The following is a 57,671-nucleotide window of genomic DNA, read 5'->3' on the forward strand; positions in this document are numbered from 1 at the left end:
TCTCCCGTTTCCTCGCAGAAGCCGTATGTTCCTTCATCAATGCGGCTTAGTGCTGCGTCGATTTTGGAGATCAATTTGCGCTGTCTGTCGCGAGCTCGTAGCTCAATTGCCCGATCCGTTTCGGAGGATGCCCTGTCCGCCAGGTCGGGATGGTTGGCATTTTCCTGCTGTAGCGCTTCAAGCGTTTCACGCGCTTCTCGCAGAATATCATTCTTCCACGCGACTAGTTTCGTGCGGAAGTAAGACTTCTGCCGCTCATTCATGAACGGCTCGTCTTCAGTGGGCCTATAGTCAAGGTCAATCAATTCACTCATTCTGAATTACCCCACATCTAGGAGACGCGAGCGGTTATATAGTTCCATAGCAACAAGGACACAACATCAAACAAGCGTACTTCACTACTTTTTAGTTCATCAATTTTGTATGATTTTGCATCAAAATTATGCAATCTTAAAATGCACGGAAAAAGTTGCTCTTTAGACTTTCAGAACAACTTCAATTGATTGCCAGTAAAGTGGGTGTATTTTCCGGTCATAGCCAACATCAGTATCAAGAAGCTCATTCAGCCCAATAATTAGGCAGATGACACATGTAATTATTGCTGACAGACATCAAAAAATCGGGAGAATGGGCAACTAGGGTGCCCTTTTGCGCTCAAATCATGGCAAGAAATGCTGAAAAACACAGCTTGGAACGTTACAGATGAGTCGTTTGCTTCTCCTCAGACATGCCAAGGCCATGTGGGCAAAGCCCGGAATGAAGGATTTCGACCGCTCGCTGGACCAGGAAGGAAAAGCATCCCTAGACCGGCTTGCAAGGACAATGAAGTCATTCAAGCTATATCCAGATCTGGTAGTCCTTTCAGGCTCAGGCCGAACAAGGGAAACCGCGTTCGGCCTTATTGAACGCCTGGAAATCAACGTCGAAACAATCATCGATGATACGATCTATAGTGGCGGCGCGGCCGACTACATGCAATCCATCCGCAAACATGGCCATGCGCCGACGGTCATGCTCGTGGGGCACAATCCCAGCATAGAGGATCTGGCTCTGGCCTTGTGTGGCGATGGCAACAAAGACGGCCTCCTGAAGCTACGCGCAGGCTTCCCGACAGCCGCATTGGCGAATATCACGTTTCCGACCTCGCTTGGCGAACTCGAACGTGGCGGCGGTTACCTCGAAAGCTTCCTGTTTCCTCAGTAGATTTTCCGTAAGTGCACGGACATTCCTTGCCAAGACTACTGACGCAACCCTATCTATATCGCTGACAGATCACTGAATTCGGCGAGGGATAATTGGCTAGACTGACAAGTATTGGCGACGAAGCGAAGATCGCACTGGATACGTTGGCAGATCGTGCGACCGGGCTTTTGTCTCCGTCATTGCGGCTCGGCGTGACCGGTTTATCTCGTGCCGGAAAGACAGTCTTCATTACAGCTCTCGTGCATAATATGCTGCATGGCGGCAGGCTGCCGATGTTTGAAGCCTATAAATCCGGACGTATTTCACGAGCGCTGCTCGAACCGCAACCGGACGATGCGGTCCCTCGCTTTCAATATGAAGAGCATCTGTCGGCTCTGATCGATGAGCGTATCTGGCCAGACTCAACTCGTGCAATCTCGCAATTGCGTCTGACCATCGAGTATGAATCCGCTTCTGCGTGGGGACGATGGCTGTCGCCCGGCAAACTCTCTGTCGATATTGTCGACTATCCCGGCGAATGGCTGCTCGACCTGCCCTTGCTTGGCAAATCCTATGCCGAATTCAGTGCAGATTCTTTTGCTCTGGCCCATGAACCGACGCACAAGGATCTGGCTCAGGCGTGGATCGCCGAAGCCGCCCTTGTTGACCCTTCTGAAAAGGCAGACGAGCTCACCGCGCAGCGTCTGGCCAAGAGCTTTACGGCTTACTTGCGCGCGGGAAAAGCCGATGAACGCGCATTGTCGACCCTGCCACCAGGGCGTTTTCTGATGCCGGGCGATCTAGAGGGTTCACCGGCACTGACATTCGCCCCGCTGCCTGATCTCGAACCGGACGATCTGAAGGCCGGCTCCCTCGGCGCAATGATGGAACGGCGTTATGAAGCCTATAAAACCTATGTCATCAAGCCATTCTTTCGGGAACATATCGCCCGGCTCGACAGACAAATTGTGCTTATCGATGCCATGCAGGCGATGAATGCAGGCGGCGCCGTCGTTGCTGATCTGGAGCGTGCACTTACCGATATTCTGTCCTGCTTCCGACCAGGACGCTCGAACCTGCTGACTGGATTGATCCAGCGCCGTATCGGCCGCATTCTTGTGGCTGCAACGAAAGCCGATCATCTGCACCATGAAAGTCACGACCGTCTGCAAGCCATCGTGCGACGCCTCGTGGAACGGGCTATAGAGCGAGCCGATTTTTCCGGCGCGGATATCGATGTTCTCGCAATGGCCGCAGTTCGTGCTACCCGCGAGGCAACCGTGACACAAGGCAAGGAAACCCTTCCCGTCATCGTCGGCACACCGCTAAAGGGCGAGAAAATCGATGGCGAGATGTTCGACGGTGAAACAGAAACCGCCATATTTCCTGGTGACTTACCGAAAAACCCCAATGCAATCTTTGAAAAGTCGTTTGCACAGGATGATCCAGCCATCCGTTTTGTCCGTTTCCGCCCGCCCCGGCTCGAGCGTACCGCCGAAGGCATAACTCTTTCCCTGCCTCACATAAGGCTGGATCGCGCCTTGCAGTTTCTGATTGGGGATCGTCTCGCATGACAGAGAAGACACCGCGTAAACCTGCTTCGTTCACGGTAAATCAGCCGTCTACCCGTCCTGAAACAGTGGATGAAGTGTCGCGTCGTCCTCGTGCCGTGCGGGACCTTGATGCTGTTGTCTCCCAACCGGATGTTTTTGCGTTGAACGAGGAGGAAGCGGCAGAGCTGGAAATTCTCGATCCGTCATTTGAAGCACCTGAACGCAGGGGCTGGTCGCTCAGCAAAATACTTTTCGGGGCGCTCGGCATTCTTGTTTCATTCGCTATCGGCATCTGGGCCGAAGACCTTATCCGGGCACTGTTTTCCCGTGCAGACTGGTTGGGCTGGACCGCTTTGGGCGTCGCTATAATCGCGCTTGCAGCCTTCATTGCCATTATCGTCCGCGAACTGATAGCGTTGCGTCGCCTTGCTTCCGTGCAGCATCTCCGAAAAGACGCCGCAGATGCGGCTGAACGGGACGATATGGCCTCCGCCAGAAAAGCGGTAGACGCGCTGCGCTCGATTGCGGCAGGCTTGCCGGAGACAGCGCGTGGACGACAGCTTCTGGACGGCCTGACCGACGATATCATTGACGGGCGAAACCTGATTCAGCTTGCCGAAACGGAAATTCTTCGACCTCTCGACCGCGAAGCACGCACGCTCATTCTGAATGCGTCAAAACGCGTTTCAATTGTCACCGCAATCAGTCCGCGTGCACTGGTCGACATCGGTTATGTCATTTTTGAGGCAGCCCGGCTGATCCGCCGGCTTTCACAACTCTACGGTGGCCGCCCCGGCACGCTTGGTTTTCTGAAACTCGCCCGCCGGGTCATTGCACATCTGGCTGTGACGGGAACGCTAGCCATGGGCGATAGCGTTATCCAGCAGCTTGTTGGCCATGGCCTCGCGTCACGGCTTTCTGCCAAGCTCGGCGAAGGTGTCGTCAACGGTCTTATGACGGCGCGTATAGGCATTGCAGCCATGGACGTGGTGCGTCCATTTCCGTTCAATGCCGAAAAGCGGCCTGGCATCGGCGACTTTATCGGCGATCTTGCGAGGATAAGCGGCGAACGGCCAGACAAAAAGCATCCTGGAAAATAGCGACTTATTTCCGAAGCGTTAACCATTCGCGACGATTATGAGCAGATAGAAATCTGCGCCAGAATCGAACGATGCGGTGTAATGGCACGCCCCCCTCAATTGTGCCCTTCCCCTTCAATCGGCTTATGGCAGCGTCGGATTATCCGACGGTTTGCGAGGCGCGACCAGCTTTTGGTCGTGACATGCTGAAAAACAACGATTAGGAATGACGTCCGATCAAGGTCGTGAATCCGGGACAGAGCTGAATATGAAGAACTGCATCGCCGCCTGCCTGACGCTGCTACCCGTGTCATTTTCTGCCGTGCCGGTTTTGGCCGCCGACAAAGACAAGCAGTTCTTTCAAACGATCGAGGGCCAATGGTCGGGGCCGGGCGAAATTGTCGCCGGAAAATACAAAGGCACGAAATTCGTCTGCAATCTGGCCGGATCGACACCGGATGAGAATGTTGGCATGACGCTTGACGGCACTTGCCGCGTTGGCGTCTTTTCACAGGCGATGAAGGCTACCGTAACGCGTGTTGGCTCCGCTTATTCAGGCACGTTCAATGACGGCGCTGCAGGCAAAGGTCTTGATGTTACGTCGGGTTCGGTCAGTGGCAACAAAGTTGTTTTCGGCCTGAACCGCAAGCAGCTCAATGGCGCTATGCTGGCGCGTGTATCCGATCCAAACACGATGAATGTGACGGTTTCCGTTCGCGTCGATAAGGAACTGGTTCCGGTCATTGGCATGAACCTGAAGCGCGTCGATAATATCGCTGTCGGTAGTATCGCCAAGAACTGATAAATTTCTATTCGCACCACCAGCCCGCATCCATGCGGGCTTTTTCTATTTCGGATTGTTCAATCCCGGCATTCCAGGCCGCAACCGTTCTACCTGCCACTTCAAGAGACGGTGCAATATCGTTCAATGGTACGAGAACGAAGGCTCGCTCGTGCATGCGCGGATGCGGAAGCTCCAGGGCAGCATCTGTCATGGCGACAGCCCCCCCATTTTCATCCTGCATTGCCAATATATCGATATCTATGATGCGCGGGCCCCATCGTTCGAGCCTGACACGCTTCAAAGAACGCTCCACATCGAGACAGGTTGCAATCAGTTCCAACGGTTGCAACGCGGTTTCAATTTCAGCACAGGCATTGTGAAACCACGCTTGATCCGTCTTCCCCCAAGGTGGCGTGCGATAGACTGCTGAAACTGCGATGACATCCGTGTCTATTCGTTCGTCTAGTATGCGCAAAGCCTTGCCCATCGAGGCGACAGGATCATCGATATTGCCGCCCAGCCCCAGCCAGGCCCGGTAATGTTTTTCGGCCATCACTGCGGATAAACCACAGTTACTTCAACATGGTCCAACACACCCGGAACAGGCGCATTCGGCTTGCGCACTGTGATTTCCGCACGCTTCACCTGCGGAAACCGCGCAGTCAGCGCTTTGGCGACATCAAGAGCAAGCGTCTCGATAAGATAGCGCTGACGACCGGTGATGATGTCTTGAATGACAGCGAAAGCTATACCGTAATGCACCGTCCCGTCGATATCGTCATTTTGCAGCGCGTTCCCCGGATCGACATCCAGAACCGCATCGACATAAAAACGCTGACCGAGCTTGTGCTCTTCATCGAAAACGCCGTGGTGCGCGAAAAATGCGCAGTTCATCATTCTGATCGTGTACACGGCTTCACTTTCTGTTTTCACTGCGCCTGCATTGCAGAATATCATCTACAACCGCAAGTGCATCTCTATTAAAAGCGACATTGTGAACACGGAAGATGTCGGCGCCTGCCAAACGCAGTGCGACTGACGTTGCTGCCGTTCCAATGTCGCGGTCGAGCGGATTGTCTCTGCCGGTCATGCCGCCGATAAAACGTTTGCGCGACGTACCGACAAGCAGGGGAAATCCGAATTTCTGCAATTCATCTGCTCTGGCCAACAGCGCAACATCTTCATCCTTGTTCTTGCCGAAACCGAAACCCGGATCGAGCACGATGTGAGATTCTGCGATGCCTGCCCTCTTCGCTATATCCAAAGAAGCATTCAGGAAGGCGAACTGATCTTCGATGACATCGGCGAGAACAGGACGATCCCTGCTGGTATGCATGATGACCAACCCTGCACCGCTGCTTCTAGCGACATGGGCGATTTCCGGTTCGCGTTGCAAACCCCAGACATCATTGACGATATGCGCCCCGGCACTCACTGCGGCTTGCGCCGTTGCTGCGCGGTACGTGTCGACCGAGATTATGCAATCATATTTCTCAACCAACGCCCTGATCACCGGAACGACACGAGCGATTTCCGTTTCGGAATTGACCGTAGCGGCTCCGGGGCGGGTCGATTCTCCACCCACATCGATGATCGTCGCTCCGTCGGCGAGCATTTGACCCGCAACATCGACAGCCCTTTTGAACTCATTATGATGGCCGCCATCGGAAAAGGAGTCCGGTGTGACATTCAATATGCCCATGATAACGGACTTGTCTCCCAGGCGAAGGCTTCGTCCGTGAGCAAGATGCCATTCTTTCGTCATAGCGAAATGTTCTTGTACCATTTCCCCGTACCATTTCATTACGGCGAGGATGCAACCAACCTCGCCTAAAGTCATTTTGTGAAGGGCGTTATAGTTCTCTTGACGATTGCATGCCATGCTCGCGGCAGCAAAAAGCGAATTTCTTACTGGTTTTAGAAAGAGGTCCAGAACATGAATTTGAGGAAGAAGGTTCTGGCTCTCAGCGCAGTTCTCGCCATCGTAGCTCCACAGGCGGAGGCGGCAGCGATCTTTCGCGAGTTCAGCTATTATACCGTGAGCGGCAAAACAGCCGCCGACCTCGACAAAGCCCTTTCCCGCAATGGCCCCTTCCTCAAGAAGACCGGTCAGCATCATCCCGGTGCTGCAGAAATCCGTTTTGACGCAAAGGTGCGTTACGGTCGTGAGTCCGGGAAAGCATGCAAGGTTCAGGATGTCTATGTGAATGTTCATGCAAAGGTTTCCCTGCCGCGCTGGAAGCAGCGCCGCAAGGCCACGCCGGAACTGGCGTTGATCTGGGATACTTTGCTACAGGATATTCGCCGTCACGAAGAAAGTCACATCGTCATCGCCCGCAGCTTCGCAAGCCAGATGGAACGGGAAATACGCGGATTACGCACCCGCTCGGATTGTGCAGTGCTTCGCGCTGACATCGACAAGGTGACTGCGCGCCTCATGGAAGCGCATGATAAGGAACAGCAGCGGTTTGACCGGGTTGAGACGATCAACTTCGAAAATCGTTTCTCACGTTTGCTGACTTATCGCATGGAACGCGCCCAGCAATCTTCCAAATAGCAAACTGCAACGATACTAGAGCGCATCCCGAAAAGTGTGAAACGGTTTTCGGATAAGATGCGCGTTAAAACAAATATTCAGAGCGCCGATCCGATTCAATCAGATCGAAACGCGCTCTAGCGCAATTCGCGCCGTATGGCCTGCGTCATCAAGGCTGCTTCGTGAAATCCGGACAGGATCAGTTTCAGTTTTCCCGGATAGTGGCAGGCATCCCCAATAGCATAGACCTTTGGACTTGACGTTCTGAAGGTTTCCGGACTCACAGCCAGCATATTCCCAGTCTTCAGCAGTGAAAGCTCGGCCAGCGGATCGGGACGGATAACCTGCCCGTCCACTGCGAACGCGCCAAGACCCGATGCGATCACGGCTACGCTTGCTTCAAGCCTGTTACCATCACGGGTAAGTACAACGACGCCGCCACTATCAATAATGATACCGTCTACCACCCGATTGAAATGAAAAACCGGATTATATGGGTCGATCTGTTTGAGAAGCCGTTCAACAAGTTCCTCACCCATAATTTCGGAGAATCCGGGTACATCATAAATCGGCTTGTCGGCATAGAGTGCCGTACATTGACCGCCTGGCCGATCACGGGCATCTATAAGATGACATCTGAAACCGAACAGTCCAAGCTGAAACACGCAAAAGAGTGCGACAGGCCCGCAACCGATTATGACAATATCATTTTGCGGTTCGGTGCCCATCGCATTACCGTTTTCTTCAAGGGATTAGTTCTGGCGTTCAGGCACCTGCACAACGAGACCATCAATGTCGTCGGATACCCGGATTTGACACGAAAGGCGCGAGGTGGGGCGAACTTCATAAGCGAAGTCCAGCATGTCCTCTTCCATTGCGTCCGGGCCGCCAACAGTGTCGGTCCAGTCATCATCAACGTAGACATGGCAGGTTGCACAGGCGCAGGCACCGCCGCACTCCGCATCGATACCGGGAATGCCGTTGCGAATGGCAGCTTCCATCACACTGGATCCATTGTCGGCTTCAACTTCGGTCCGGGTCGCGCCATCGGCTGATACGAATACGATCTTCGTCATTTTCATTCCTTGGAGCACGCTAATTGCGTGCGATCTCTATTTTTAGCGTCGGTCGCCGCCTGGGCAGAAAACGCAAATAAACTCGAAATGGCAGATACGGCCTTCTGCAAACAGTTTCAACCATGGCCGCGCCTGTGGCTGCAACTGCGCCAATATGCCGTGCGTTTTACGATGCATTTCCATACCTGATAAACCTGACGGTGGCCCCCAAAACCGGAAAACTCGTCCTTGCCGTTAGAGGAAAGTGCATCATATGATGTGAATTGAGGGAGAATGAAGAACAATGGATAGAATCCAGCACACCTGACAATGCAATCACAGGGCGATCAAATCACCATAAAGCGCGCATTACGGGCTTTTTTGTTAATAAATTGGCAGGGCTTTTTCGAGTGAGAGAAACGGCCATAATCGATTTCCACAACTTGCTGGTAAATAGGGGAAGCCCGGAAATGTCGAATTTTTATGAATTGAGCCGATTTCCGTTAACCTTGTATTTAAAGTTTTAGGTATCGTCGAAAGACGCCTATTTCCTTAACAGGCGCGAGCCGATACGATGCAAAATGGCGGAGAAAGTTTTGTAACGGCCTTTTTATGGTCCGGCCGTCGCAGTAATGAGTACGAGGTAGGCGAACAATGGCTTCCAAATCCAAGGCACAGAAGCTCGACCTTGAGGTTGAAAAGGCACTGGAACAGGCACTCGATATCGATTTCGGCGACGATCTTGATATCGACATGGACTTGAGTGCGTTCGATGAAGGCTTCTCCGTCGACGATCTGGAAGAGCAGATTTCGCGCGCCGCAGAAGAACTGGTTGCCGAACAGAAGACCAAGACGGTTGAGCCCCCTGCTGTTTCCCCTGTGGAAACTGCAGCGAAAGTGGCTACCATCACCACTGCTTCAGTGATTGCAACGCCTGCTGCGCCTCCGGTCCCACCAGTCGTCAAAGCTGCCGGACCAGTTTCGCAAACCACTGCCAGCGTTCAGCACAAGCCTGCCAACACCTCGAAAGCTGCAACGCCAGCGCCTGAGCCTGTCAGCAAGCCTGTTTCCGCAGCAGCTGTCGCGACGGCTACCAATATTGCATCGCCCGCCTTCACGCCGGCGAACGACGATTCCCGCAGCGAGAAAGCGATTATCGCAGCCCCACGCCGCGTGACGGAAAACTCGTCCAAGCTCTTCTGGACAACAACCGCAATCAGCGTGCTTTGGGCCGCGGGCGGTGTTGCGTTGAGCAAAGCCATCAATCCCGATGTCTTCTCAAGCTTGCAAGCCACCAAGGATTTCTTCACCTCGCCCGCCGGTCTTGGCGTTGTTGCGGGTGTAGCATTGCCGGTCGCCATGTTCTGGGGCTTCGCGCAGCTCGTAAAGCGCGCACAGGAAATGCATACGGCAGCGCGCAGCATGTCGGAAGCTGCCATGCGGCTGCTCCAGCCGGAAGCTGTGTCTGGCGACCGCGTTTCGACGCTTGGGCAGGCTGTACGCCGCGAAGTCGCAGCCATGAACGAAGGCATCGAACGCACTTTGGCGCGAGCTGTCGAACTCGAAACGCTCGTTCAATCGGAAGTTAATCAGCTCGAGCGCGCCTATAGCGACAATGAAGTTCGTATCCGCTCACTCGTCAGCGATCTGGGCAACGAGCGAGAAGCCGTTGTAAGCCATGCCGAGCGCGTACGCTCCTCCATCTCCGGTGCGCATGAACAGCTGAAGGAAGAGCTTTCGAGCGCTTCCAACATCATTCGCGACAATGTTCTTTCTGCTTCGCAGCAGTTGAGCACCCTGCTTGGCGAATCCGGCGAACGTCTTATCGGAAGCATTAATGAAAGTGGCGGCGCCATTGCCGAAGCCATTGAAACCCGCACGGGCGATATCGGTTCCCGCATCACGACGTCCGGCGAAGCCTTCGCAAACCTGCTGGATACACGGATCGCAACGCTCGATGAGCAGTCGCGCACTGTATCGGACCGCCTGACGGAGGCCCTGGACGAACGCACGACCGGTATTGCCAATCTGCTTGGCGGTGCAACGCAGTCGATGGTCAGCGAATTTGACACTCGCCTTGCCAATCTTGAAAGCACCCTTTCTGATCGTGGCCGTTCGCTTCTGTCCGAATTTGAAGCCCGCGCACATGCTCTCGACAGCAGCACTGAGAAACTCAATGCGGCTCTGGAGACCCGTTCGCGCCAGATCAACGAAAACCTCATCGCCCGTACCCGTGAAATCGCAGAGACCTTCTCCAGCGGTCGCACTTCTCTCAGCACGATGATCGACGAAACCAAGACCAAGATCGGCGAAGATCTCACTTCAATTGGTGAAAGCGTCGGCAGTATTCTTGGCGAAAAGGCCGATGCCTTCGCAGGCAAGCTTGCCGAAAGCCGCGATGTTCTCGCAGCATCTCTGGAAGGCGAGACCGAGCGTGTTTCCTCTGTCATTCGCGGCCATGCCGATACGCTTGCTGCACGCACGAGCGACATCGAAAATGCCGTCAATGCCAGCGCATCTGCGCTCAACTCCGTTGCCGATAGTCATGCGGCAATTCTGGAAGAGCGGACCAATGCACTGCGCCAGACAATGGAAAACCACTCCGCACTGCTCGACACAAGCTTTGCAGACCACGCCCGTTCTCTGGAAGAACGCGCCACCACGCTTCATGGCGTCATTACGGGCAATCAGACCATGCTTGCTCAATTGATGGATGAGCGCGCTGCCGCAATGCGCGACAACTTCAACGAAAATCGCGAAGTTCTCGCTCGTACCTTTGATGAACGCGTGAATGCACTTCAGGCACTTATCGTCGATAATCAGGACACACTCGCACGTATTCTCGACGAACGCGCAAGCAGCATGACTGAATCTATCGGTGCCGGTCGCGATGCATTCGTCGCCGCATTGGGTGAACATGTTCGTCAGGTCGAAGAACGTACAAGCGGCCTTCATACCGTCTTGAACGATCACAACAGCGCCCTTTCCGGTATTCTGGACGGTCATGAACGCACAATTGAAACCCGTGCGGCTGAAATCCGTTCGACGCTGGGCGAAAGCACGGCTTCACTAAGCCAGACGCTGCAGGATCACAGCGACATTCTGGAACAGCGCACAACCAACTTGCACAACGCAATTGCGGACAGCAGTTCGACCATCAGCCGCGCATTCGAAGGCCAGACAGGCATTATTGAAGAACGCACGCAAACGATGGAAAAGGCGCTTAGCATCGGTGTGGACAATGTCCGCCGTGCACTAGAGCAAAGCGCTGGCATTGTTGCTGGCTCGCTGCGCGAGAAGATTGGCGAAGCCGCAAGCACGCTTTCGGCTGAAGCAGCCAAGGCTGGCGAAGCTCTGGACGGTTTCGGTGAAGCATTCAGTGCCCGCCTGATCGACAATCTGTCCGGCACAGAAGCACGTCTCGGCGACCGCGCTGACACGATTGCCGGCCGTCTCGGAGAGATTGAAAGCCGCCTCACCGGCGAACTTGGCTCAATCGAAGCCCGTATCGCCAATACCGCAAGCAGAACAAGCGAAACTCTTGCTGGCCACAGCGAAGCCTTTGCCGCAAGTGTTGCCGACAATCTGGCCGGGACGGAAACCCGCCTCAACGAACGCGCCAACGCCATCGCAAGCGGTCTTGAAGCAATCGAGAATCGCCTCACTGGCGAACTCAGCACGATTGAGGCCCGCATCGCTGATACGGCTTCCAAGACAAGTGAAACGCTCGCCGGTCACAGCGAATCCTTCTCGGCCAGCGTTGCCGACAATCTCGCCGGTACTGAAACACGCCTTGCAGAACGTGCGGATGCGATTGCAACTCGTCTGGGTGACATCGGCTCGCGTATCACGATGGAACTCGGCTCTGTCGAGGCGCGTATTGCACAGGTCACTGACACGACGGCGGTTACGCTTGAAGAACGCACTCGCGAACTCAATGCCGTCCTCGCCGCCCGTTCGCAGGAAATCACCAAAATCCTCAACGATACAGCGGAACCGCTTGTGCAACGGCTTGCTGATAGCGGTCGTGGGCTGGCCCAGCAGCTTGAAGAAGCAACCCATGCTGCAACCGACAGGCTTCGTTCGGAAAATGCAGCGCTCGTCAATGCACTTGCAAGTCGTACGGCAGAAACGATTGCCGCCGTTCAGCAGGCAAAGACGGGTCTTTCCGACAATGTCAGCGAACTGATCGATCGCCTTGCTGCGTCAAATGGCGAACTGGGCAAGCTGATCGATTCCGCAACGCGCAATCTCACCGATATCGACGGTCGCCTCGTCGACACGACGTCGAGTTTCGTTGAGAACACCAACCGCGCGGCGCAGATGTTCCAGGCTTCCACCGGCCTGATAGACGGCAATATCGGAACCTTGCGCGCCATATCCGACAGCACACTGTCGCAGATCGCAGACATCGCCGACCGCTTCGAAGAACATGGAAAAGTTCTTTCTTCGGCTTCCGACATGATCAACACGGCCCAGAACGGCCTTGTCAGCACGCTTGAAGATCGTCACCAGGCACTCGACAAGCTGGCATCTGGCTTGGTCGAAAAATCTGAAGGCGTGGAAAAGCTGATGCAGTCCTTCGAAGAGCTGGTGACCTCCGCGTTCCAACGCGCCGAAGGCCAGACCCGCTCGTCGGCCGAGAAGATGCGCGAAAGCGTTTCGGAAATCGTCGAACAGGCCGCACAGAAGTTCTCCGCTGCCACCGACGATATTCGTCGCACCGCGACCGAGATCCGCACCGAGCTCAACACGACCCGTGGTGAACTCAAGCGTGGTGTTCTCGACATGCCTGCCGAGGCCAAGGAAACGACGACAGCGATGCGCAAGGCCGTGAGCGAACAGATCAACGCGCTCAAGGAACTGGCCGAAATCGTCAACAAGTCGGGCCGTCTGGTAGATGTCGGCGAAAGCCGTGCAGACCGACCGGCCTCGCGTCCGGCACCAGCAGCCTCTCGTCCAGCTCCGGTTCAGGCACCGGCAGCACAGACGGATGTTGCAATCCGCCAGCGTGCCTATGAGGCGCCGAAAGCTCAACCGGCACCAACAGCCGCGCCGGCAGAAAAGCCGCGTGGATGGGTGTCCGATCTCCTGGCCCGCGCCTCCCGTGAGGAAGATGAAGCCGTTCAGCCGAAGGCACAGCCGACCGCTACGCCTCGTTCGCCAAGCCACGTCGTTGAATCGCTGAACTCACTTTCGGTGGACATCGCACGCGCTATCGACCACGAAGCTTCAGTGGAGCTGTGGGACCGTTACCGCCGCGGCGAACGGAACGTTTTTACCCGTCGTCTCTATACGCTGAAGGGTCAGCAGACCTTTGACGACATCAAGCGCAAGTATCAGACGGACGGTGAATTCCGCCGCGCTGTGGACCGCTACATGGACGACTTCCAGCGTCTGCTCGAAGATGTAGCCCGCAACGACCGGGACAACATGGTAACACGGACCTACCTCACATCAGACACCGGCAAGGTCTACACCATGCTTGCTCACGCAAGCGGTCGCCTCCGCTAAAAGCAGAACTCAAAGAAAACGCGGCCTTCGGGCCGCGTTTTTGTTTGTCCGATTGAGATAATTACGGCTGGTCTCGATAGGACAACGTTTCGATCTGGTTAAATCAAATAGGCGCTCGAAATAAAAAAGGTCGGTGAATATCGCCGACCTTTTTGGCATTTCGGTTTGCCTCGGCTTAAAGCGCCGTCACCGTCCAGCTTACGATTTCGCTGGCAGTCCGTTCAAAAGCCGCGTTGAGCGCCTTCACATAGGCTGCGTTTGTTGTGCCGCTCACCGGGATTGCAGTACGGAACACGCGGGTCGCGCGAACCTCGCCGCTCTTGTCGTTCATCAGCCTCACGGCCAGTTCGACCACAGCAAGCTTTGGTGAGGCATAAGCCTGAATGCCGAACATCCGGACATCGGTCAGGATCTGATAATTGATCGCCAACCCATCTCCCGGACGCCCAATTCCGCCAAACACGCCTGTATTTTCATAAGCCTGCACCAGCCGCGACTGCACGATATTCGTCAGCCGGTCACCCCATTGGGCACCTTTGAGATATTCGATGGAGCCGGGAGCGGAACTGACGACGATATTCTCGCTGTCGAGCGCCTTGAGTGCCGTTGGTGTCGGAACCAGCAACTGTGTGTTCTTGCGGCTTGGCGAGGTCACGCCGGGCTGTGGCGCCGACAGATTGAACGTATCCAGCGGCGTAGTCGTGCCACACCCCGCCAGAAGCGCGGCAAGCAAAATCGAAATGGAACCTTTATGACGGAACATGCGTCGTGATTTCATGTCATTGGACCTGGCTATGGAAATCAATGACGCTTCCTCCCATCATATTGAGGCACGCTACCCGGCCCGCCAAAGATAAGGCGCTGGGGGTTACGCTCAAGTTCGGTAACGGCTTGTTCTATGCGCTGTATGGCACGACGGCTATCAAGCACCACACCTTGCACTTCACGCAGGCCCTGGCCGGAAAAACGTTCGAGATTATTGGCAATCGGCCCGAGCCGCTTGTCAAGATTGTCTGACGTCTGGCGGATGGATTCCAGTGTCGCCTTTGCTTGTGCGACAACGCCGTCCTTGTCGTCACTCGACAAGAGCCGATCAGTTTTCTCAAGAATGGTATCAACACGTACGGAAGCCGCATTCAAACGAGCCATCATGTCCTTGGCGTCCGTGACGATCTGGTTGATGTTTCCGGTGTTCTCGCCCAGTTCCTGTATGATGTTGGCGTTTTTCGCCAGAGCATCCGTGAACGTCTTTGTATTGTTGATCGTATCCGTAAGCGGCCCACGGGCTTCCTTCACGAATCCTTCGAGTTGTCCAAGTACGGAGTTTGCCCGCGCAGCAATGTCCTGCGCAGTGGCGAGAAGATTGTTGACGGCGGACGGATCGGCGTCGATACGCGCAACCGTGTCTTCCTTCGCTGCCTCGGTCAAAAGATTGGGCTCATCGAGACGGCCGCCTTTCAGTTCAATATAGGCCTGCCCAGTCAGCCCCTGAAAACCAAGGGTTGCTGCAGTTGAGCGGGTAATCGGCGTCGTCGCATTCACACGCGTCTGGACAATAACCATCTCTGGATTGGTTTCGTCGAGGTGAAGCCGGCGCACATCACCGACCTTGATGCCGTTGAACAGAACCTGGCTACCGACTGTCAGCCCGGTCACGGAACCGGGGATACGAACGTCGAGAGGTATGGAATCTCGCGCCTCGCCGAAACGGGCGATCCAGTACACAAATCCGAAAGCCATGAGGCTGACGATCAGCGTAAAGACACCTACCAGTACGTAATTGGCTTTAGTTTCCATACTTTATCCAGTCTGCAAGCGGCTGCCAGGCCGCCGTCTTGTTGGCGCCGAGGGATCGATCTGGCGCGCGCGCTTGCCCCGAAAATAGGATTTAACCCACGGATCGTCTACCGTCAGCATGTCTTCAATGGTGCCGCTGACGAGTACCTTTTTGTTTCCAAGAACGGCGATCCGGTCACAAATTGCAAAAAGGCTATCGAGATCATGCGTGACCATGTAGACGGTCAAGCCCATGGTATCCCGCAGATTGGCGATCAAGTCGTCGAACTCTGCCGCACCGATAGGATCGAGACCCGATGTCGGTTCGTCGAGAAAAAGAATGTCAGGGTCCAACGCCAGCGCACGCGCAAGCGCGGCACGTTTGATCATACCGCCGGAGAGTTCGGACGGAAATTTTTCAGCAGTATCAGGCTTCAATCCGACAAGATCGATTTTCAGTCGTGCCAGCTCGTCCATCAGTTTCGGTGAAAGATCGAGATATTCGCGCATCGGAACCTGAATATTTTCGAGCACGTTCAATGCCGAAAACAGCGCTCCGTGCTGGAACAGAACGCCCATCCGCATGTCGATGGACATCTTTTCAAGTTCGTTCAGCTGATCAATGTTGCGACCAAGAATCTCGATCTCGCCTGACTGCTTTTTGTTAAGACCAAGGATGGTCCGCATCAGCACGGATTTGCCCGAACCGGAAGGACCAATAAAGCCAAGCACCTCACCCGGATAAATATCGAGCGATAACTTGTCGAGTACTGTCTGACGCCCGAACGAAACCGTCACGTCGCGCACCGAGATCATCGGTACAGCCGTTTGGCGATTGTCTTCGTCCTGCGGTTGCGACAGGTGGTCGATGCCGTTCTCCATAACCATTCTTTAACCGAGCTTGGCTTCGGACTGAACCGCTGAACACGATTCTAGGGTCAAATTTCTGTGCAACTGTGTCTCAAAGAACCCATAAAAAACAACGAACATAAGTAGTTTCTAAAAATTAATTGCCGCATAGAACATCGCGAACAAGCCATCCACGACAATAACGACAAAAATAGCCTTCACAACTGAAGCGGTGACGCGACGGCCCAGTGATTCTGCGCTTCCACCGACCTTCATGCCTTCTACCGATGCGAGAATTCCAATGATCATGGCCATGAACGGAGCCTTAATCAGACCCGCGAAATAAGTGTTCAACGCGACCGCGTCGTGCAAGCGACTGATAAAAGCTTCTGGTGAAATATTGGAATAGAACCAGGCCACACCACCTGCCCCGACCAGCGCAGAGAGATCTGCAATGATCGTGAGTAATGGTAAGACTACGACAAGAGCGACGAGCCTGGGAAAAACGAGAACTCCAACCGGATTGAGGCCGATGACCGTCAAAGCGTCGGTCTCTTCACGCATTTTCATGGAGCCTATTTCAGCCGTAATCGCGCTACCTGATCGGCCTGCGATCATGATGGCGGTCAGAAGCACTCCGAGTTCGCGCAAAACCAGAATACCAACCAGATCGACCACGAAGATTTCCGCACCGAAATAGCGCAACTGAAATGCGCCCTGTTGGGCGATAATCGCGCCGACGATCGTCGACATCAGAATAATGATGGGAATCGCTCCGACACCCATACGATCCATCTGCGTGACGATAGCGGGAAATGGGATACCACTTCCACGGCCATATTTTAGCTGGGCTCCGCGGATGGTGGCACCGAGAATATGCATCGCCATCTTGAAGTCGTTACCCATAGAGATAACACCGCCGCCAAACGCGGCCAGAAACGAAATGAAAAAGAACGGCTTTTTCTGTCGGGGAATATCGAGAGTACGCTCAACGGCCTGCCCCACTTCCTCCATTAGAGGAAGCCAGGATTGACGCACCCCTTCAAGCTGCGCATCGGCATTTCCTGCCATCAGCCTCTGCCGCATCCGCTCAATTAACCAGGCACCCGCAGTATCAAGACCAGATACCCCGGAAACATCGATTATCGTTGCCTTGTGTTCGTCGGTTTTCTCCAGGCTGCGCATCTTATCATCGACGAGATTGACACTTTGCGACACCCAGCGACCGCTTAAACGGATATGGCGCGTGCCCTCTTCCTCCGCCAGTTCAATCTTTGGCGCAGGGTTATTGGTAGCTCTTGCTTTGTCGGCAGTGTCGGTCAACATGGCCTACCTCATATACGAGTCGTTGAACGACCGAAATACTGCGTCCCAGAGGGCATCTCTATGCACAATACCTTGAATATCATCGTAGAACGCTATCCCATCGCCGGAAAATTCACAATCTCCAGAGGCTCCAAGACGGAAGCCGCAGTCGTTGTGTGTGTGATCGGCAACGGTCCCTATCAAGGACGCGGCGAATGTGTTCCCTATGCGCGATATGGCGAAAGCATCGAGAGCGTGAGCGCCCAGATCGAGGCCGCCCGCTCTGCTATTGAACATGGTGCCGCGCGACAGGATATCCAGGCGTTGATGCCAGCAGGTGCTGCCCGCAATGCAGTTGATTGCGCCTTGTGGGATCTCGAAGCCAAACGAACTGGCAAAAGTGTTGCCGACATGCTCGATACGCCAACCCGACCGCTTGAAACTGCTATCACTGTTTCGCTTGGGACACCTTTCGAAATGGCGCAATCAGCAGCAAAGGTCGCCCACTATCCCCTCATCAAGGTCAAGATGGGTGGCGAAAACGATATCGAAAGAATTCACGCCGTCACAAGTGCGGCGCCGAACAGCCGAATTATCATCGACGCAAACGAAGGCTGGACTGCCGACAATATCACCGAAAACATGCGCGCAGCAGCCGACGCAGGCGTCGTTCTTATTGAACAGCCCTTGCCCGCAAACAACGATCAGATTCTTAGTACAATTGAACGACCTGTCATTATCTGTGCCGATGGGAGTGTTCACACATCCATCGGCCTGGAAGAACTGGCCAAGCGTTACGACGCAGTCAATATCAAGCTCGATAAGGCGGGTGGACTAACCGAAGGTCTGGTTATGCGGGACAAGGCAATCGAACTGGGCCTTCAGGTCATGGTCGGCTGTATGGTCGGCACGTCGCTCGGCATGGCGCCTGCGGTTCTGCTTGCCCAGAAAGCCAATGTAGTCGACCTCGACGGTCCGCTGCTCCTCGCCCATGATCGCGATCCTGGATTGCGCTACGAAGGTGCTCTGGTTTATCCGCCAGAAGCGATTGTCTGGGGCTGACGCGCGCGTTGAGAGCTCTCGCTTGCGGTTCCGTTGATCGGAGCGAGAGCCTCCTCGAAAATGTCCGCGCAGGCATCCCAGGTGAATTGTTTCAGCACTTGCGCTGGTTCAAACGGCTCCATTTCCAGAGCTGCCAGACATGCCTCCCCGAGATCTTCAGAAAGAACACCTGCGCCGGTCGCTCCAACGACATCCTGCGACCCCGGCACCGGATAGGCTGCGACCGGCAGTCCGGAAGCAATTGCTTCAAGCAAAACGAGACCGAACGTGTCTGTCCGACTTGGAAAGACAAACACGTCTGCTGCGGCATAGGTTTTTGCCAACGCTTCACCTTCCCGCTTCCCAACGAACACCGTTTCCGGAAACCGCGTTCGCAGATCATTGAGAGAGGGACCATCTCCAACGATCAGTTTTGTTCCGGGAAGGTCAAGTTCCAGAAATGCCGGCAGGTTTTTTTCCGTGGCGACACGTCCCACACAAATGAACACTGGTCGTGCCAAGTCCTCGATCACTTCCGGCCGAGGATAAAAAAGCGCACGGTCCACTCCCCGCGTCCAGAGATCAAGCCGTGTAAAACCACGCTCTTTGAGATCATCCAGAATAGATTGGGTCGGCACCAGCGTGTGCTGAGCAGCATTATGGAAACGCCGCAGGAAAGCATAGGTCCAGCGTGGCGGGATAGGAAAGCGTTCTTCCAGATATTCTGGAAATCGCGTGTGAAAGCTTGTTGTGAAAGACCAGCCCGATTTCAAGCAAGCGCGCCGCGCCATGAAACCGAGCGGCCCTTCAGTTGCGATATGCACGTAATCCGGCCGCATAGTCGTCAAGCGCCGTTTAAGCGCGCTTGGCGTCGTCAAGGCCAGGCGGATTTCCGGGTATGTTGGACAGGGTATCGATCGATAGTCGAGCGGCGAGATGACCTTAACGTCGTATCCGCGTTCAATCATCATATCACAGCATTTGGTTAGCGTGCGTACGACGCCGTTGACTTGAGGATGCCAGGCGTCGGTGACGATGACGATTTTCTTCATCAGCGAAAAGTCGCCAGTTCGCGAACAGGGCGCGGAAGTTGAATTACCCTGCCCTCGTCATGCTCTTCGCTGTCGGAGTTTACGTGTCCTGTCGTTGGGCGACGATCACGGCGCTCCGTCCATTCGACGAGTTCCATACGGCCGTCGAAATGTTCGATCACAGCGGTGCAGCTTTCCACCCAGTCGCCGGTATTGATGTACTCCACACCGTTCATACTCTCAATCGTGGCATGGTGGATATGGCCGCAGATCACACCATTAACCCCGATACGTTGCGCTTCCTCGGAAACCACACTCTCGAACTGACCGATAAAATTGACTGCCTTCTTGACCCTGAACTTCGCCCAGGCTGAAAATGACCAGTAGCGCAAACCGAAAAGAGAACGAACACGGCTCATGACCGTGTTTATCCAAATCGCCGTATCGTAGGCCCAATCGCCTAGATAAGCGATGAAGCGGGCATTGCGCACAACTACATCGAACTGATCGCCGTGAATAACGAGAAACTTGCGGCCGTCCGCAGTCTCATGAATTGCACGATTCATCACTTCGATGCCGCCGAAATGCGTTCCTTGGAAATTCCGTAGGAATTCATCGTGATTACCGGCGATGTAGATGATGTTGGCGCCCTTACGGCTCTTACGAAGCAGCTTCTGGACCACATCATTATGTTCCTGAGGCCAATGCCAATTGCGTCGTAGACGCCAGCCGTCAACAATATCGCCCACAAGATAGATCGTTTCGGCTTCATGATAACGGAGAAAATCCAGAAGCAGCTCGGCCTGTGCGGCCTTGGAACCGAGATGCACATCCGAAATGAAAAGGGTTCGGAGTTTTCTGGGCTGCGGAGCGTCGGTGCTCATTTGGTTGTCCCCTTCAATGGCAACCTGATCTGAGCGCAGAAAACCCGATTCATGTCACAGAGATATGACGGTTTGCTTGAAGGCGCGGAAAGGAGTGCCGCGCCTCTTCCAGCATCCGCTTTACGCGACAAGCTCTACTTTAGGGCCAACATAACGTGATTGCGGACGAATGAGCTTGTTCGTCGCCATCTGTTCACGGCAATGCGCTATCCAGCCCATGGTTCTTCCCATAGCAAAAACACAGGTGAACGCCTCTCGTGGAAAACCTAATTGTTCAAGCAATAGAGCGGTATAGAATTCCACATTGGTTTCGAGAGACCGATCGGGCTTATGGCGCTTGAGAACCGCGATTGCAGCTTTTTCTACCGCTTCTGCCAACTCAACCCGGTGTTCTCCTCGCTCATGCTTGAGTGCTTCGATGCGCTTCAAGGCGCTTTTCAAAGCATCAGCGCGCGGGTCACGCACGCGATAGACCCGGTGACCGAACCCCATCAGTCTTTCCCCGTCGGCAACGGCTGCTTCAAGCCACCGTTCGGCGTTGTCAGGTCTACCAATTGCATCAAGCATATCGAGCACCGGCCCAGGGGCACCACCGTGCAACGGTCCTTTCAACGCGCTGATCGCAGCGAGCAGAGAAGAGGTCAAGCCGGCCCGAGTCGATGCCACGACACGTGCGGCGAAGGTCGAAGCATTCAATCCGTGATCGGATACCGTCATGAGATAAGTGTTTAGCCCTGCAACTTCCGCTTCATCAGGCATTCCTGCATTCATCATACGCAGAATGTCCGCGCTATGAGGCAGCGTCGGGTCAGGACGAATAGGACGACGACCCTTATGCCCACGCAGAATGGCTGTTGTGAAGACTGCCGGTGCCGCCATCAAATGCAAGGCGGCAGCCAGATCGTCCTCGTCAGGAATGCGGGCCATCAGTGCGCGAAGAGCTTCTATAGGCGGCAGCTCCATCAATGTGTCATCAAGAGCGTCCGTATGATGGAATACCTGCACGCGCGCTTCGCCAAGCGCTTTCTGAAGCTCGACGCCCGTAGGCAAATCGTCAAAAAATCCGTCCCATAATAGCTCGATCCCGTCTTCAACACTGCTTTGCGGAACCAGATCGTCCAGCGACCGACCGCGAATGACCAATCTGCCCGCAAGACCATCGACGTCAGACAACACGGTTTCGGCAGCAATCACATCTTCAAGTCCGCTATTCATGACAATTCTCCTTGTTTGCCTTGCGACATTGAATCCAAGTATAGTTGACGTCAATCTTGATGAAATCGATCAATGTAGGGAACAATAATGGATTGGCTTACAGCGGAAGAGGCTCTTGCCGTTCTTCAGACAAAACCGCAGACTCTTTACGCAAATGTGAGTCGTGGCCGCATCCGTTCCAAGCCATTGCCTAACGATCCCAGACGCAGCCTCTATAGATCGGAGGACGTCCATGGTCTGGCTGGCAGGCGGCCCGGTCGCAAGAGAGATAGTGTTGTTGCCGCCGACACTATTCGTTGGGGCCTACCGATCATGCGTTCAGGCATTTCGACCATTATTGATGGTCGCCTGCTCTATCGCGGCTGTGACGCTGCTGAATTGTCCGAAACGGCAACACTGGAAGAAGTGGCTGCATTGCTGTGGCAGATGGATTTTGACAATATCAACAGCGGCGAAAACGACGCGAAACTGGACAGTTGCCAGACCATTACCCCGCCATTGGAGCGGCTTTTTACTGTTTTTGGCGTTCGCGCTGCAAACGACTTGCCTAGCTCTGGACGCTCCACAGCAGTCCTGCAACGGGAAGCTTCCGGTTTATTGCAACTGTTCCACAATACCGTTCTTGGTGTTCCTTTATCCGATATGCCGATGCACGAGCGTATTGCTTCAGCCTGGCAAAAGCCGCACGCCAGCGATGTGATCCGGCGCGTTCTGGTGCTTCTCGCAGACCATGAACTGAATGCATCGGCATTCGCCACGCGCGTCGCCGCATCGACAGGAGCCCCACTCTCTGCGGCAGTTCTTGCCGGACTATCAACATTGATCGGCCCACGACATGGACGAGCTGCCACGGCTGCAACAGCTATTGTTGCGCAGACGCGACAAATAGGGGCGGAAGCGGCAATCAAGAATCAGCTCAGGCAAGGCACACAATTCCATTTCTTTGGCCATCCGCTCTATCGCGAAACAGGAGATATTCGCGCCTCCGCATTGCTGGAATATCTGGAGCTACCTGCCCCGTATCGTGACTTGGAACAAAACGCTGCGGACATCCTCGGCGAAAAGCCGAATGTCGACTTCGCACTTGCAGCTATTACAGAAATTTATGACCTCCCGCCGGACGCGCCACTGTTTCTATTCGCGCTCGCACGCATCACGGGATGGCTTGCTCATGCGCTAGAACAGGCAGATAACGGGTCTCTTATACGCCCAAGGGCAGAATTCACTCCGCCTCTTGAATAGAGAAGTTCACCAAATATTGTTCGCACGGATCGCATATTCTGCCCGTAAAAGGTGGACATGTGCACCCGTGAACCAGAATCCGGTTGATCGAACCGCTTGCTTGGTGGCATGTCTTAAAAACTTGAACAAAAGGCGAGGATCGAGCCGTGGACTTGGGCCTGAAGGGTCGAAAAGCAATAGTGTGCGCTTCCAGCAAGGGACTTGGACGGGCTTGCGCGGAGGCGCTCGCCGAAGCCGGGTGTGATTTAGTTCTCAATGGGCGAAATGAAGAAATCCTCGCGGAAGCTGCGGAGAAAATTCGCAAGACATTTGGCGTCAAGGTTGAAGCCGTTGCTGCGGACGTATCTACTGTCGAAGGACAGGCAAAACTCCTTTCCGCCTGCCCTGCGCCGGACATTCTCGTAAACAATAATGGTGGTCCGGCCTTCAAGGATTTTCGGCTTCTTGATCGCGACGCAATCCTTCAAGGTGTGACACAAAATATGGTTACGCCCATAGAACTGATTAAAGCCGTGATCGATGGGATGGTCGAACGTCGTTTCGGCCGTATCGTCAACATCACATCGACGTCAGTATACGCTCCCATCCCGGGACTTGATCTCTCATCCGGCGCTCGCGCCGGCCTGACAGCATTTCTCGCTGGCGTCGCCCGCACGGTCGCCGCATCCAATGTGACGATCAACAACATTCTTCCCGGTGCGTTCGACACGGATCGTCTTCGCAACGGATTTGCATTCTCTGCCCAGAAGAACGGTACAACACCGGATGCGGAAGCGGCGAAGCGCGCATCGTCGATTCCTGCCGGACGGATTGGTCAACCGAAGGAATTCGGTCAAGCCTGCGCCTTCCTTTGTTCGGAACATTCCGGGTTCATTACCGGGCAGAATCTCGTTATCGATGGCGGCGCGTATCAGAGTGCGTTTTAACAGCACCAAACGATAGATCTGCAAATTTGGAAAAACTCATTCTCGAAAACGGGCCTACTGAGATTTGAGCCGATAGACTAAGAACAATAATGGCCCGGTGTGCGGAAGCGGCATATAGAACCTGTATGCAAACACCGCGCCCTTCACGTGCAAGCAAGCTTTTGTCCTGCACGAAAGATTTTGGAAAGCGATGCGACCATGACCAAGAAAACACCTCCCACTTCCCGTTCGGATTTCGATGAAGCAGCTCTGTTCTTCCACCGTTACCCGAAGCCCGGAAAGCTGGAAATTCAGGCGACAAAGCCCCTTGGCAACCAACGCGATCTGGCGCTGGCCTACTCGCCCGGTGTCGCTGCTCCCTGCCTCGCAATCCACGAAGACCCAGCAACTGCCGCCGAATATACGGCCCGTGGCAATCTCGTTGCCGTTGTTTCGAACGGAACAGCGGTTCTCGGTCTTGGTAATATTGGCGCGCTTGCGTCCAAACCGGTCATGGAAGGCAAGGCTGTCCTTTTCAAGAAATTCGCCGACATCGACGTTTTTGACATTGAAATCGACGCCCATGAAATCGGTCGCATTGTCGATGTCGTTGCCGCGTTGGAACCGACTTTCGGCGGCATCAATCTCGAAGATATCAAGGCGCCGGAATGCTTCGAGGTTGAAGAACAGCTTCGTGCTAAAATGAACATCCCTGTTTTTCATGACGATCAGCACGGCACGGCAATCATTGTTGCGTCGGCTGTTCTGAATGGTCTGGAACTCGCCGGCAAAAAAATCAACGACGCAAAGATTGTAACCTCCGGTGCCGGCGCTGCGGCTCTTGCTTGCCTTAATCTCCTCGTCAATCTTGGCGCAAAACGCGAAAATATCTGGGTCTGCGATCTCGAAGGCGTTGTCTACGAAGGCCGTAACACGCTGATGGATCGCTGGAAGGAAGTTTACGCCCAGAAAACTGACGCACGAGTTCTGGCTGACGTCATTGGCGGCGCCGACGTTTTCCTTGGCCTTTCGGCAGCTGGCGTGCTGAAGCCCGAACTTCTGAATCAGATGGCAGAGAAGCCGCTCATCATGGCGCTTGCCAATCCCAAGCCTGAAATCATGCCGGAAGAAGCCCGTGCGGCCCGCGCTGACGCCATGATCTGCACCGGACGCTCGGATTATCCTAATCAGGTCAACAACGTACTCTGCTTCCCTTACATCTTCCGCGGCGCGCTTGATGTCGGTGCGACTGCAATTAACGAAGAAATGAAGCTCGCGGCCGTTCGCGCCATTGCCGCGCTTGCCCGCGAGGAGCCTTCCGATGTCGCGGCGCGCGCTTATTCCGGTGACACACCGACTTTTGGACCTGACTACATCATCCCGTCGCCGTTCGATCAGCGTCTGATTCTCCGTATCGCCCCGGCAGTGGCCAAGGCCGCGATGGAAACAGGTGTTGCGACGCGCCCGATCGAAGACATGGAGGCCTATCTCGACCGCCTGAACCGCTTCGTCTTCCGCTCCGGTCTCATCATGAAGCCGGTCTTTGCCGCCGCTCGCGCTCAGGAAAAGCCAAAGCGGGTCATTTATGCCGATGGTGAAGATGAGCGCGTGCTTCGCGCCGCTCAGGTGGTGATCGAAGAACGCATCGCTGCTCCGATTCTCGTCGGACGCCCTCAGGTTATTGAAACACGCTTGCGTCGCTATGGCCTCAAAATCCGCCCGGGCACAGATTTCGAACTCATCAATCCTGAAGACGATCCGCGTTACCGCGACTATGTCGATCTCTATCTGTCCTACACCGGCAGACAGGGCGTGACGCCGGAAGCTGCACGTACCATCGTCCGCACAAACTCGACCGCAATTGCCGCTCTCGCCGTTATGCGTGATGAAGCTGACGCCATGATCTGCGGCCTGGAGGGCCGGTTCGAACGCCACCTTCGCGTCGTACGCCAGATCATCGGTAAAGTTCCCGGTATTCGCGACTATTCCGCCTTGAGCCTGCTTATTTCGCAGCGTGGCGCACTCTTCCTCACTGACACTTACGTCAACGTCGAACCGGGTGCGAACGAAATCGCGGAAATGGCAATTCTGGCTGCAAAGGAAATCAGCCGGTTTGGTATTGAGCCAAAGGCAGCGTTGGTATCTCATTCGAATTTCGGGTCGAAAGAGTCAGTCAGCGCCGAAAAGATGCGTGAAGCAGCAGCAATTCTTGCAGAGAAAGCGCCGGAACTCGAATCCGACGGTGAAATGCATGGCGATTCTGCCCTTTCGCAGGCATTGCGTGATCGTGTATTCCCCAACTCGCGCCTGAAAGGTGAAGCCAATCTTCTGGTCTTCCCAAATCTCGATGCTGCAAACATCACGCTGAACGTGGTCAAGATGGTTACGGACGCTCTGCATGTAGGCCCAATTCTGCTGGGCGCGGCCCGCCCCGCACATATTCTCACGCCATCGGTCACCTCGCGTGGTGTCGTCAATATGACTGCGCTGGCAGTCGTCGAAGCTTTGCAAAAATCAGGTGAAACCCTTCGTAAGAAGAAGTAATTAATAATTATAAGTTAGACATATATAATATGAATGCAAATAACGGCGAGTGTATTTAAATACACTCGCCGTTAGTATTTAATTTACTATATTTTTTCAAACATGATGTGGCCAGCAACGCCACGGGGACATCATGTCTACTTTTCCATTGAAATATAATAGAGGTTTATTTTACTCGGCACTTTTTATAGTATCAGGAGTATTGGCTGGCTGCACAACTATACGTCCCACAGAATTGTGCACGCCCGCCGAACAAAAGCAGCTCAAGAAGCAGCTCGTCGTTACTCAATCGCTTCTGGATCGCAAAGAAGCGGATCTTTCTCGTTTGAGAAAAACCGCTACTGAGGATCGGTGCGTAGGAAGCGTGTTTACGACTGCTGTAAAATCTCTGCAGTGCACGACATTATTGACAAGAACAGACCGACTGGCAACTGAAACACAAACTTTACGCGAACGCCTCCATGAACTGAACATGGCACTGGCCGGGCGCCCGTCGCCGTCCAGGCATGTCAAATCATGCAAGGCCTCCTGGGTTGTACCCCATAAGAAACCACAGGCAAAAAATGCACATGTACCGCAACGGAAGATAGCCAAGCCAAGCGCCGAATTGACCAGCAAGATCACATTGCCCGCCTACGCATCCCCTGATCCTGTCGAAGCGGAAGAAGTAGACTTCTCATCTTCCGCAACCGTGCAAACTTTGAATACACCGGCCAACGTTGCGCCTGTTACGCCAACGCCGCCTGTCGAGCGCTCTTATACGACGAACACAAATGTCAGGGTTGTCGGGTCAGAGTTCTTTCAGGACCAATCAACACCAGCAAGTCAGCCAGTTCCGGCCCATGCGCCTGCCCCGTGAGGGCTAGACGCAACGGCATGAAAAGATTCTTGCCCTTGCGTCCCGTTGCAGCCTTCACTGCTTCAGTCCAGACTTTCCACGTTTGATGATCCCAGGGAGCGGACGGAAGAAGGGCGAACGCTTCTTTCACGAAAGCGCGATCCTCTTCGGATAAGTCCGGGGCTTCCGGTAAATCACCATCGACGATAGACCACCAACGCGCCACATCCTTGAAACGATCAAGGTTTGCCCGTACCGCCAGCCAGAAAGGTTCTGCCTTGTTACCGGAAATGCCCAATACCGCAAGACGCGGCTGAGCTTCTGAAAACGGCATGTCATGCAGGAGGGCGCGATTGAGCGTATCCAGTTCTGCAGGATCAAATTTCGCTGAAGACTTCGATATCGAGGCCAGATCAAAAAGTTCGGCTAGACTTTCCATATTGGGTGCAGCCGCAACATTTTCCGATGTACCGATCAGAATGGCAAGCGAGGCGACCGCCATGGGCTCGAAACCAACCTCTCGCAACGATCCGACAGACAGGGCCCCAGTTCGCTTTGAAAGCCCTTCGCCTGAAATTGTCGTCAGCAGATTGTGGTGCCCGAAGATCGGTGCTTTGGCTCCGAGTGCTTCAAATATTGAAATCTGAACACCGGTGTTCGTTACGTGGTCGTCACCGCGGATGATGTGTGTAACGCCAAGATCGATATCATCGACCACCGATGGCAGCGTGTAGAGATAGGTGCCGTCCTCACGCACCAGTACCGGATCGGACATTGAGGCCAGATCAACAGTCTGCGGGCCGCGAACCAGATCGTCCCAATGGACCTCTGTACGTTTGGTTTCGAATGGATCAGCATCAAAGTTCGGCAAGAGAAAGCGCCAATGCGGTTTGCGCCCTTCAACTTCAAACGCGGCTTTCTCTTCTTCGGTGAGCTTCAGGCCTTCACGGCCATATACCGGCGGCAATCGGCGGGCCAGACGCAGCTTGCGGCGTCGCTCCAGTTCTTCGGCCGTCTCATAGCAGGCATATAGCAAACCAGCCTGTTTGAGCTTTTCAACGGCCTTGCCATAAACGTCGAAGCGTTTTGACTGATACTCCACACGATCAGGTTTAACGCCGAGCCAGTCGAGATCGACGGCAATTGCCTGCGCGTATTCCTCCTTGGATCGTTCGACATCGGTATCGTCATAGCGCAAAATGAACTTGCCGCCATTCTTCTGCGCGAAAAGCCAGTTTGAAAGCGCTGTGCGCGTATTGCCAATATGAATGTAGCCCGTCGGGGACGGTGCAAAACGAACGGTTACGGTCATTTCATTGTCTTTCAGCGGTCGCGGAAGCGGTTCGTTATAGGGTAACGGCGATCGCGTCCGAAATTCTTCTTGGTAATTTTGACACCTGGTGCCGACTGCCGGCGCTTATACTCAGCCAGATAGAGCAAATGTTCGATCCGTTGAACGGTTTCGAGCGGATGTCCACGCTCGGCAATCTCAGTGTTGCTCATTTCGTTTTCGACAAGGCACTCAAGAATATCGTCCAGAACCGGATAAGACGGCAAGCTATCCTGATCCGTCTGGTTTTCACGCAGTTCGGCTGATGGTGCCTTGGAAATGATGTTGTACGGAATGACCTCGCCCGAGGGACCAAGCGCGCCGTTCGGTACATGGCTGTTACGCCATTCCGACATCGCATAGACCTGCATTTTATAGACGTCCTTGATCGGATTGAACCCGCCGTTCATGTCGCCATAAAGCGTCGCATAGCCCACCGACATTTCAGACTTGTTGCCGGTGGTGACAACCATCGAACCAAACTTGTTCGAAACAGCCATCAAAATGGTGCCGCGCGCGCGGCTCTGCAGGTTTTCTTCGGTAACACCACTCTCGGTGCCTTCAAATAGCGGATGCAGCGCTTCCAGAAAGCCTTCAACCGGCGCAGAGATTGGAACAATATCGTATCTTACGCCGAGCGCTTTGGCGCAATCGGCTGCATCTTTCAAAGAGTCTTCGGATGTGTAGCGATACGGCAGCATGATACAGCGCACACGGTCCTTACCCAAGGCATCGACACCAAGAGCCGCACAGATTGCCGAGTCTATACCGCCGGAAAGTCCGAGCACGACGTCTTTGAAACCATTCTTGTTCACATAATCCCGCAGCCCCAGCACGCAGGCGGAATAATCAGCTTCGAGCCCTTCAGGAAGAATGGCCTTTTCGCCGTCTTCACAGCGCCAACCGTCATTCTCTCTGTGCCAGACGGTCAGCGTAATCTGCTCCGCGAACTGCGGCATTTGCAGACTGAGCGACCGGTCTGCGTTGAATGCAAATGATCCGCCGTCGAAAACCAGCTCGTCCTGCCCGCCAACCTGATTGGCATAAACCATCGGCAGCTCGGTTTCGATTACCTGCTTGAGGACAACCTGATGCCGCCGATCCATCTTGGCGCGATGATAGGGTGAGCCATTTGGAACGAGCAGAATTTCCGCACCGCTCTCGGCAAGTGTTTCCGCCACACCGAGATCGCCCCAGATATCCTCGCAGATCGGAATCCCAATACGAACGCCACGGAAATTGACCGGACCTGGCATCGGACCCGGCTGAAACACCCGCTTTTCATCGAACTCACCGTAGTTCGGCAGATCGACCTTGAACCGTTCGGCGATGATTTCACCACCGTCAAGCACGGCAATGGAGTTATGCAGACCGCTTTCACGGCTGAGCGGCGTTCCAATGATAACCCCCGGCCCACCGTCAGCAGTGTCACTGGCTAATTCACGAACAGCGTTTTCGCAGGCAGCGAGGAAGGATGGCTTCAAAACCAGATCCTCTGGCGGATAGCCAGAAATGAACAATTCTGTAAACAGAATGAGATCGGCCTTCATCCTGGCCGCTTCGGCGCGCGCGGTGCGTGCCTTGACCAGGTTTCCGGCGATATCGCCCATGACGGGATTGAGCTGCGCAACGGCAATACGGAGCATGGCAAGATTCTCGTGAGAGGCTAACATGCCCCAGCTTTAGCGCGCTTGGGCAAGCAAATGCAACGGATGCTATCGATCAACCACTCTGTTTGTCAGACCAGATAGGTATTGACGAGGATATAGCCCCAGACCGCGACGACAAACACAATGGAAATCAGAACTGCGAGGGAGCCGCAGTCTTTTGCAATCTGAATTTCCTTGTGAAAGTCCCGCGAGACAGCATCACAGGTCGCCTCGATACCGGTGTTCAGCACTTCGACGAGGATAAGAAACAGGATCGATCCGGTCATGAAGAGGAAAGCAAGCCAGGTCGGAGCTAGAAAGAACGCGACGGGCAGGGATAGAAGAAACAGCACCAGTTCCTGTTGGACGGCCTTTTCGTGGCCTGCGAGATATTTCAGTGCCCGCATGGAATTAATGAAAGCCAGAAAAATGCGCTGCATCATACCCTCAATCAAATTGGCTACAGGATCGGCCCAAAATCGAATTGGATTGTCGGAAAGCAACAGGGCGGAGATCGAAACCTCCGCCCTGCAAGCTCTACAATATGCGAAACAAGTCAGGCACTCGCGGCCTGTTTGTCAGCATCGGCATCGCGCTCCTTCTTGAGCAATTCAGCCAACAGAAATGCCAGCTCCAGTGCCTGATCGGCATTCAGACGTGGATCGCAATGCGTGTGGTAACGGTCATGCAGATCCTCGGCCGAGATCGCACGCGCTCCGCCTGTGCATTCCGTTACGTTCTTGCCGGTCATTTCGACATGAATGCCGCCCGGATGCGTACCTTCTGCGCGATGGATTGCGAAGAAAGACTCCACTTCCTTGAGGATGCGATCAAACGGACGCGTCTTGTAGCCACCGGCGGTAATCGTGTTGCCATGCATCGGATCGCACGACCATACAACCTTGCGGCCTTCCTTTTCGACAGCTCGAATAAGCTGCGGCAGGTGATCACCAACCTTATCGTAGCCAAAGCGCGCAATCAGCGTCAGACGGCCAGCTTCGTTTTCCGGGTTCAAAAGATCGATCAGGCGGATGAGATCATCCGGCTGCAAGGAAGGGCCACATTTGAGACCAAGCGGGTTCTTGATGCCGCGGCAGTATTCGATATGTGCATGGTCGGCCTGACGTGTGCGGTCGCCGATCCAGATCATATGACCGGACGTGCCGTACCAGTCACCGGATGTCGAATCCACGCGGGTCAACGCTTCTTCATATCCAAGAAGCAGCGCTTCATGGCTGGTGTAGAAATCCGTTTCACGCAGCGAATGATTGCTGTCAGAGGTGATACCGATCGCACGCATGAAGTTCATGGTCTCGGAGATACGCTGCGCCAAGGCCGCATAGCGTTCTGCCTGCGGGCTTTTGCCGACAAAGCCGAGCATCCACTGGTGAACGTTCTCCAGATTGGCATAACCACCCTGTGCGAATGCGCGCAGCAGGTTAAGTGTGGCAGCCGACTGGCGATATGCCATATCCTGACGTTGCGGATCGGGAATACGCGACGCAGAATCGAACTCGATACCGTTGATGATATCACCACGGTAGGACGGCAGTTCCACGCCATTCAGCGTTTCCATGTCCGACGAGCGCGGCTTGGCAAACTGGCCGGCAATACGGCCGACCTTCACCACCGGCTTCGAAGCGCCGAATGTGAGTACGACTGCCATCTGAAGAAAGACGCGGAAAAAGTCGCGGATATTATCCGCGCCGTGCTCCGCGAAACTTTCAGCGCAATCGCCTCCCTGAAGCAGAAATGCCTTGCCTTCTGCCACGTCAGCCAGTTGCTGCTTGAGCTTGCGCGCTTCACCTGCAAAAACCAGTGGCGGATAGGTGCGAAGACGGGCCTCAACCTCGTTCAGAGCCTGTGCGTCTGGATAAAACGGCACTTGCTTGATCGGTTTGTTTCTCCAGGAATGCGGGGTCCAGTTCTTCGTCATTTGAGCACCTGTTTGCTTCTATCCGCTCGATTTCTCTCGGATTATATCCTCCTTGCACGAATGCCGGAATCCCTTAATGGCCAGCCCGCATCTGACAAAGATGACAGCCTGCCCCGGAAACCCGGCCTGCGTGATCGCGCTGATATAATGCAGCCAGAGACTTTATGCCAGCAATATTCGTTCACCGGACAAACCGGCTGCGAAAGATTTAGCCGTCGACTTTTTCACCATTCACAACAAGATAGGTCGGCTTGTACATGGTGACCAATTCCTCGGCGGCCGTTGGGTGAACGGCCATCGTCCGGTCAAAGTCATCTTTGATTGCACCAGACTTGAGCGAAATACCCAGAAGCTGAGCCATTTCACCCGCGTCGGGTCCCATTATATGGGCGCCGACAACCCGGCGGCTTGCTGTATCAACTATCAGCTTCATCAGCATTTTTTCATTGCGACCGGAAAGCGTGTTCTTCATCGGTCGGAACAGAGCTCTGTAAACCTCGATTTCCGGATACTTCTTCGCGGCCTCATCTTCGGGCAAACCAACTGTGCCAATTTCTGGCTGCGAAAAGACGGCCGTCGCGATCAGTTCATGATCCGGCTTCGTCGGATTATCCTTGAACGCAGTTTCGAGGAAGCACATGGCTTCATGGATTGCCACCGGCGTCAGCTGAACACGGTTCGTAACATCGCCCACCGCCCAGATATTGGCGATATTGGTACGCGAATATTCATCGACCGGAATGGCGCCGAGTTCGTCCATCTGCACGCCAGCCCGCTCCAGCCCAAGACCGTTTGTGTTGGCCTTACGCCCGATAGCCATCATAGCCTGGCCGGCTTCCAGTGTTTCGCCGTTGTTCAATGAGATTTTCAGAGTACCGTCAGACTGTTTCTCGACCTTTTCGAAAACGGCTCCGCAAACAATGCGGATGCCCTTCGCTTCCATTGTTTCGTGCAAAAGACGGCGCAGGTCCGGATCAAAACGGGAGAGAATTTCCTGGCCGCGATAAACCAGCGTCGTCTCGACACCGAGACCGTGGAATATGTTCGCGAATTCAACTGCAATGTATCCACCACCTGCAATAACGATTGCCTTCGGTAGTTCAGCGAGATGAAAAGCTTCATTGGAACTGATGCAGTGTTCACGTCCGGGCATGGTTTCGGGCATGCTTGGATGACCGCCCGTCGCAATCAATATCTGGTCTGCCGTGACGCGGCGACCGTCTGCTTTCAACTCTATGGTATGTCCATCGATTAGTTCGGCGCGGCTGGAGAAAATTTCGACTTCAGAATTCTGGAGACCCTTGGTGTAGAGCCCCTCAAGCCGGGTAATTTCCTTATCCTTGGCATCGATCAGCTTCTTCCAATCGAATGTCGAAGCGCCAACATCCCAACCGTAACCAGCCGCATCCTCAAAATGTTCAGGAAACTGCGAAGCATAGACAAAAAGTTTCTTTGGTACGCAACCGCGAATAACGCAGGTCCCTCCCATGCGGTATTCTTCCGCAAGGCCGACCTTCTTCCCCATCGCCCCAGCGAGACGTGCAGCCCTGACACCGCCCGAACCGCCGCCAATAACAAAAAGATCATAGTCGAAGCCGGTCATGGGTTTCTCCAATAAAACATTACGTTGCCCGATATGTAAGCAAAAGAAAAAGCCCGGCCAAGTGACCGGGCTTTCAAATTCCGCGTTACCGCAACAAATTACTGCTGTGCAGGCTGTGCTGGGGCTGCTGCAGCGCCAGCCTGAGCTGCCAGAACTTCAGCCACGCCGGTTGCCAGATCACGGGCGATGCCGTTTTGCCAGATATTGGCGGCCTTCACGACTTCGCGCGTCACGATCGGGCCTTCCGACAGAAGCTTCTTGCCTGCTGACGACGTGTAGAATGCTGCAATCGCCTTCAGTTCGTCTTCCGAGAACGCCTTCGCATAGGCACGCGCGGATTCGGTTTCGAGGTCTGCACGACGAGAAGCGAGGGCCAGAGCCTTGTCATCGACCGTCTTGGTGATGAGGGCCTCCAGATTCGGATCCTTCTGGATCAGCTCGCCTTTCAGCGAGCGCGCTGCGTTCGGCAGAATTTCGTCGAACTGCGCGGTAGCATCAATTGCGGAAATAGCAGCACGAGCAGCTTCCAGATGAGCTTCTGTGATTTCCTGTGCAGATGCCGCATGAATGCCCGACATCAGTACGAGCGCGGAAAACGGTGCAATCAGACGGCGAAAGCCAGTTGCCGGGATCATATGGTCAGTACTCCGTTCAATCAGTTCAAGACCGGTTCATGGTGCGGATGCCGTCGTTGCCGGCAATCACTGCCGCACGCGCCAGTCCGATGAAAAGTCCGTGCTCGACAACGCCTGGAATTGCGAAGAGAGCGTCAGATAGTGTCTTTGGATCGGGAATGCGGCCAAAAGATGCATCCACGATATAATGCCCACCATCCGTTACAAAGGGTGAGCCATCTTTTAAACGCAGTGCCAGCGGGCCTGCAAGGCCACACTTTGCAGATGCCTCTTCAATCGCACGCATGGTAGCGCCGAGACCGAAACGATTGACTTCCACAGGCAGGGGAAAACGCCCTAGCGTCTCGACCACCTTCGAACCGTCGGCAATAACGATCATGGCATCGGACGCCGCAGCCACGATCTTTTCGCGAAGAAGAGCTCCACCGCCACCCTTGATGAGCGAAAGGTTGACGTCGACTTCGTCAGCGCCATCCACGGTAAGATCGAGATGAGGCGTTTCATCAAGCGTCGTAAGCGGAATGCCGAGTTCCTCGCAAAGTTTCGCGGTGCGTTCGGAAGTGGGCACTCCAATGATCTTGAAGCCGTTACCTACCTTTTCGGCAAGCAGCCGCACGAATTCCTCCGCCGTCGAACCAGTACCAATCCCCAGACGCATTCCGTCCTTGACGTGCGTGAGTGCTTCTGCGGCGGCTGCGATCTTCAGCTTGCGAGCTTCATCCATACCCAAATTCCCGATAGTCCCCTGCGGATTCTCATTGTGGTCCGGTTCGCCTCTAGCATGCGGGCGCGGCACAACAAAGCGCCTATTCGAACTATGACGCAGAATTTAGGTTTTTAAGCAAATCTGATCGCGAGGTTGAGCCGAAGACGACAATCAGATAGGAATGCCTCAATCCCCATCTTAACCGCGAGAAGCTAATGTCCGCCGCTAATCCCAAGCCTATCATTGTTTTCGATCTCGACGGGACTCTTGTCGATACAGCACCGGACCTTCTCGACAGCCTTAATCACTGCCTCGCCATATCGGGTTTGAAAACGGCGGATCGTGAATCGCTGCGGAGATTCGTTGGCCAGGGCGGGCGCGTCATGATCGAGCGCGCCTTTGCCGCGCAGCAGAAACAGACCAATGAGGCGCAGCTCGATAATCTCGTCGAAGAATTTCGCGAGCACTATGCAGATAATATGCCGGGACACTCGACCTTCTTCCCAGGTGTTCTCGAGGCGATGGACCGTTTCTCGGCACACGGATATGAACTGGCAGTTTGCACGAACAAATTCGAGGCTTTGTCGGTCAAGTTACTGACCTCGATGGGTGAAGCCGGAAGATTTGCGGCGATTTGCGGTGCCGATACTTTCGCCTATCGCAAACCTGACCCGCGCCATCTCACCGAAACCATCGCGCGGGCCGGCGGCAATCGCGAACGGGCAATCATGGTTGGCGATAGCCGTACCGATATAGATACTGCCAAAGCGGCTGGTATCCCCGTTGTTGCCGTCGATTTCGGATATACCGATCTTCCGGTGCAACATTATGAACCAAGCCGAGTCATATCCCATTTCGATGAGTTCACTCTCGAAGTGGCCGGGCAACTCATCGATGCGGTCACTGCGCCCGTATAAGAAAGATTGGAAAATGACTACGCAGCGTTTTCTGATTTTTGGCGTCGTTTTTTCAGCCATGATATCTACTGCGCCTGCAAATGATGGCTCGCCGGGCCTACCCGGTGTACAGCCGCAAAAACCCATCGTGTCCGCCCCGCCTCCGGCGCCAGAACCGGATCAGACTCAGAGCGGTAATTGGAAGAATTTTCGCATCGGCAATACAGATGTTTCTGTCTCCGGAAGTATCACTATTGACGTCGGCACCAAGAACAGCCGAACGTCCGGTCGTTAATTTCGGGAAGATCGCTCTAACGCCGACAAAACCTTAGGAAGTTGAGCAGGCAAATCTTCGGCGATAAGGCCATGACCGAAGCGACGAGCGGCGTCCGCATGCATCCATACCGACGCACAGGCAGCGACAAATGCAGGCATGCCCTGCGAAAGCAGGCCGCAGACTATACCCGTCAGGACGTCACCTGATCCTGCTGTCGCCAGCAACGGTGTTCCATTGGCGTTGACTACGGCCAGTCCTTCCGGTTCCGCAATCACGGTATCGGGCCCTTTATATATAATAAATGCATTGGCACGCTTTGCAGCCTCACGCGCCTTTTCAATCTTCGAGGTCGAATTCTTTGCGATATCAGGGAACAGTCGCCGGAATTCTCCTTCGTGCGGTGTGAGCACGAGCGGCGTCGCAACACCCTGCCGCTTTTCGAACAGCTCGTTTGGATTCCGTTCAAAAGCCGTAATCCCGTCAGCATCCAGAACCAGGCCGTGAAATCCCTCCAGTTCGCCGCTGGCGAGAAACAAGGCATGTTCACGCGCAAAAGCCGGATTCCCATAACCTGGACCGAGTACCGCTGCGGCAACCTTGCGTTCAGCAAAGAACTGCCGAACATCTCTCAAGCCGCGCGTTTCACGGATCATGATGCTGGTCAGATGCGCCGCATTCACCACCATGGCGTCGGGCGGAGACAAAAGCGTCACCGCGCCCGCTCCGCTACGAGCTGCTGCAAGAGCTGACAGACGTGCCGCGCCTGTCGAATGAGCCCCGCCGGACAACACCGCGACATGGCCACGACTATATTTATAAGCCTCAGCGCCAAGAACAGGCAACGTGCTTTCCCAAAGCTCAGGAGCATTCTCGAAAGTGCGCGGTTCGATAGTTGCAAGTATGTGATCTGGAATACCGATATCCGCAACGTGGAGAACACCGCAATGCGCCCTTCCCGGCTGCAGCAGGTGGCCGGGTTTCTTGCGAAAAAATGTGACGGTTGCGCGCGCCCGGATCGCCGTGCCGAGAATGCCCCCGCCTTCACCGGATATGCCGCTTGGCAAATCAACTGCCACAACAGGCACGTCAGAGGCATTCACCGCATCAATTGCTACGGCTTCAGCTCCGTGAATGTCACGAGCGAGTCCTGCGCCGAATAGGGCGTCGACTACCCCTCCAAAACTAGCGGTCGAAAACTCGTTGAAGTTGGTCACAGGTCCCTTGTAGAAAAGCGATGCGCGCATGGCATCCGAGCCTTTCCGAGGAGGAGTTGATGCGAAGCATACAACTTCCAATCCCGCCTCCAGCAGAAACTGTGCCGCGATGTAACCGTCGCCGCCATTGTTGCCGGGCCCGCACAGAACAGCGACAGGCGCATTGCGGGGAAACATCCGCTGCGCGACATCCGCAACCGCTCGCCCTGCCGCAACCATCAGCGAGAAACCATCCTTGATACCAGACCCGATCGTCTGGCGATCCGCTTCTGCCATTTCCTGCGGAGTCAGCAATTCGTACATCACGTACCTTTTAAACAGGGGCTGTCGATGTGATTAAATACGCGGCACCCCATTTTATGCAAGCCCGCCCTCTTTTAAGGCATGATGGCTAATTTTTAGACAGAAAAGCCAGATCAATACGGCCTATTTCATACTTGTCGCCATAGTCGCGCTTGCGCAAGCATCACGAATAGTGCCACTCTGCCTTGAAATGAAGGAAACTGCAGAAAATTCTTACACCTACCTCAAACTGGCACACTTCATGCTTCTCTATTGGTGAAACGAGCACAATGCTCATTTCCGAAGAAGAGCGGAGACCATTCTCTGATGAAAAAGATCGAAGCCATCATTAAGCCCTTCAAGCTGGATGAAGTGAAGGAAGCCCTTCAGGAAGTCGGCTTGCAGGGGATCACTGTCATCGAAGCCAAGGGCTTTGGACGACAAAAAGGTCATACCGAACTTTACCGCGGCGCCGAATATGTCGTCGACTTTCTTCCCAAGGTGAAAGTTGAGGTCATCGTCGCTGACGAAACCGTGGACGGTGCTATTGAAGCCATCCGCAAGGCTGCCCAGACGGGACGCATCGGCGATGGTAAGATTTTCGTCTCCAATATCGAAGAAGTTATTCGCATCCGTACCGGTGAATCCGGCGTGGATGCCATCTGATAATACCTGCGTACAATCCATCGTCGTGCAAACAGGATACCAAAATGACGACTGCCAATGACATTCTGAAACAGATCAAAGACAACGACATCAAGTTTGTTGACCTGCGCTTCACCGATCCCAAGGGCAAGCTGCATCACGTCACGATGGATATTGGCCTCGTAGACGAAGAAATGTTCGAAGACGGCGTCATGTTTGACGGTTCATCGATCGGTGGCTGGAAGGCCATCAACGAATCCGACATGGTTCTCATGCCGGATCCAGAAACCGCTCACATCGATCCATTCTTCGCTCAGTCCACGCTGGTCATTCTCTGCGACATTCTTGATCCGATTTCGGGTGAAGCTTATGGCCGCGATCCACGCACGACTGCAAAGAAGGCCGAAGCCTACATGAAGTCGCTCGGCATCGGCGACACTGTTTATGTTGGCCCGGAAGCTGAATTCTTCGTCTTCGACGACGTCAAGTACAAGGTCGATCCGTTCAACACCGGCTTCAAGCTCGATTCGACTGAACTGCCATCGAACGACGATACCGATTACGAAACCGGCAATCTCGGCCACCGTCCACGTGTCAAGGGCGGGTACTTCCCGGTTCCGCCAATCGACAGCGCACAGGACATGCGTTCGGAAATGCTCACCATTCTGACGGAAATGGGCGTAACCGTTGAGAAGCACCACCACGAAGTGGCTTCGGCTCAGCACGAACTCGGTGTGAAATTTGATACGCTCGTTCGTAACGCCGACAAGATGCAGATCTACAAGTATGTTGTGCATCAGGTTGCCAATGCCTACGGCAAGACTGCAACCTTCATGCCAAAGCCAGTTTTCGGCGATAACGGCTCGGGTATGCACGTTCACTTCTCGATCTGGAAAGAAGGCAAGCCAACCTTCGCTGGTAACGAATATGCCGGTCTGTCGGAAAACTGCCTGTACTTCATCGGTGGCGTCATCAAGCATGCCAAAGCTGTGAACGCATTCACCAACCCATCGACCAACTCCTACAAGCGCCTCGTCCCAGGTTACGAAGCTCCGGTTCTGCTCGCTTACTCAGCTCGCAACCGTTCGGCTTCCTGCCGTATTCCATTCGGCTCGTCGCCGAAATCGAAGCGCCTTGAAGTTCGTTTCCCGGATCCGGCAGCAAACCCATATCTCTGCTTCGCAGCGCTGCTGATGGCTGGTCTTGATGGCATCAAGAACAAGATCCATCCGGGCCAGGCAATGGATAAGGATCTGTACGATCTGCCAGCAAAGGAACTCAAGAAGATCCCAACCGTCTGCGGTTCGCTTCGTGAAGCGCTGCAGTCGCTCGATAAGGATCGCGAGTTCCTCAAGGCTGGCGGCGTCTTTGAAGATGATCAGATTGACAGCTTCATTGAGCTCAAGATGGCCGAAGTGCTGCGTTACGAAACGACGCCACATCCGGTCGAGTACGACATGTACTACTCGGTTTAAGAAAATTGCGCGGATGCCAATCCATCCGCGCAATTTCTTTTACTTTTACCGAGGGGAACGACGCGCAACACTTGATGATTGCGCGCGCAAAAAGAAACCCCGGCATTGCCGGGGTTTCTTTATGAGATCAATGTGATAGTTCTGATATTTAAAGCGCTTTAAGTACTCGGGCCGCCATCATCATTTCGATTTCGCGGTTTTTGCGTCGCTCTACGGCTTCCGCATCTGGTCCCCATTGCTCGATGGTCCAGTCCTCATCGATATGCGCCAGATTCCAGCCTTGTTCGGCAGTCACTTCGCCCTTGGCTATGGCAAACGCAATAATCGCCGATCCCGTCAGCGTCGTCATCGTATGCAATGACGCCAGCGCAATTGGATCCTTGAAGGCAGCCAGATGCACGCCGAGTGCTGCTATCGCTTCGCGCGGCTGCTCGATGTGCATCACACCTTCAGCGAGTGAAAATCGGACGCCAAGCCCCTCCATCCAGTCGATCAACGGGTCCCATTGCTCAGTCTGTCGAGAAACAAGCTCTTGCGGGCTATCGGCGCGATAGCAAAGCATGTCCGTCCCCGCAAAACGCAAAATATCCTCGAATACAGCCTGCGGATCCTGCGCAATTCCGTCAATCGCCGTATTGACGAGGCGGGTGGCGGGCATCTTTCCCGGATCGATTACCTTTTCCTGAGCGGAAAATTCATCCGCTACGATCTGAGCAGCCGCCTCGGTCGGCAGCAGCAGAAGATTGCGCGCAGGTGTCTTGACCGGGCGGCCATCTAGATGGACGGCAAAGCCGCCTTCAACTTCGGCTACTTCCGCTTTTTCGTAGAAGCGTTTAGGCAGCTGCGCAAGCATCAGCTTTTGTGCCCGCACGATCGGATTTTCGTCCGAAAGCTGCTTTCCAGCTTCAAGATCACTCAAAATGTCACGCATAGATCGGTCCAGTTCTTTGTCGCTGACTTGATAGGGGCCTCGATTATTACAGAACCTGCCCGTCCGAACCGTGCAGCAGTGCATGGAGTTCGGATGGCGCTTCCAGAATGTGATGGGCACCAGCTTCTATTAATCCCTGCCGGTTATGATAACCCCATGACACGCCCGCCGCCATAGCGCCTGCCGAGCGGGCCATCTGCATATCATAAACAGCATCACCGATAACAATCGTCTGGTCGGGTTCTATCCCCATCTCCGCGCAGGATTCAAGCACCATGGCTGGATGCGGCTTCGATGGACAGTCGTCGGCGGTACGCGTCACCACGAAATGATGCCCTATGCCATGGCGCTCAAAGACAGAGCGAACGCCGCGCTGGGACTTTCCGGTAACGATACCGAGCAGAAGGTCATCCCTTGCCCCAAGTTCCGTCAGAAGTGGCAGAATTCCATCGTAGAGCGGCTCTGCAAAATCAGGAGCTTGTCGCAGCATGACAAAGTTTTCCTTGTAGCGCTGCGTCAGCCATTGCACCTGATCATCCGGTTCGCGCTTCAGTAGCTTTGCTATGGCCAGGTTTAGCGACAAGCCGATGATCGAATATGTCTCTTCGATTGCGGGAGGTTCCAGACCGGCATCAGCAAAGCTCGTTGCCATGCATCTGTGAATAAAATCGCCGCTATCTACCAGCGTTCCGTCGCAATCGAAAAGTACAAGTTTCATCGGGCGTTGGAGACCTTTGCCGGCTTGTTGATAATCATCAGTCCGCAGCCGACCAGTGCGAGAGCCGCGAATATTTTCCAGCCCAGAGGCTCGTTCAGAATGAGACCGCTCAATAGCACGCCAAATGCTGGCGTGAGGAATGCAAAATTTGAAAGCTTTGATGCAGGGTATCGACGCACCATCCAGAACCAGAGCGGATAGGTAAAGGCCACCACGAATATCGCCTGAAAGAGAAAGGCCGATATGGAGAGTACATCCGGGCTGCGAAGCAGCGGACCGTTCAACGAGATGAATGGCAATGGCACCAGAGCTGCAACCACCAGCTGATAAAGAAGCGTCTTTTCCGGCGCCGTATAAGCAAGCCGCGTTCTCTTGATGACCAGAGTGGTAAGCCCCCACAGCACACCAGACACCAGAGCGAGCAGATCGCCATAGATTGCATGTGGCCCCGGTCGGCTGACATGGTCGGAGAAAACGAGAAACACCCCCAGAAATGCAATACACATGCCGAGGAAGGCCCTGACTGACATCCGCTCGCCGAGAAGAAAATGACTGCCGATAGCAACCCAGAACGGCATGACATTCATCATGAGGGTGACGCGCCCCACGCTCGTCAGCTCCATCGCGAGAAAAATCAGAACGAACTCAGTACCGAACAGCAAACCGGCGGCTATCCCGGCCGCAAGCGTACCATCACGATTGAAAAGCGGAATACGGCGCCAGTAACACCAAAGAAAAACGCACACACCGCCAAGTGCTGCGCGCCCTGCCGCCATCAGCATGGGATTGAACCCTCGATTGCCGATCTTGATGGCAACCTGATTTAGCCCCCAGCTGAACATGATGAACATGACCAGCATGATGGCCAGCCCATCGAACGAAACTCGTCCTTCGGACGATCCCCCCGCTTCGCCTGACATTTTAATCTTCCGCACTTTCCTCGTCGAAGCCGAGCAGGTTCCATGACTGCACCATATGTGGCGGCAATGGCGCTGTTACATCAATAACGCCGCCCGATGGGTTCGGAATACGGATGCGGCGTGCATGAAGATGCAGCTTTTTCTGAATGCCCCCCGGAAATTCCCAATTCTGGTCGGCTTCAAAATATTTGGGATCGCCGATGATCGGATGGCCGATATGTGCCGCATGAACGCGCAACTGATGGGTGCGTCCTGTATAAGGCTCCATCTCCAACCACGTCAGATTATTGCCGACCTTTTCGATGATCCGGTAATAAGAGACAGCGTGATCTGAATCAGGCTCGCCATGCTGGCAAACGCGCATTCTGTCGCCATCTGGTGTCTGTTCTTTAACCAGCCATGTGGAAATCTTGTCCTCACGTTTGCGCGGAACGCCCTTTACCAATGCCCAATAGGTCTTCTTGGTGTCGCGTTCGCGGAATGCAGCGGTCAGAGCCTGTGCAGCACCGCGTGTCTTAGCAACAACAAGGCAGCCCGACGTATCACGGTCGATACGATGCACAAGGCGAGGCTTTTCACCCTTCTTATTGCGCCATGCTTCAAGCATACCGTCCACATGGCGAACGAGGCCAGAACCGCCCTGCACTGCCAGACCCGCAGGCTTATTGAAAACAAAGACCTTTGCGTCTTCATAAATCAACATCTGCTTTAGGACATCACCATCTTCCTGACTGCGGATGGTGCGCGCTGTTACAGGACCAGTAGCCTTCTCATCAACGCCGAGCGGCGGAATGCGAACCGACTGGCCTGCCTGAATACGCGTGTCGGCCTTGGCCCGGGAACCGTCGATACGAACTTGCCCCGACCGCAGGAGTTTCTGCAGGTGACCAAAACCGAGCCCCGGATAATGGACCTTAAACCAGCGATCGAGCCGCATGCCCGCTTCGCTTGTATCCACAATCTTCTGTTCAACGCCTGCCATTGAGAAACCCGATCAACTCTTCCTAATACGGCACGTACGCGCGCGCCGCTCACTTAATCCTGTCAATAGACGCGAGTTCCGACGATTACTAGGCAGAATTCCTGAAAACTGCAATTTGGCTGCATTAGCTGTATCTGTCCCGGCATTCTCTAAAGAATTCGATTCCTACCACTGAATCTTCACACTCGGTTACACCCGTTTTTAATTTATGGTCGATCTTGACACCCAATCGCCACTTCTTGCCGCCATCAGATATTGATAGAACAACGGGGCTATACCATTTAGTCCCGTGAAATAGAACGAGCGGGAGTGCGAAAGTGTCATTGCTCAAAATTTACTGGCGAGCCATGGAATACCTCGCGGTCGAGAAGACCGCGACGATAACCATGTGTGTCGCGAGTGTCCTGGTTGCCCTTGTCACGCTCGCCGAACCAATTTTGTTCGGCCGGATCATTCAGGCCATCTCCGACAAGGGCGATATCTTCTCGCCGATTGCGATGTGGGCTGCCCTTGGCGGCTTCAACATTGTTGCTGCGGTTTTTGTTGCACGCGGAGCCGACCGCCTCGCACACCGTCGTCGTCTGGGCGTGATGATCGATTCCTATGAACGTCTCATCACAATGCCGCTTTCCTGGCACCAGAAGCGCGGTACATCCAACGCACTCCATACGCTGGTTCGCGCAACGGACTCGCTATTCACGCTCTGGCTCGAATTCATGCGTCAGCATTTGACGACGATCGTTGCCCTAGTGACGCTCATTCCGGTTGCAATGAACATGGATATGCGCATGTCGCTGGTGCTGATCGTGCTCGGCGTCATCTATGTGATGATCGGTCAGCTGGTGATGCGCAAAACCAAAGACGGCCAGGTGGCTGTCGAGAAGCATCACCACAAGCTGTTCGAACACGTCAGCGATACAATCAGCAACGTTTCGGTCGTACAGAGCTATAACCGCATTGCGTCAGAAACTCAGTCTCTGCGCGATTATGCCAAGAAACTTGAAAAAGCACAGTTCCCGGTTCTTAACTGGTGGGCGCTTGCCAGCGGCTTGAATCGCATGGCTTCGACCTTCTCGATGGTGGTTGTTCTTGTTCTTGGCGCGTACTTCGTTACCAAAGGCCAGATGCGTGTCGGCGATGTGATTGCCTTTATCGGCTTTGCCCAGCTGATGATCGGTCGCCTCGACCAGATCAGCGCGTTCATCAACCAGACGGTTACGGCACGCGCCAAGCTTGAAGAATTCTTCCAGATGGAAGACGCTACGGCTGACCGTCAGGAACCGCAGGACGTTTCTGATCTTACCGACGTCAAGGGCGACATCGTTTTTGACAATGTCACCTTTGAGTTCCCGAATTCCGGCCAGGGCGTCTACGACGTGTCCTTCGAGATCAAGCCGGGACAGACGGTCGCGATCGTCGGTCCGACAGGCGCAGGCAAGACCACGCTTATCAATCTACTGCAGCGTGTCTTCGATCCCGCAGCCGGCCGTATCACAGTCGACGGAACAGATACACGTACCGTCAGCCGTCGTTCGTTGCGCCATGCGATTGCAACCGTCTTCCAGGATGCGGGCCTGTTCAATCGCTCGGTCGAAGAGAATATTCGTGTCGGCCGTGAAAGCGCCACGCATGAGGAAGTGCAAGCCGCAGCCCGCGCCGCTGCAGCGCATGACTTCATTCTCGCCAAGGGCAACGGCTACGACACGGTCGTCGGTGAACGCGGTTCGCAGCTTTCGGGCGGCGAGCGCCAGCGACTTGCGATTGCGCGAGCAATCCTGAAGGACTCGCCCATCCTCGTTCTGGACGAAGCTACCAGCGCGCTCGACGTCGAAACCGAAGAAAAGGTCAAGCAAGCGGTTGACGACCTCAGTCACAACCGGACGACCTTCATCATCGCACACCGTCTCTCGACTGTCCGCTCAGCCGATCTGGTCCTATTCATGGATAAGGGACATCTGGTCGAAAGCGGCAGCTTCGATGAACTTGCCGAACGGGGTGGTCGCTTTACCGACCTTCTACGTGCCGGTGGCCTCAAACTGGAAGACAAGGCAGCCAAAGCGACCGAGGGTAGCAATGTGATGCCCTTCCCGTCCAAGGGTGCGGTTGGCTAAATTATAGAGCTTCACAAGAAAGCCCGCGATGATCTCATCGCGGGCTTTTTCATTACAAGGTCTGAAACTCAGAGCGGCACTTCGAAACGAAGTCCGTCATATCCCGGTTCTACACTGTCAGGTGTCTCACGCATGACAGTGCCGTAATCGAGCGGAACATGCATATGCGTGAGGATAGCGCGCTTGGGCGCGAGCTTCTCAATCCATTCGAGCGCTTCGCCGAGCGAGAAATGGCTTGGATGCGGGCGGTATTGCAATGCATCGATGATGAGCACCTCGGCGTCACCCAAATGCTTGAGGCTTTGTTCAGGAAAAGCACTCACATCGGTGCAATAAACGACTGACCCCATACGAAAGCCAAGCGATTCAATATCGCCATGGACCTGACTGAACGGCTCAAAACGGATTGCACCTCCCGCTCCCGATATGGAAAACGGCGTCTCCGGAGCGATATCGTGCATGCTGAGGATCGGCGGATAGCTCGATCCGGCAGGTGTTTCGAAACAATAGCCGAAAGCGTCGAAAAGCCGGTTACGCGTCAGCCGATTGGCATAGACATCCATGAGGCGACGGTTTTCAACGACATATGTGCGAAGATCATCGATACCGTGAATATGGTCAGCATGCGGATGGGTATAGACAGCCGCATCGAGGCTGTGTGCTCCTGCATCGATCATCTGGGCGCGGAAATCCGGCCCCGTATCAATCACAACCGTTGTGCTGTTACCCGCATTGTCAAACCGCTCAACCAAGAGCGATGCACGACGACGCCGGTTCTTCGGATTATTGGGATCGCAACTGCCCCAGTCGCCATTGATGCGTGGCACGCCGGGAGAGGATCCGCAGCCCAGAAGCGTAAAACGCAGGCAGTTGCGCGACGCTGACACAATCAATTTCCTTTTGCGACCAAATCTTCTGGCGCGGGCATCTTTGAGAACAACCGGAAGACATTTTCGCTGGTGATCTTAGCAATTTCTTCTCTGCTCACGCCAATCGTCTCGGCAAGCACGGCAGCGGTATGCTGCACAAAAGAAGGTTCGTTGCGCTTGCCGCGATAAGGAACCGGCGCCAGATAAGGAGCATCCGTCTCGACGAGTAAACGGTCACGCGGAACTGTGGAAGCAACTTCGCGGATTTCGGCTGAGTTCTTGAAAGTCAGAATCCCCGAGAAAGAGACGTAACCACCGAGCGCGATACCCTTTTCGGCTAGAGCGCGACCGGAAGAGAAGCAGTGCAGGATAAACGGAAATGCGCCCTTCTCCGTCTCACGTTCCAGAATCTCGGCCATGTCCTCATCCGCATTGCGGGCATGAATGACCAGCGGCAATTGAGTACGACGCGCGGCCTCGATGTGCACGAGAAAGCCCTGCCTCTGTGCTTCCGGCGGCGCATAATCATAGTGATAGTCGAGCCCCACCTCACCGATGGCCACCACTTTCGGATGTTCGGCCAGACGCACGAGATCATCGGCGGTCACGTCCAGTTCTTCATGCGCATTGTTCGGGTGAGTTCCAACCGAACAATAAACGGAATCATAGGTTTCAGCGAGCGCACGGATCGTGTCGAATTTCTTGACCCGCGTGGAAATGGTCACCATGCGCCTGACCCCAGCGTCCAGAGCGCGCTGAACGATGTCATCGCGCTCGGGCTCGAAGTCGGCAAAGTCGAGGTGACAATGACTATCGACAAGCATCATCGAACTCAGTTCTGCTCTTCTGTTTCCACATAGCGCGGGAATACCGGCTGCGGAGCTGGCAGATCGGTACCGCCGACAAGCTGGCTTGCCGTGACGTCAGAGAACTGGCGCTTGTCGGCAGGAATTGCCAGTATGTCGAGAAGCTTTTCCGCTGATTGCGGGATGAACGGCTGTACCATGATGCCAACGCGCCGGATCACTTCTGCCGTCACATAAAGAACAGTGCCCATGCGTGCGGGATCGGTCTTACGCAACGCCCAAGGCTCCTGTCCCGCAAAATAGCGGTTGGCTTCGGCAACAACAGCAAATATCGCTCCAAGCGCAAGATGAAGTGCCTGATCGTCCATTGCCTTGCGCGCGGTATCGAGCGCCGCATCGGCCTGATCGAGAATAGCCTTATCCGCGTCCGAGAATTCGCCCGGAACCGGAACCTTGCCTTCACAGTTCTTGGCGATCATCGACAGGGAACGTTGTGCAAGATTGCCAAGATCGTTTGCCAGATCGGCGTTGGTGCGGTTGACAATAGCGTCATGGCTGTAGCTGCCGTCCTGACCGAACGGTACTTCACGCATCAGGAAATAGCGCAACTGATCGAGCCCATAGCGCTCAACAAGACCGAACGGATCGATCACATTGCCGAGGGACTTCGACATTTTCTCGCCGCGGTTGAACAGGAAGCCATGGGCAAAAACCCGCTTTGGCAGCGGAATACCAGCCGACATCAGGAATGCGGGCCAATAGACAGCGTGAAAGCGCGAGATATCCTTGCCGATGATATGGGCATTGGCGGGCCAATAACCCCACTTTTCGTCCGAAGTGTCGGGATAGCCGAGAGCGGTAATGTAGTTGGTCAGGGCGTCAACCCAGACATACATGACATGCTTCTCATCGCCCGGCACCGGAATGCCCCAGTCGAAGGTCGTGCGCGAAATCGACAGGTCTTTCAGGCCCGACTTGACGAAGCTCACAATCTCGTTGCGGCGCTCTGCAGGCATGATGAAGCCCGGATTGTTCTCGTAAAGGTCGAGCAGCTTGTCCTGATAGGTTGAGAGACGGAAGAAATAGCTTTCCTCCTCAACCCATTCGACGGGCGTACCCTGCGGGCCGTAGCGAACGCCATCCTCGCGGACTTCCGTTTCCTCTTCGCCGTAATAGGCTTCGTCACGCACGGAGTACCAACCGGCATATCCACCCTTGTAGATATCGCCATTATCAGCCATCGCTTTCCAGATTGCCTGGCTAGCCTTGTAATGGCGCTCTTCCGAGGTGCGAATATAATCGTCATTCGAGCTGTTCAGCACGTCCGCCATCTGCCGGAACGCGGCCGTATTGCGGTCTGCAAGCTCGCGCGGCGTGATGCCTTCCTTGCGCGCGCTCTGCAGCATCTTGATGCCGTGTTCGTCCGTACCGGTCAGAAAGAAAACATCCTTGCCATTCAGGCGCTGAAAACGCGCCATTGCATCGGTGGCGATTAGTTCATACGCGTGACCGATGTGCGGCTTTCCGTTCGGATAAGCAATCGCGGTGGTGATGTAATATTTTTCGCGGCTCATTATGGACCCGGTCTTTCGAAGTTTGAAAGCGCGCCTGAATGATTAGCAGACACACAAGAAGAAAATTATCAGCGGTGACATAACGCAAGTCAGCGGCCATGTCACGCAAGCGGAGGCTGACCCGAACGAAAAGCGCGATGCGTTTTTTCCAAAAGGATTACCACAGCTTGCCGACGGTCGAGATTGTAGGTTTCGGCGTCCACGGTTTCGCGCACGAGATCGCTCCAGAAACGCGACCAGCGGTCTGCATCACGCAGTTGTCCTGCCTCTGCGCGACGACGAGCTTCGATTGCGACCCGGCCCAGCAGATGGTCACGGAACAGTTCATACTGAACCTCCGACTCGCGACCATTCAATATACCGGCGAGCGCCTGTGCTTTCGGCAAATCGAAATTTTGTCCTTCGAGAACAGCATCAACTGTGTCGGAAATTTCGATACCGCCATTTGCCACCAGCAAAAGTGCCTTGCGCACACTGCCTTCCGATCGCTGGAGCAGCGTTTGTGTTACGGCTTCAGCCTCCATTCCGACACCGGGACCGACATGAGCCAGGGCATCCGTCAGCGCATGATCGTCGAGCGGCTTGAAGCCGATGCTCTGACAGCGCGACCGGATTGTCGGAAGCAGACGCCCCGCCGAATGGGAAATCAGGATAAAGAGCGCCCGTGCAGGAGGCTCTTCCAGAGTTTTCAGAAGTGCATTGGCGGCATTGCGGTTCATATCATCGGCAGGGTCGACAATGACGATGCGCCAGGCGTGGTCCGATGCTGTTCTGGTCAGAAAATGCGTAACCCGGCGGATTTCCTCCACCGGGATACCTGTTTTGAACTTTCCGGTCTTCTGATCGAATGGACGATTGATATGCAGGACAGCAGGATGCATGCCGCCTGCTATCTGCCGCCAGAGCGGCCTCGCAAAATCCGGAGTAGCAATATGCTCCGGCGCCTCACCATTGTTGCCATTCGCCAGCATATGACCGGCCAGGTGAAAGGCGAGCGTTGCCTTGCCGATCCCCTGCGCGCCTTCAAAGAGCAGCGCATGATGCATGCGCCCCTCGCGATAGGCTTGCGCCAGAAAATCACTGATCTCCCGATGCCCGGCGACATAATCGCTCGCCGATGGTTCCGGCACACCCTCAATGGAATCGTGAGCTTTGGGGACGTCGAGTTCCTCGATCACAAAAGCCCCCTTTTCGTCAGAACACTATCGACTTCCTTTGCGATATCGCCCGCAATTGCGTCTTGTGGACGGTCAGCGTCAATTACCTTGCATCGCTCAGATTCCGCTTCGGCGATTGCGAGAAAGGCCTGCCGTCGTGCCTCATGCACCGCAATATCTTCCTTCTCGAACCGGTCCGCTGTTTCGCTACCACGCCGTTTCCCGGCACGAGACAACCCCTTCTCTGCGGGAATATCGAGAATGATAGTCATGTCAGGCATGGCGCCGTCGATGGCAATGCGTTCCACGGCCGCCATATAGGTGCCGTCGAGGTTACCGGTAACTCCCTGATACGCACGACTTGAATCGATGTAACGGTCGCAGAGTACCACTCGCCCCTCATTCAGTGCCGGGCGGATAAGCTGGTCCACATGGTCTGCCCTTGCAGCAGCGAACAGCAGAGCTTCCATCGCTGGACCATAATTCTCTGCATTGCCGCTCAATATGACATGGCGAACTGCTTCCGCACCAGGAGAACCGCCGGGTTCTCGCGTGATGACCGGATCGAAGCCGCTTGCCCTCAGGTGCTTGGCAAGCAACGCAATTTGCGTCGATTTGCCCGCTCCTTCGCCGCCTTCGAATGTGATGAACAATCCCGACAAACCAAATTCCAAATGTTTGAATCGATGCCCGAACGGACTTCTGTGAAGTTAATATCGGCCTTTGGCTATCAGGTCGAGCCTGGATTACGCGTAGCGCGGGCTAAAGATATTTCCGCAGCCAGCCGGTCGAAAGCTCCATTGCCGCCCCCAAGGCGCGCTTTGAGAGACTTCCCTCCTCGACAGATTGCGCCGTAAAAACAGGAATATCGCGAAGAATGTTACCATTAAGCTCTAGCTGAAGAACACCCACCTGCTGGTTGTCGGCGACAGGGGCGTCGAGTGGTCCCTTATATACAATACGAGCTTTCAGCTTGTCGCGACCATCTTTCGGTAACAATAGCTCAACGCGATCCTTGACCCTCAGTGGCACATGCGTGAGCGCACCACCGAAAACTTGGGCCTCACCCACAATTTCGTCCGCAGGATAAAGCTGCACATCGTCAAAGGCTGTCATACCCCATTCCAACAGACGCTTTGCTTCCTCTTCACGCTCCTTGATGCTGGAAAGACCGCTCATCGCCAGATAAAGCCTGCGGCCGTTCTGTTCCGCCGACCCGACCAGCGCAAAGCCGGATGCTTCCGTAAAACCGGTTCCCATGCCGTCAGCGCCGACATCAAGCCGCAACAAGGGATTGCGGTTGCGCTGCATGATGTTGTTCCAGGTGAAGGCTGGTTGAGCATAATATTTATAGTATTCAGGATGGGCGGTTCGGATATGTCGCGCCAATCTGATCAGATCCTGAAGCGAAACCGCCTGCCCTTCAGCCGGCAAACCTGTCGAGTTTACGAATTTGGAGCCGGTCAAACCAAGTTCCTGCGCACGATCATTCATGCGCTTTGCAAAAGCCTGTTCGCTGCCAGCCAGCCCCTCCGCCAGCACGATGGCTCCATCATTCGCCGACTGAACAATCATTCCCTGCAGCAGATCAGCGACCGTTGGCGCTGACTTGATGCGCGCGAACATTGTTGATGTTCCTGAGGGCGCACCACCGGTTCTCCAGGCATTCTCGCTGACGATGTAAGGCGTTTCGAGTGTCGTGGAGCCTTTATCAAGGGCTTCGAAAACCACTTCCGCTGTCATCAACTTGGCGAGAGATGCCGGAGGAATCGGAACATTGGCATTCTTGGAGAGAAGCACCGTTCCGCTTCGGTCATCGACAAGCAATACCTGCGGAGCCTTTGAAACGAATGCCACCTCGACAGGTGCCGCCAGACTAGCAACCGGCACGAGTACAGCCAGCGAAACGCCCACAGAGGCCGCACGCGCAAAACCCAATGATTTTGAAATCAGCCCCATGCAAATCCCGTTACGTGAGCAATGTGATAGAGCTTACGCAACGAATCCGACCAAAATCAATATGCCAGCGTTTATCACCGTATCGTGAGCGATCAATCGAGACGAACGACAAACGCATTCACTGCGCCTGCCTTCCAGGCCGCGCGCAGCAGAGCATCATTTCCGCCCTTCTCTGCCACGGCTGTCAGCTCGTACGACTCGCTCGTTTCGGTCGGAAGCTTGGTAAGCGTAAATCTGGTCGAGCGCGGCAACGAGGCCTGAAGCTGTTTTGCCTCTTCGAGCGTCGTGAATGTACCTAGTTCGACATATTCGCCATATTCCTCGGCCTCGCGGCGCTTCCACGCGCTTGAGATCGCATCCTTGGTCAGGATGCTGCCATAGGCGCGCTCCTCGGTATAAGCGGTTACAGTAAGCCGGTCAGACGCGTAACCGGCAAGACCGCTCACACCGGCGGCATTCGCCACACCAAAGCTCGAACCGGGGCGCTGCGACGGCACAGGTACATTCGCCGGCAACAACGGAGCTGCCCCACCGGACGGATCGCTATAAGCAGGATCGACAGCAAAAGGCGAGTTTTCTGGTACAGGCGCAGAGACCGGAATGGCGTCCATTGCAGGCATCGGAACACGCGACTTCGGCGATGTCGGCGTCGGCCCGTTCATCGCCATCATGACGCCAGTTGCAGGCTGGCCAATCGCATCACCACCTGCTGGACGGTAAGACGCCATCAGAAATGCGTCGTCATTGCCATTCAGCGGCGCTCTTCCGACATATTCAACCTTCACATTCGCCGTGCCGTGGTGCTGATAATCAAGCATCTCGGCAGCTTTCTGGGAAAGGTCGATCACACGGTCGAACTCGTACGGACCACGATCATTCACGCGTACGATGACCGAACTGCCATTGGCAAGGTTGGTCACACGGGCATAACTCGGCAACGGCATCGTCGGATGCGCAGCCGTCAGATGCGCCATGTCGTAGACTTCACCATTTGCCGTCAGACGGCCGTGGAAAGCTTCTCCGTACCAGGAAGCATGGCCGACCTTGACGTAGCTCTTGTCTTCCTTGGGATAATACCAGCGTCCCTTGACCTTGTAGGGCTGACCTGTCTGATCGCGCCCACCACCACGTGGCAAAGACGTTCCTTTTGAAAAGGCTACGCGTGGGCTGGCTTTCACGCCATATTTGGATTCGGCAAAATACTCTTTCGAACGCTTTGTCTTTGATTTCGGCTGCGGTGCTGACGCGCACCCCGCCAAGGCGACCGCAATAGCCATGAACGACAACATGGCGACGGAACCGCGCTTGTCGCGCAACTTCCCAGCCTTGCCGTTGACCGAATGTTTCAGCCCTCGTTTCGAATCCATACGCCACACGCCCGTTACTCATCAACACAACCGAAAACGCTGGTTGCGCCTTTTTAGAATTTAGTGATGTCACCGATTCATTGACGGATCATTAAAGCTTTTGGAATTCCGCGTATTTTGAGTCGCATTGCACGGCATCTGTTCAATGCTGACGTGTCGTGACTGCCCTTCACTTTGGAACGATCGTCCATTCGAAACGTTGAGTTTTCAACAGGAAGGAGAACAAGAATGTTTAGAGCAATGATCCTTTGGCTGATGGGCGTTCCACTCGTTGTCGTGCTGCTCATCTGGTATTTTTTCTTTTGATTGTGGAACGTTCAAGCTCCTCAACCGTTATTCAGACGGCTCTAATGACCTCCGAGCCAGTCACCTAACGTCATGGATTAGGCCCGCTCCAACAAGGCGGGTCTTTTTTTGCCTCGTTAACATCACGGCCTCAATGCCGGATCAGGCATGTAGACATTGATCGCCTTGGGCAGCAGGCGGAAATGAGCAGGCGTCCAGGTTGACAGTTCGCCATCTGTATTTACAGCACGCGGCTTCTTGGTGCGCACAATCACTTCGGTCGTAGGAAAAGCCCGCACATCATCCCATTTGGAATGGGTGCCACGGCGCAGGCTTGGAAGCAGACGCAAAAGTTTCCACCAGTGATCGACTTCCAGACTATAGAAATCCAGTCTGCCATCATCGACTGTTGCATCTTTCTTGATGGCCATACCGCCGCCATAGAATTTTCCATTCCCGACCGAGACCTGCAATGTATGGATTTTCTCCGTCATCCCGTCATGTTCCAGATAGGCTGTGAAAAGCTCCGAACGCATGAGGATACGTGCCGCAACAATTGCATAACCAAGCTTTCCCCACTTCTTCTTTGCCGCAGAGCTGAGTTGCTGCGCCAGTTCTGCACTGAAACCGATGCTCGCAACATTGAAGTAAAGATGACCGTTCACCTCGCCCAGATCGATCGGCTGCACCTCATAGGAGGCAATGCGACGCGCCGCTTCAACCGGATCGGCAGGAATGCCGATGGTTCGGGCGAAATCGTTCGCAGTTCCAAGCGGGAGGATTGCAAGCGGCAATCCTGTTTCCATCAACCCTTTGGCCGCCGCGTTCAGCGACCCATCACCACCACCGACAATAACGAGGTCGCAATCTCTTTCACGCAGGATCACATCTGAAATCGTCTCATCGTCCCGCGGATTTCGCTCGATGAGCTGGAGGCCACCGCGCTCTAACGCGGAACGAATATCCGCGCCGTAACCCCTGCCATTTCGGGCATGTGGGTTTACGATAAGCAGCGCCCGGCGTTTTGTGGTCTTGCCCATGGATTTCCTGTCATCTGCTACAGCCAGAAAATCTGGCTGTATGGTTGGGAGCGTCATCTGCAGATGGCCCCCTCAATTCCGGATATCAATGGAACGGTTCATGAAAAATTTGTCACGATACTGTAGTGTTTCGTGAAGTCATGGAACCAAATGTAATGGCAAGGCCGACCTGTCGACAAAACAGTTTGACGAGACCAGAAAGAGAACATAGTTTGGCAAAACCAACTGTAAAACTTTCTAATGCGACCTCATCGAACTTGTCGCTAATTGACTGAAATACATTACAGTTTGCGGGTATGATGTAATGGTAGCCTGTCAGCTTCCCAAGCTGAACGCGCGGGTTCGATTCCCGCTACCCGCTCCAGCATAAAGGCTGACAAGAGCCAGAGATTACCGAATGTTTTCTCCGGTTTTCGGATCGACCTTGACCTCAACCTTGGCGCCAGCCTTGGTGACATATTCGACCTCATAGTAACCGCGATCATTCCAGTCGACTTCGTCGATAAAAGCCGTGTCTGTATTCTGTTCGATTTTCGCGATTATTTCCGAAAGCTTGGTGCCTTCCGGTGGCGGCGCGGCATAGGCCGCAGCAACGGACATACCAAGAAACAAAGTCGTAACGGCAAGACGCATGATTATCTCCTTTAGCTATTCTAAAAGAGTAGGAGTTCAGCCGTCTTCTTCAAGGCCAACGGATAATTACTTTAAGATGGGGCTTATCGAACCGGTGAAAGTCTGATCGATCATCGCAGAGAGTTTCGGCTCTACTCCTGACAGCATGACGACGATAGCAAGCATCAATATCAAAGGCGCGGCAAGAATGCCGCTCCTTACAGCCGGTTCGAGAATGCGCCGGGTTTTCTTGCTTCGTGTGGATTGCTGATTTCTCATGCAACCAACAGTAGTCGAACAGACTTAATTGCTCATTAAATAATGTAGTTAATGCGTTCTTAGCGCCTGATTACCGCTCAGTTTCCCTTGTTTCCGCGATATATATTGACCCCAAGCTCGCGAATTTTCTTGCGCAGTGTATTCCGATTTAGCCCCAGAAGGTCTGCCGCCTTAATCTGATTTCCACGTGTTGCCGTAAGACAGGCGAGGATCAAGGGATATTCCAGTTCTGCTAGAACCCGATGGTAGAGACCCGGTGGCGGCAAATCAGAACCGAATGACGCAAAATAGCGCTGCATATTTTGCTCGACAGCCTGCGATATGGAAATATTTTCCATATCGCCACCACCAGCGGGAACAGTATCGGGCTTGGCCAGTTCAGCCTTCAATTCCGTTTCGATGATTTCCGGCGATATTTCCTCTTGCGGGTAAAGCGCCGCAAGCCTTCGCACGAGGTTTTCCAGCTCACGCACATTGCCCGGCCATGGATACCGGCGCATCATTTCCAGGCCGGCTGTGCTGATACGCTTCTCCGGCAGCCCCTCTTCGGCAGCTCGCTTGAAAAAATGGCGCACAAGATCGGCCACATCTTCGCTGCGCTCCCGAAGCGGCGGCAAGCGCAGAGGCACAACATTCAGCCGGTAATAAAGATCCTCGCGGAACAGTCCTTGCGCTATCAGTTGCCGCAAATCCTTGTTGGTTGCTGCAACGATGCGCACATCAGTCTTGATCGGCGTGCGCCCACCAACTGTCATATACTCGCCCTGCTGCAACACACGCAAAAGGCGGGTTTGTGCTTCCATAGGCATATCGCCGATCTCATCGAGAAACAGCGTTCCGCCATTCGCCTGTTCAAAGCGACCGCTTGAGCGATTTTGCGCGCCTGTAAAAGCGCCCTTCTCGTGCCCGAACAACTCAGACTCGATCAGGTCGCGTGGGATTGCTGCCATATTGATCGCAACAAACGGTCCTTTTCGGCGGCGTCCGTATTCGTGCAAGGCACGCGCAACCAGTTCCTTGCCTGTGCCGGATTCACCCGTAACCATGACGGTCAAATCCGTCTGCATCATGCGCGCCAGCAACCGGTAAATTTCCTGCATCGCAGGCGAGCGACCGACCAGTGGCATGTTATCTGCCTGCTCATCCGATAGAGCGGCAATGGGCTTGCGTTTTGGTTCCGACAGAGCACGGCCGACGATATTGATGAGTTCCGTCAAATCGAATGGCTTCGGCAGATATTCATAGGCTCCCGCCTCGGATGCCCGGATTGCCGTCATAAATGTGTTCTGCGCGCTCATCACCACAACCGGCAGGTCGGGACGCATCTTCTTGATGCGTGGCAGAAGATCGAAGGCATTCTCGTCCGGCATGTTGACGTCGGTAATGACCAGATCACCGTCGCCTGCTGCCACCCAGCGCCAGAGCGAAGCAGCATTGGAGGTCACGCGCACATCGTAGCCTGCCCGCGACAATGCCTGATTCAGCACGGTCCGAATGGCTGCATCGTCATCCGCCACCAATATGGTTCCCGTCGGACGTCCTGCGATCATGCGTTATCTCCAGTATTTCCAGCAGCCAGTTCCGTATTTTTCCATGCGGGCATCAGAACACGGAAAGTCGTGCGCGAAGGATGGCTGTCGCATTCGATAATGCCACCATGATCGCCAATGATCTTCGCAACGAGTGCCAAACCCAGCCCCGAACCATTGGTCTTCGTGGTCACGAAGGGATCGAACAGATGCGGCAGCATGTCCTGTGGTACACCCGGTCCGTTATCATGCACGCAGAACTCGAGAGGCAACGCCACCCTGTCCCGCGCACCCGGCACCTGTAGACGAATGCCGGGACGATAAGCCGTGGATAGAACAATCTCGCCACCCTCCCGATCGCCTATGGCTTCCGAAGCATTCTTCAGCAAATTGAGGAAAACCTGCACGAGTTGATCACGATTGGCGAAAACCGGCGGGAGAGAAGGATCATAATCTTCCACAAAGCGGATCTTTCGTCCGAACCCGTTTCTCGCAATCGCCTTCACATGATCCAGAACCGCATGAATATTGACTGCAGTGCGCTCGATTGG

The 57,671-nt window shown here is 54.5% G+C and carries 51 protein-coding genes and 1 tRNA gene (2 of these 52 only partly in view); 16 read left to right on the forward strand and 36 right to left on the reverse strand.

What is annotated here, in order from left to right; translation table 11 throughout:
* Window positions 1-314 carry the 5' portion of an RNA polymerase-binding protein DksA gene (dksA, locus tag CQZ93_RS07055; protein WP_104756279.1) on the reverse strand. It extends 103 nt beyond the left edge of the window, so only the first 314 of its 417 coding nucleotides appear in the window; it begins with the start codon at window positions 312-314; its stop codon lies beyond the left edge, outside the window.
* 388 nt (window positions 315-702) lie between these two features.
* Between dksA and CQZ93_RS07060 the strand changes: the two genes are divergently transcribed.
* The 4 genes from CQZ93_RS07060 to CQZ93_RS07075 all read left to right on the forward strand — a co-directional run bounded on the left by CQZ93_RS07060 (window position 703) and on the right by CQZ93_RS07075 (window position 4,616).
* A complete protein-coding gene (locus CQZ93_RS07060) occupies window positions 703-1,203 on the forward strand; it encodes a SixA phosphatase family protein (protein ID WP_105541944.1) in 501 nt (166 codons plus the stop codon).
* Between the two features lie 92 nt (window positions 1,204-1,295).
* The gene (locus tag CQZ93_RS07065; RefSeq protein ID WP_105541945.1) at window positions 1,296-2,756 is read left to right on the forward strand and encodes a YcjX family GTP-binding protein; all 1,461 of its coding nucleotides are present in this window, start codon (window positions 1,296-1,298) and stop codon (window positions 2,754-2,756) included.
* Window positions 2,753-3,835: a YcjF family protein gene (locus CQZ93_RS07070; RefSeq protein WP_105541946.1), complete on the forward strand. Its 1,083-nt coding sequence runs from the start codon at window positions 2,753-2,755 to the stop codon at window positions 3,833-3,835. The genes CQZ93_RS07065 and CQZ93_RS07070 overlap by 4 nt, the downstream gene beginning before the upstream one ends.
* A 247-nt stretch (window positions 3,836-4,082) precedes the next feature.
* Window positions 4,083-4,616 (forward strand): hypothetical protein, encoded by a 534-nt coding sequence (locus CQZ93_RS07075; protein ID WP_105543213.1) that lies wholly within the window; start codon window positions 4,083-4,085, stop codon window positions 4,614-4,616.
* Between the two features lie 7 nt (window positions 4,617-4,623).
* Here CQZ93_RS07075 and folK read toward each other — a convergent pair whose 3' ends face one another.
* From folK to folP, 3 genes are read right to left on the reverse strand one after another with little or no spacing between them, the layout of a single operon-like run.
* Window positions 4,624-5,151 (reverse strand): 2-amino-4-hydroxy-6-hydroxymethyldihydropteridine diphosphokinase, encoded by a 528-nt coding sequence (folK, locus tag CQZ93_RS07080; protein WP_105541947.1) that lies wholly within the window; start codon window positions 5,149-5,151, stop codon window positions 4,624-4,626.
* The gene (gene folB / locus CQZ93_RS07085; RefSeq protein ID WP_105541948.1) at window positions 5,151-5,510 is read right to left on the reverse strand and encodes a dihydroneopterin aldolase; all 360 of its coding nucleotides are present in this window, start codon (window positions 5,508-5,510) and stop codon (window positions 5,151-5,153) included. The genes folK and folB overlap by 1 nt, the downstream gene beginning before the upstream one ends.
* A gap of 4 nt (window positions 5,511-5,514) precedes the next feature.
* Window positions 5,515-6,363, reverse strand: coding sequence for a dihydropteroate synthase (gene folP / locus CQZ93_RS07090; protein WP_105541949.1), 849 nt, complete (start codon window positions 6,361-6,363; stop codon window positions 5,515-5,517).
* Window positions 6,364-6,534: 171 nt separating this feature from the next.
* Between folP and CQZ93_RS07095 the strand changes: the two genes are divergently transcribed.
* On the forward strand, window positions 6,535-7,155 hold the full coding sequence (locus CQZ93_RS07095) for a DUF922 domain-containing Zn-dependent protease (RefSeq protein ID WP_105541950.1): 621 nt from the start codon (window positions 6,535-6,537) through the stop codon (window positions 7,153-7,155).
* 116 nt (window positions 7,156-7,271) lie between these two features.
* Here CQZ93_RS07095 and CQZ93_RS07100 read toward each other — a convergent pair whose 3' ends face one another.
* Window positions 7,272-7,862 carry an NAD(P)-binding protein gene (locus CQZ93_RS07100; RefSeq protein ID WP_105541951.1) on the reverse strand — a complete coding sequence of 197 codons (591 nt, stop codon included), beginning with the start codon at window positions 7,860-7,862 and terminating at the stop codon, window positions 7,272-7,274.
* Window positions 7,863-7,886: 24 nt separating this feature from the next.
* Window positions 7,887-8,210: a 2Fe-2S iron-sulfur cluster-binding protein gene (locus CQZ93_RS07105; RefSeq protein WP_105541952.1), complete on the reverse strand. Its 324-nt coding sequence runs from the start codon at window positions 8,208-8,210 to the stop codon at window positions 7,887-7,889.
* A 1,497-nt stretch (window positions 8,211-9,707) separates the two neighbouring features.
* Here CQZ93_RS07105 and CQZ93_RS07110 point away from each other — a divergent pair.
* A complete protein-coding gene (locus CQZ93_RS07110) occupies window positions 9,708-13,703 on the forward strand; it encodes an apolipoprotein A-IV repeat region-like domain-containing protein (protein WP_422616092.1) in 3,996 nt (1,331 codons plus the stop codon).
* A gap of 175 nt (window positions 13,704-13,878) precedes the next feature.
* Here CQZ93_RS07110 and CQZ93_RS07115 read toward each other — a convergent pair whose 3' ends face one another.
* From CQZ93_RS07115 to CQZ93_RS07130, 4 genes are all read right to left on the reverse strand, one after another.
* Window positions 13,879-14,481: an ABC-type transport auxiliary lipoprotein family protein gene (locus CQZ93_RS07115; protein WP_422616082.1), complete on the reverse strand. Its 603-nt coding sequence runs from the start codon at window positions 14,479-14,481 to the stop codon at window positions 13,879-13,881.
* A 23-nt stretch (window positions 14,482-14,504) separates the two neighbouring features.
* On the reverse strand, window positions 14,505-15,500 hold the full coding sequence (locus CQZ93_RS07120; protein ID WP_105541955.1) for an MlaD family protein: 996 nt from the start codon (window positions 15,498-15,500) through the stop codon (window positions 14,505-14,507).
* A gap of 3 nt (window positions 15,501-15,503) precedes the next feature.
* A complete protein-coding gene (locus CQZ93_RS07125) occupies window positions 15,504-16,367 on the reverse strand; it encodes an ABC transporter ATP-binding protein (RefSeq protein ID WP_105541956.1) in 864 nt (287 codons plus the stop codon).
* A 111-nt stretch (window positions 16,368-16,478) separates the two neighbouring features.
* Window positions 16,479-17,654, reverse strand: coding sequence for an MlaE family ABC transporter permease (locus tag CQZ93_RS07130; protein ID WP_105541957.1), 1,176 nt, complete (start codon window positions 17,652-17,654; stop codon window positions 16,479-16,481).
* A 60-nt stretch (window positions 17,655-17,714) separates the two neighbouring features.
* On the opposite strand from CQZ93_RS07130, the gene dgcA reads away from it, so the two are divergent.
* A complete protein-coding gene (dgcA, locus tag CQZ93_RS07135) occupies window positions 17,715-18,695 on the forward strand; it encodes an N-acetyl-D-Glu racemase DgcA (RefSeq protein WP_105541958.1) in 981 nt (326 codons plus the stop codon).
* Here dgcA and CQZ93_RS07140 read toward each other — a convergent pair.
* The 3 genes from CQZ93_RS07140 to CQZ93_RS07150 all read right to left on the reverse strand — a co-directional run bounded on the left by CQZ93_RS07140 (window position 18,665) and on the right by CQZ93_RS07150 (window position 21,804).
* Window positions 18,665-19,726, reverse strand: coding sequence for a glycosyltransferase family 4 protein (locus tag CQZ93_RS07140; protein WP_105541959.1), 1,062 nt, complete (start codon window positions 19,724-19,726; stop codon window positions 18,665-18,667). The two genes, dgcA and CQZ93_RS07140, sit on opposite strands and share 31 nt — an antisense overlap.
* Window positions 19,726-20,589 (reverse strand): UDP-2,3-diacylglucosamine diphosphatase, encoded by an 864-nt coding sequence (locus tag CQZ93_RS07145; RefSeq protein ID WP_105541960.1) that lies wholly within the window; start codon window positions 20,587-20,589, stop codon window positions 19,726-19,728. Before CQZ93_RS07145 ends, CQZ93_RS07140 begins: the two co-directional genes overlap by 1 nt.
* A 120-nt stretch (window positions 20,590-20,709) precedes the next feature.
* Entirely contained in the window at window positions 20,710-21,804 is a 1,095-nt protein-coding gene (locus CQZ93_RS07150) for a citrate synthase/methylcitrate synthase (protein WP_105541961.1), read from the reverse strand.
* 87 nt (window positions 21,805-21,891) lie between these two features.
* Between CQZ93_RS07150 and CQZ93_RS07155 the strand changes: the two genes are divergently transcribed.
* The 4 genes from CQZ93_RS07155 (at window position 21,892) to CQZ93_RS07170 (ending at window position 27,354) form a co-directional block, all read left to right on the forward strand.
* Window positions 21,892-23,046, forward strand: coding sequence for a citrate synthase (locus tag CQZ93_RS07155; RefSeq protein WP_105541962.1), 1,155 nt, complete (start codon window positions 21,892-21,894; stop codon window positions 23,044-23,046).
* A 146-nt stretch (window positions 23,047-23,192) separates the two neighbouring features.
* On the forward strand, window positions 23,193-23,972 hold the full coding sequence (locus CQZ93_RS07160) for an SDR family oxidoreductase (RefSeq protein ID WP_105541963.1): 780 nt from the start codon (window positions 23,193-23,195) through the stop codon (window positions 23,970-23,972).
* A 198-nt stretch (window positions 23,973-24,170) separates the two neighbouring features.
* Window positions 24,171-26,495 (forward strand): NADP-dependent malic enzyme, encoded by a 2,325-nt coding sequence (locus CQZ93_RS07165; RefSeq protein WP_105543214.1) that lies wholly within the window; start codon window positions 24,171-24,173, stop codon window positions 26,493-26,495.
* A 133-nt stretch (window positions 26,496-26,628) separates the two neighbouring features.
* Window positions 26,629-27,354, forward strand: a complete 726-nt coding sequence (locus CQZ93_RS07170; RefSeq protein WP_105541964.1) for a hypothetical protein — start codon at window positions 26,629-26,631, stop codon at window positions 27,352-27,354.
* On the opposite strand, the gene gltX is transcribed toward CQZ93_RS07170, so the two are convergent.
* The 7 genes from gltX to rpiA all read right to left on the reverse strand — a co-directional run bounded on the left by gltX (window position 27,272) and on the right by rpiA (window position 35,210).
* A complete protein-coding gene (gene gltX / locus CQZ93_RS07175) occupies window positions 27,272-28,645 on the reverse strand; it encodes a glutamate--tRNA ligase (RefSeq protein WP_105541965.1) in 1,374 nt (457 codons plus the stop codon). The genes CQZ93_RS07170 and gltX overlap by 83 nt on opposite strands.
* Window positions 28,646-28,656: 11 nt before the next feature.
* Window positions 28,657-30,336 carry an NAD+ synthase gene (locus CQZ93_RS07180; RefSeq protein WP_105541966.1) on the reverse strand — a complete coding sequence of 560 codons (1,680 nt, stop codon included), beginning with the start codon at window positions 30,334-30,336 and terminating at the stop codon, window positions 28,657-28,659.
* Window positions 30,337-30,401: 65 nt separating this feature from the next.
* The gene (locus CQZ93_RS07185) at window positions 30,402-30,752 is read right to left on the reverse strand and encodes a diacylglycerol kinase (RefSeq protein ID WP_105543215.1); all 351 of its coding nucleotides are present in this window, start codon (window positions 30,750-30,752) and stop codon (window positions 30,402-30,404) included.
* 116 nt (window positions 30,753-30,868) lie between these two features.
* On the reverse strand, window positions 30,869-32,248 hold the full coding sequence (locus CQZ93_RS07190) for a class II 3-deoxy-7-phosphoheptulonate synthase (protein WP_105541967.1): 1,380 nt from the start codon (window positions 32,246-32,248) through the stop codon (window positions 30,869-30,871).
* Window positions 32,249-32,456: 208 nt separating this feature from the next.
* Window positions 32,457-33,851, reverse strand: a complete 1,395-nt coding sequence (gene gor, locus CQZ93_RS07195) for a glutathione-disulfide reductase (RefSeq protein WP_105541968.1) — start codon at window positions 33,849-33,851, stop codon at window positions 32,457-32,459.
* Between the two features lie 98 nt (window positions 33,852-33,949).
* Window positions 33,950-34,486: a DUF2059 domain-containing protein gene (locus CQZ93_RS07200; RefSeq protein ID WP_105541969.1), complete on the reverse strand. Its 537-nt coding sequence runs from the start codon at window positions 34,484-34,486 to the stop codon at window positions 33,950-33,952.
* 25 nt (window positions 34,487-34,511) lie between these two features.
* Entirely contained in the window at window positions 34,512-35,210 is a 699-nt protein-coding gene (gene rpiA / locus CQZ93_RS07205; RefSeq protein ID WP_105541970.1) for a ribose-5-phosphate isomerase RpiA, read from the reverse strand.
* 197 nt (window positions 35,211-35,407) lie between these two features.
* Between rpiA and CQZ93_RS07210 the strand changes: the two genes are divergently transcribed.
* A complete protein-coding gene (locus CQZ93_RS07210; protein ID WP_105541971.1) occupies window positions 35,408-36,109 on the forward strand; it encodes an HAD family hydrolase in 702 nt (233 codons plus the stop codon).
* Window positions 36,110-36,379: 270 nt separating this feature from the next.
* On the opposite strand, the gene CQZ93_RS07220 is transcribed toward CQZ93_RS07210, so the two are convergent.
* Window positions 36,380-37,882 (reverse strand): NAD(P)H-hydrate dehydratase, encoded by a 1,503-nt coding sequence (locus CQZ93_RS07220; protein ID WP_105541973.1) that lies wholly within the window; start codon window positions 37,880-37,882, stop codon window positions 36,380-36,382.
* 306 nt (window positions 37,883-38,188) lie between these two features.
* On the opposite strand from CQZ93_RS07220, the gene CQZ93_RS07225 reads away from it, so the two are divergent.
* Together CQZ93_RS07225 and glnA are read left to right on the forward strand one after the other, a co-directional pair.
* Entirely contained in the window at window positions 38,189-38,527 is a 339-nt protein-coding gene (locus tag CQZ93_RS07225) for a P-II family nitrogen regulator (RefSeq protein ID WP_007874909.1), read from the forward strand.
* Window positions 38,528-38,571: 44 nt separating this feature from the next.
* Complete coding sequence (glnA, locus tag CQZ93_RS07230) at window positions 38,572-39,981, forward strand: type I glutamate--ammonia ligase (RefSeq protein WP_105541974.1); 1,410 nt, start codon at window positions 38,572-38,574, stop codon at window positions 39,979-39,981.
* A 148-nt stretch (window positions 39,982-40,129) separates the two neighbouring features.
* On the opposite strand, the gene CQZ93_RS07235 is transcribed toward glnA, so the two are convergent.
* From CQZ93_RS07235 to CQZ93_RS07250, 4 genes are read right to left on the reverse strand one after another with little or no spacing between them, the layout of a single operon-like run.
* Window positions 40,130-40,912 (reverse strand): ATP12 family chaperone protein, encoded by a 783-nt coding sequence (locus CQZ93_RS07235; protein WP_105541975.1) that lies wholly within the window; start codon window positions 40,910-40,912, stop codon window positions 40,130-40,132.
* Window positions 40,913-40,958: 46 nt separating this feature from the next.
* On the reverse strand, window positions 40,959-41,630 hold the full coding sequence (locus CQZ93_RS07240; protein ID WP_105541976.1) for an HAD-IA family hydrolase: 672 nt from the start codon (window positions 41,628-41,630) through the stop codon (window positions 40,959-40,961).
* Window positions 41,627-42,550 (reverse strand): DMT family transporter, encoded by a 924-nt coding sequence (locus CQZ93_RS07245; RefSeq protein ID WP_105541977.1) that lies wholly within the window; start codon window positions 42,548-42,550, stop codon window positions 41,627-41,629. The genes CQZ93_RS07240 and CQZ93_RS07245 overlap by 4 nt, the downstream gene beginning before the upstream one ends.
* 1 nt (window position 42,551) lies before the next feature.
* A complete protein-coding gene (locus tag CQZ93_RS07250; RefSeq protein ID WP_105541978.1) occupies window positions 42,552-43,532 on the reverse strand; it encodes an RluA family pseudouridine synthase in 981 nt (326 codons plus the stop codon).
* Window positions 43,533-43,849: 317 nt separating this feature from the next.
* Between CQZ93_RS07250 and CQZ93_RS07255 the strand changes: the two genes are divergently transcribed.
* Window positions 43,850-45,643, forward strand: coding sequence for a glucan ABC transporter ATP-binding protein/ permease (locus CQZ93_RS07255; RefSeq protein ID WP_105541979.1), 1,794 nt, complete (start codon window positions 43,850-43,852; stop codon window positions 45,641-45,643).
* A 68-nt stretch (window positions 45,644-45,711) separates the two neighbouring features.
* On the opposite strand, the gene CQZ93_RS07260 is transcribed toward CQZ93_RS07255, so the two are convergent.
* The 8 genes from CQZ93_RS07260 to CQZ93_RS07295 all read right to left on the reverse strand — a co-directional run bounded on the left by CQZ93_RS07260 (window position 45,712) and on the right by CQZ93_RS07295 (window position 54,700).
* Entirely contained in the window at window positions 45,712-46,530 is an 819-nt protein-coding gene (locus CQZ93_RS07260; protein WP_105541980.1) for an MBL fold metallo-hydrolase, read from the reverse strand.
* 2 nt (window positions 46,531-46,532) lie between these two features.
* Window positions 46,533-47,336: a TatD family hydrolase gene (locus CQZ93_RS07265; protein WP_105543216.1), complete on the reverse strand. Its 804-nt coding sequence runs from the start codon at window positions 47,334-47,336 to the stop codon at window positions 46,533-46,535.
* Window positions 47,337-47,344: 8 nt separating this feature from the next.
* Window positions 47,345-48,892, reverse strand: coding sequence for a methionine--tRNA ligase (metG, locus tag CQZ93_RS07270; RefSeq protein ID WP_105541981.1), 1,548 nt, complete (start codon window positions 48,890-48,892; stop codon window positions 47,345-47,347).
* Window positions 48,893-48,993: 101 nt separating this feature from the next.
* On the reverse strand, window positions 48,994-50,070 hold the full coding sequence (locus tag CQZ93_RS07275) for a DNA polymerase III subunit delta' (protein WP_105541982.1): 1,077 nt from the start codon (window positions 50,068-50,070) through the stop codon (window positions 48,994-48,996).
* Window positions 50,067-50,711 carry a dTMP kinase gene (gene tmk / locus CQZ93_RS07280; RefSeq protein ID WP_105541983.1) on the reverse strand — a complete coding sequence of 215 codons (645 nt, stop codon included), beginning with the start codon at window positions 50,709-50,711 and terminating at the stop codon, window positions 50,067-50,069. Before tmk ends, CQZ93_RS07275 begins: the two co-directional genes overlap by 4 nt.
* 100 nt (window positions 50,712-50,811) lie before the next feature.
* Window positions 50,812-52,008 (reverse strand): D-alanyl-D-alanine carboxypeptidase family protein, encoded by a 1,197-nt coding sequence (locus CQZ93_RS07285; RefSeq protein ID WP_105541984.1) that lies wholly within the window; start codon window positions 52,006-52,008, stop codon window positions 50,812-50,814.
* A gap of 92 nt (window positions 52,009-52,100) precedes the next feature.
* A complete protein-coding gene (locus tag CQZ93_RS07290) occupies window positions 52,101-53,375 on the reverse strand; it encodes a septal ring lytic transglycosylase RlpA family protein (protein ID WP_105541985.1) in 1,275 nt (424 codons plus the stop codon).
* 428 nt (window positions 53,376-53,803) lie between these two features.
* The gene (locus CQZ93_RS07295; RefSeq protein ID WP_105541986.1) at window positions 53,804-54,700 is read right to left on the reverse strand and encodes a lipid kinase; all 897 of its coding nucleotides are present in this window, start codon (window positions 54,698-54,700) and stop codon (window positions 53,804-53,806) included.
* Window positions 54,701-54,990: 290 nt separating this feature from the next.
* On the opposite strand from CQZ93_RS07295, the gene CQZ93_RS07300 reads away from it, so the two are divergent.
* Window positions 54,991-55,064, forward strand: a tRNA-Gly gene (locus CQZ93_RS07300).
* 26 nt (window positions 55,065-55,090) lie between these two features.
* Here the strand turns inward: CQZ93_RS07300 and CQZ93_RS07305 are convergent.
* From CQZ93_RS07305 to CQZ93_RS07320, 3 genes are all read right to left on the reverse strand, one after another.
* Complete coding sequence (locus CQZ93_RS07305; protein ID WP_105541987.1) at window positions 55,091-55,333, reverse strand: PepSY domain-containing protein; 243 nt, start codon at window positions 55,331-55,333, stop codon at window positions 55,091-55,093.
* A 335-nt stretch (window positions 55,334-55,668) separates the two neighbouring features.
* The gene (ntrC, locus tag CQZ93_RS07315) at window positions 55,669-57,141 is read right to left on the reverse strand and encodes a nitrogen regulation protein NR(I) (RefSeq protein WP_105541989.1); all 1,473 of its coding nucleotides are present in this window, start codon (window positions 57,139-57,141) and stop codon (window positions 55,669-55,671) included.
* On the reverse strand, window positions 57,138-57,671 hold the 3' portion of the coding sequence (locus tag CQZ93_RS07320) for a two-component system sensor histidine kinase NtrB (RefSeq protein ID WP_105541990.1). It continues 591 nt past the right edge of the window; the window shows 534 of its 1,125 coding nt (coding positions 592-1,125); the start codon falls outside the window, past its right edge; the stop codon is at window positions 57,138-57,140. The genes ntrC and CQZ93_RS07320 overlap by 4 nt, the downstream gene beginning before the upstream one ends.

The sequence above is a fragment of the Ochrobactrum vermis genome, from assembly GCF_002975205.1.
In the GTDB taxonomy this organism is placed as follows: domain Bacteria; phylum Pseudomonadota; class Alphaproteobacteria; order Rhizobiales; family Rhizobiaceae; genus Brucella; species Brucella vermis.

Coding starts and splice junctions, on each gene's coding strand:
- CQZ93_RS07220 (WP_105541973.1), bottom strand. CDS start 37,882: ATGTACGAATTGCTGACTCCGCAGGAAATGGCAGAAGCGGATCGCCAG.
- folP (WP_105541949.1), bottom strand. CDS start 6,363: ATGACGAAAGAATGGCATCTTGCTCACGGACGAAGCCTTCGCCTGGGA.
- CQZ93_RS07145 (WP_105541960.1), bottom strand. CDS start 20,589: ATGAGCACCGACGCTCCGCAGCCCAGAAAACTCCGAACCCTTTTCATT.
- CQZ93_RS07110 (WP_422616092.1), top strand. CDS start 9,708: ATGAACGAAGGCATCGAACGCACTTTGGCGCGAGCTGTCGAACTCGAA.
- CQZ93_RS07120 (WP_105541955.1), bottom strand. CDS start 15,500: ATGGAAACTAAAGCCAATTACGTACTGGTAGGTGTCTTTACGCTGATC.
- CQZ93_RS07125 (WP_105541956.1), bottom strand. CDS start 16,367: ATGGTTATGGAGAACGGCATCGACCACCTGTCGCAACCGCAGGACGAA.
- CQZ93_RS07295 (WP_105541986.1), bottom strand. CDS start 54,700: ATGGGCAAGACCACAAAACGCCGGGCGCTGCTTATCGTAAACCCACAT.
- CQZ93_RS07290 (WP_105541985.1), bottom strand. CDS start 53,375: ATGGATTCGAAACGAGGGCTGAAACATTCGGTCAACGGCAAGGCTGGG.
- CQZ93_RS07155 (WP_105541962.1), top strand. CDS start 21,892: ATGGATTGGCTTACAGCGGAAGAGGCTCTTGCCGTTCTTCAGACAAAA.
- CQZ93_RS07075 (WP_105543213.1), top strand. CDS start 4,083: ATGAAGAACTGCATCGCCGCCTGCCTGACGCTGCTACCCGTGTCATTT.
- CQZ93_RS07100 (WP_105541951.1), bottom strand. CDS start 7,862: ATGGGCACCGAACCGCAAAATGATATTGTCATAATCGGTTGCGGGCCT.
- CQZ93_RS07240 (WP_105541976.1), bottom strand. CDS start 41,630: ATGAAACTTGTACTTTTCGATTGCGACGGAACGCTGGTAGATAGCGGC.
- CQZ93_RS07200 (WP_105541969.1), bottom strand. CDS start 34,486: ATGATCCCGGCAACTGGCTTTCGCCGTCTGATTGCACCGTTTTCCGCG.
- CQZ93_RS07150 (WP_105541961.1), bottom strand. CDS start 21,804: ATGAATAGCGGACTTGAAGATGTGATTGCTGCCGAAACCGTGTTGTCT.
- gltX (WP_105541965.1), bottom strand. CDS start 28,645: ATGACCGTAACCGTTCGTTTTGCACCGTCCCCGACGGGCTACATTCAT.
- CQZ93_RS07060 (WP_105541944.1), top strand. CDS start 703: ATGAGTCGTTTGCTTCTCCTCAGACATGCCAAGGCCATGTGGGCAAAG.
- CQZ93_RS07140 (WP_105541959.1), bottom strand. CDS start 19,726: ATGAAGAAAATCGTCATCGTCACCGACGCCTGGCATCCTCAAGTCAAC.
- CQZ93_RS07210 (WP_105541971.1), top strand. CDS start 35,408: ATGTCCGCCGCTAATCCCAAGCCTATCATTGTTTTCGATCTCGACGGG.
- CQZ93_RS07185 (WP_105543215.1), bottom strand. CDS start 30,752: ATGCAGCGCATTTTTCTGGCTTTCATTAATTCCATGCGGGCACTGAAA.
- dgcA (WP_105541958.1), top strand. CDS start 17,715: ATGCACAATACCTTGAATATCATCGTAGAACGCTATCCCATCGCCGGA.
- CQZ93_RS07095 (WP_105541950.1), top strand. CDS start 6,535: ATGAATTTGAGGAAGAAGGTTCTGGCTCTCAGCGCAGTTCTCGCCATC.
- glnA (WP_105541974.1), top strand. CDS start 38,572: ATGACGACTGCCAATGACATTCTGAAACAGATCAAAGACAACGACATC.
- CQZ93_RS07170 (WP_105541964.1), top strand. CDS start 26,629: ATGTCTACTTTTCCATTGAAATATAATAGAGGTTTATTTTACTCGGCA.
- CQZ93_RS07165 (WP_105543214.1), top strand. CDS start 24,171: ATGACCAAGAAAACACCTCCCACTTCCCGTTCGGATTTCGATGAAGCA.
- CQZ93_RS07105 (WP_105541952.1), bottom strand. CDS start 8,210: ATGACGAAGATCGTATTCGTATCAGCCGATGGCGCGACCCGGACCGAA.
- CQZ93_RS07265 (WP_105543216.1), bottom strand. CDS start 47,336: ATGCTTGTCGATAGTCATTGTCACCTCGACTTTGCCGACTTCGAGCCC.
- CQZ93_RS07070 (WP_105541946.1), top strand. CDS start 2,753: ATGACAGAGAAGACACCGCGTAAACCTGCTTCGTTCACGGTAAATCAG.
- ntrC (WP_105541989.1), bottom strand. CDS start 57,141: ATGATCGCAGGACGTCCGACGGGAACCATATTGGTGGCGGATGACGAT.
- metG (WP_105541981.1), bottom strand. CDS start 48,892: ATGAGCCGCGAAAAATATTACATCACCACCGCGATTGCTTATCCGAAC.
- CQZ93_RS07245 (WP_105541977.1), bottom strand. CDS start 42,550: ATGTCAGGCGAAGCGGGGGGATCGTCCGAAGGACGAGTTTCGTTCGAT.
- CQZ93_RS07180 (WP_105541966.1), bottom strand. CDS start 30,336: ATGTTAGCCTCTCACGAGAATCTTGCCATGCTCCGTATTGCCGTTGCG.
- CQZ93_RS07115 (WP_422616082.1), bottom strand. CDS start 14,481: ATGAAATCACGACGCATGTTCCGTCATAAAGGTTCCATTTCGATTTTG.
- CQZ93_RS07225 (WP_007874909.1), top strand. CDS start 38,189: ATGAAAAAGATCGAAGCCATCATTAAGCCCTTCAAGCTGGATGAAGTG.
- CQZ93_RS07250 (WP_105541978.1), bottom strand. CDS start 43,532: ATGGCAGGCGTTGAACAGAAGATTGTGGATACAAGCGAAGCGGGCATG.
- gor (WP_105541968.1), bottom strand. CDS start 33,851: ATGACCGGCTTCGACTATGATCTTTTTGTTATTGGCGGCGGTTCGGGC.
- CQZ93_RS07190 (WP_105541967.1), bottom strand. CDS start 32,248: ATGACGAAGAACTGGACCCCGCATTCCTGGAGAAACAAACCGATCAAG.
- CQZ93_RS07130 (WP_105541957.1), bottom strand. CDS start 17,654: ATGTTGACCGACACTGCCGACAAAGCAAGAGCTACCAATAACCCTGCG.
- CQZ93_RS07305 (WP_105541987.1), bottom strand. CDS start 55,333: ATGCGTCTTGCCGTTACGACTTTGTTTCTTGGTATGTCCGTTGCTGCG.
- CQZ93_RS07285 (WP_105541984.1), bottom strand. CDS start 52,008: ATGGGGCTGATTTCAAAATCATTGGGTTTTGCGCGTGCGGCCTCTGTG.
- CQZ93_RS07235 (WP_105541975.1), bottom strand. CDS start 40,912: ATGCGTGACATTTTGAGTGATCTTGAAGCTGGAAAGCAGCTTTCGGAC.
- rpiA (WP_105541970.1), bottom strand. CDS start 35,210: ATGGATGAAGCTCGCAAGCTGAAGATCGCAGCCGCCGCAGAAGCACTC.
- folK (WP_105541947.1), bottom strand. CDS start 5,151: ATGGCCGAAAAACATTACCGGGCCTGGCTGGGGCTGGGCGGCAATATC.